At 66.1% G+C, this 57,510-nt stretch carries 51 protein-coding genes and 2 pseudogenes; 20 read left to right on the top strand and 33 right to left on the bottom strand.

The genetic code is table 11. From position 1 onward, the window contains the following. A partial coding sequence (locus tag A5787_RS17580; protein WP_066969245.1) for a glycosyltransferase occupies nt 1–1,186 on the bottom strand: 1,186 nt, incomplete at its 3' end. A 43-nt stretch (nt 1,187–1,229) separates the two neighbouring features. Next, nucleotides 1,230–2,015 carry a phthiotriol/phenolphthiotriol dimycocerosates methyltransferase gene (locus A5787_RS17575; protein WP_082977283.1) on the bottom strand — a complete coding sequence of 262 codons (786 nt, stop codon included), beginning with the start codon at nt 2,013–2,015 and terminating at the stop codon, nt 1,230–1,232. Nucleotides 2,016–2,220: 205 nt separating this feature from the next. On the opposite strand from A5787_RS17575, the gene A5787_RS17570 reads away from it, so the two are divergent. Then, nucleotides 2,221–5,928, top strand: coding sequence for an RND family transporter (locus A5787_RS17570; RefSeq protein WP_082977282.1), 3,708 nt, complete (start codon nt 2,221–2,223; stop codon nt 5,926–5,928). A 3-nt stretch (nt 5,929–5,931) separates the two neighbouring features. Here A5787_RS17570 and A5787_RS17565 read toward each other — a convergent pair whose 3' ends face one another. After that, nucleotides 5,932–7,686, bottom strand: coding sequence for an AMP-binding protein (locus A5787_RS17565; RefSeq protein ID WP_066969241.1), 1,755 nt, complete (start codon nt 7,684–7,686; stop codon nt 5,932–5,934). 143 nt (nt 7,687–7,829) lie between these two features. Here A5787_RS17565 and A5787_RS17560 point away from each other — a divergent pair, with 143 nt between their 5' ends. Continuing rightward, on the top strand, nt 7,830–9,149 hold the full coding sequence (locus A5787_RS17560; protein WP_066969239.1) for a hypothetical protein: 1,320 nt from the start codon (nt 7,830–7,832) through the stop codon (nt 9,147–9,149). On the opposite strand, the gene A5787_RS17555 is transcribed toward A5787_RS17560, so the two are convergent. Together A5787_RS17555 and A5787_RS17550 are read right to left on the bottom strand one after the other, a co-directional pair. Continuing rightward, on the bottom strand, nt 9,102–10,076 hold the full coding sequence (locus A5787_RS17555; RefSeq protein WP_066969233.1) for a glycosyltransferase family 2 protein: 975 nt from the start codon (nt 10,074–10,076) through the stop codon (nt 9,102–9,104). The two genes, A5787_RS17560 and A5787_RS17555, sit on opposite strands and share 48 nt — an antisense overlap. A 25-nt stretch (nt 10,077–10,101) precedes the next feature. Then, a complete protein-coding gene (locus A5787_RS17550; protein ID WP_066969230.1) occupies nt 10,102–10,866 on the bottom strand; it encodes a GAP family protein in 765 nt (254 codons plus the stop codon). 277 nt (nt 10,867–11,143) lie between these two features. Here A5787_RS17550 and A5787_RS17545 point away from each other — a divergent pair, with 277 nt between their 5' ends. After that, nucleotides 11,144–12,109, top strand: coding sequence for a GDP-mannose 4,6-dehydratase (locus A5787_RS17545; protein WP_231994030.1), 966 nt, complete (start codon nt 11,144–11,146; stop codon nt 12,107–12,109). After that, on the top strand, nt 12,106–13,197 hold the full coding sequence (locus A5787_RS17540) for a glycosyltransferase family 1 protein (RefSeq protein ID WP_066969227.1): 1,092 nt from the start codon (nt 12,106–12,108) through the stop codon (nt 13,195–13,197). The genes A5787_RS17545 and A5787_RS17540 overlap by 4 nt, the downstream gene beginning before the upstream one ends. 23 nt (nt 13,198–13,220) lie before the next feature. Here A5787_RS17540 and A5787_RS17535 read toward each other — a convergent pair whose 3' ends face one another. After that, nucleotides 13,221–13,979, bottom strand: a complete 759-nt coding sequence (locus A5787_RS17535) for a class I SAM-dependent methyltransferase (RefSeq protein ID WP_197507216.1) — start codon at nt 13,977–13,979, stop codon at nt 13,221–13,223. A 380-nt stretch (nt 13,980–14,359) separates the two neighbouring features. Between A5787_RS17535 and gmd the strand changes: the two genes are divergently transcribed. From gmd to A5787_RS17520, 3 genes are read left to right on the top strand one after another with little or no spacing between them, the layout of a single operon-like run. Continuing rightward, on the top strand, nt 14,360–15,382 hold the full coding sequence (gmd, locus tag A5787_RS17530; RefSeq protein WP_066969225.1) for a GDP-mannose 4,6-dehydratase: 1,023 nt from the start codon (nt 14,360–14,362) through the stop codon (nt 15,380–15,382). Further along, the gene (locus A5787_RS17525; RefSeq protein ID WP_066969223.1) at nt 15,379–16,347 is read left to right on the top strand and encodes a GDP-L-fucose synthase; all 969 of its coding nucleotides are present in this window, start codon (nt 15,379–15,381) and stop codon (nt 16,345–16,347) included. Before gmd ends, A5787_RS17525 begins: the two co-directional genes overlap by 4 nt. 52 nt (nt 16,348–16,399) lie before the next feature. Continuing rightward, the gene (locus A5787_RS17520; RefSeq protein ID WP_066969221.1) at nt 16,400–17,131 is read left to right on the top strand and encodes a glycosyltransferase family 2 protein; all 732 of its coding nucleotides are present in this window, start codon (nt 16,400–16,402) and stop codon (nt 17,129–17,131) included. Nucleotides 17,132–17,166: 35 nt separating this feature from the next. On the opposite strand, the gene A5787_RS17515 is transcribed toward A5787_RS17520, so the two are convergent. Beyond that, nucleotides 17,167–18,153 carry a methyltransferase type 11 gene (locus A5787_RS17515; RefSeq protein ID WP_231994028.1) on the bottom strand — a complete coding sequence of 329 codons (987 nt, stop codon included), beginning with the start codon at nt 18,151–18,153 and terminating at the stop codon, nt 17,167–17,169. A gap of 279 nt (nt 18,154–18,432) precedes the next feature. Here A5787_RS17515 and A5787_RS17510 point away from each other — a divergent pair, with 279 nt between their 5' ends. Beyond that, nucleotides 18,433–19,095: an FkbM family methyltransferase gene (locus A5787_RS17510; protein ID WP_066969219.1), complete on the top strand. Its 663-nt coding sequence runs from the start codon at nt 18,433–18,435 to the stop codon at nt 19,093–19,095. 25 nt (nt 19,096–19,120) lie between these two features. Here A5787_RS17510 and A5787_RS17505 read toward each other — a convergent pair whose 3' ends face one another. The 9 genes from A5787_RS17505 to A5787_RS17465 form a co-directional block, all read right to left on the bottom strand. Further along, entirely contained in the window at nt 19,121–20,065 is a 945-nt protein-coding gene (locus tag A5787_RS17505) for a UDP-glucuronic acid decarboxylase family protein (protein WP_066969217.1), read from the bottom strand. Nucleotides 20,066–20,081: 16 nt separating this feature from the next. Continuing rightward, the gene (locus tag A5787_RS17500; protein WP_197507214.1) at nt 20,082–21,551 is read right to left on the bottom strand and encodes a UDP-glucose/GDP-mannose dehydrogenase family protein; all 1,470 of its coding nucleotides are present in this window, start codon (nt 21,549–21,551) and stop codon (nt 20,082–20,084) included. Next, complete coding sequence (locus A5787_RS17495; protein ID WP_066969213.1) at nt 21,520–22,389, bottom strand: Gfo/Idh/MocA family protein; 870 nt, start codon at nt 22,387–22,389, stop codon at nt 21,520–21,522. Before A5787_RS17495 ends, A5787_RS17500 begins: the two co-directional genes overlap by 32 nt. After that, nucleotides 22,386–23,453 (bottom strand): NAD-dependent epimerase/dehydratase family protein, encoded by a 1,068-nt coding sequence (locus A5787_RS17490; RefSeq protein ID WP_066969211.1) that lies wholly within the window; start codon nt 23,451–23,453, stop codon nt 22,386–22,388. Before A5787_RS17490 ends, A5787_RS17495 begins: the two co-directional genes overlap by 4 nt. 15 nt (nt 23,454–23,468) lie before the next feature. Next, nucleotides 23,469–24,671: a class I SAM-dependent methyltransferase gene (locus A5787_RS17485; protein ID WP_197507212.1), complete on the bottom strand. Its 1,203-nt coding sequence runs from the start codon at nt 24,669–24,671 to the stop codon at nt 23,469–23,471. Between the two features lie 459 nt (nt 24,672–25,130). Beyond that, complete coding sequence (locus tag A5787_RS17480) at nt 25,131–26,750, bottom strand: hypothetical protein (protein WP_066969209.1); 1,620 nt, start codon at nt 26,748–26,750, stop codon at nt 25,131–25,133. A gap of 28 nt (nt 26,751–26,778) precedes the next feature. After that, nucleotides 26,779–28,248: a glycosyltransferase gene (locus A5787_RS17475; RefSeq protein WP_066969207.1), complete on the bottom strand. Its 1,470-nt coding sequence runs from the start codon at nt 28,246–28,248 to the stop codon at nt 26,779–26,781. A 29-nt stretch (nt 28,249–28,277) separates the two neighbouring features. Continuing rightward, nucleotides 28,278–29,297, bottom strand: coding sequence for an NAD(P)-dependent oxidoreductase (locus tag A5787_RS17470; RefSeq protein WP_066969205.1), 1,020 nt, complete (start codon nt 29,295–29,297; stop codon nt 28,278–28,280). Beyond that, the gene (locus A5787_RS17465; RefSeq protein ID WP_231994027.1) at nt 29,294–30,577 is read right to left on the bottom strand and encodes a nucleotide sugar dehydrogenase; all 1,284 of its coding nucleotides are present in this window, start codon (nt 30,575–30,577) and stop codon (nt 29,294–29,296) included. The genes A5787_RS17470 and A5787_RS17465 overlap by 4 nt, the downstream gene beginning before the upstream one ends. 275 nt (nt 30,578–30,852) lie before the next feature. Between A5787_RS17465 and A5787_RS17460 the strand changes: the two genes are divergently transcribed. Continuing rightward, nucleotides 30,853–31,374, top strand: coding sequence for a GtrA family protein (locus A5787_RS17460; RefSeq protein WP_231994026.1), 522 nt, complete (start codon nt 30,853–30,855; stop codon nt 31,372–31,374). Nucleotides 31,375–31,477: 103 nt separating this feature from the next. Here A5787_RS17460 and A5787_RS17455 read toward each other — a convergent pair whose 3' ends face one another. Beyond that, complete coding sequence (locus A5787_RS17455) at nt 31,478–33,067, bottom strand: hypothetical protein (protein ID WP_156763993.1); 1,590 nt, start codon at nt 33,065–33,067, stop codon at nt 31,478–31,480. Nucleotides 33,068–33,695: 628 nt separating this feature from the next. Between A5787_RS17455 and A5787_RS17450 the strand changes: the two genes are divergently transcribed. Next, entirely contained in the window at nt 33,696–33,908 is a 213-nt protein-coding gene (locus A5787_RS17450; RefSeq protein WP_066969198.1) for a dodecin, read from the top strand. Nucleotides 33,909–33,915: 7 nt separating this feature from the next. On the opposite strand, the gene A5787_RS17445 is transcribed toward A5787_RS17450, so the two are convergent. The 4 genes and pseudogenes from A5787_RS17445 to mutA form a co-directional block, all read right to left on the bottom strand. Continuing rightward, nucleotides 33,916–35,196: a serine hydrolase domain-containing protein gene (locus A5787_RS17445; RefSeq protein ID WP_369829133.1), complete on the bottom strand. Its 1,281-nt coding sequence runs from the start codon at nt 35,194–35,196 to the stop codon at nt 33,916–33,918. Nucleotides 35,197–35,255: 59 nt separating this feature from the next. Then, nucleotides 35,256–36,244 (bottom strand): annotated as a pseudogene (gene meaB, locus A5787_RS17440) (methylmalonyl Co-A mutase-associated GTPase MeaB). Between the two features lie 85 nt (nt 36,245–36,329). Further along, entirely contained in the window at nt 36,330–38,585 is a 2,256-nt protein-coding gene (gene scpA / locus A5787_RS17435) for a methylmalonyl-CoA mutase (RefSeq protein ID WP_066969192.1), read from the bottom strand. Between the two features lie 2 nt (nt 38,586–38,587). Then, entirely contained in the window at nt 38,588–40,429 is a 1,842-nt protein-coding gene (gene mutA, locus A5787_RS17430) for a methylmalonyl-CoA mutase small subunit (protein WP_066969252.1), read from the bottom strand. A 169-nt stretch (nt 40,430–40,598) separates the two neighbouring features. Here mutA and A5787_RS17425 point away from each other — a divergent pair, with 169 nt between their 5' ends. The 3 genes from A5787_RS17425 (at nt 40,599) to A5787_RS17420 (ending at nt 42,090) form a co-directional block, all read left to right on the top strand. After that, the gene (locus tag A5787_RS17425) at nt 40,599–41,351 is read left to right on the top strand and encodes a TVP38/TMEM64 family protein (RefSeq protein WP_066969190.1); all 753 of its coding nucleotides are present in this window, start codon (nt 40,599–40,601) and stop codon (nt 41,349–41,351) included. Between the two features lie 122 nt (nt 41,352–41,473). Beyond that, the gene (locus A5787_RS27400; RefSeq protein ID WP_156763992.1) at nt 41,474–41,824 is read left to right on the top strand and encodes a hypothetical protein; all 351 of its coding nucleotides are present in this window, start codon (nt 41,474–41,476) and stop codon (nt 41,822–41,824) included. Nucleotides 41,825–41,847: 23 nt separating this feature from the next. Continuing rightward, nucleotides 41,848–42,090 carry a hypothetical protein gene (locus tag A5787_RS17420; protein WP_066969188.1) on the top strand — a complete coding sequence of 81 codons (243 nt, stop codon included), beginning with the start codon at nt 41,848–41,850 and terminating at the stop codon, nt 42,088–42,090. Here the strand turns inward: A5787_RS17420 and A5787_RS17415 are convergent. Both A5787_RS17415 and A5787_RS17410 read right to left on the bottom strand, forming a co-directional pair. Beyond that, a complete protein-coding gene (locus A5787_RS17415) occupies nt 42,087–43,565 on the bottom strand; it encodes a HAMP domain-containing sensor histidine kinase (protein WP_066969186.1) in 1,479 nt (492 codons plus the stop codon). The two genes, A5787_RS17420 and A5787_RS17415, sit on opposite strands and share 4 nt — an antisense overlap. Next, entirely contained in the window at nt 43,562–44,272 is a 711-nt protein-coding gene (locus A5787_RS17410) for a response regulator transcription factor (RefSeq protein ID WP_066969183.1), read from the bottom strand. The genes A5787_RS17415 and A5787_RS17410 overlap by 4 nt, the downstream gene beginning before the upstream one ends. Nucleotides 44,273–44,385: 113 nt before the next feature. On the opposite strand from A5787_RS17410, the gene A5787_RS17405 reads away from it, so the two are divergent. The 3 genes from A5787_RS17405 to A5787_RS17395 are packed head-to-tail and all read left to right on the top strand — an operon-like array spanning nt 44,386 to nt 45,348. After that, complete coding sequence (locus A5787_RS17405; RefSeq protein WP_066969181.1) at nt 44,386–44,619, top strand: hypothetical protein; 234 nt, start codon at nt 44,386–44,388, stop codon at nt 44,617–44,619. Then, nucleotides 44,616–45,020, top strand: coding sequence for a type II toxin-antitoxin system VapC family toxin (locus tag A5787_RS17400; RefSeq protein WP_066969179.1), 405 nt, complete (start codon nt 44,616–44,618; stop codon nt 45,018–45,020). The genes A5787_RS17405 and A5787_RS17400 overlap by 4 nt, the downstream gene beginning before the upstream one ends. Before the next feature lie 37 nt (nt 45,021–45,057). After that, nucleotides 45,058–45,348 carry a hypothetical protein gene (locus tag A5787_RS17395; protein WP_066969177.1) on the top strand — a complete coding sequence of 97 codons (291 nt, stop codon included), beginning with the start codon at nt 45,058–45,060 and terminating at the stop codon, nt 45,346–45,348. On the opposite strand, the gene A5787_RS17390 is transcribed toward A5787_RS17395, so the two are convergent. Continuing rightward, the gene (locus tag A5787_RS17390; protein WP_066969249.1) at nt 45,308–46,639 is read right to left on the bottom strand and encodes an MFS transporter; all 1,332 of its coding nucleotides are present in this window, start codon (nt 46,637–46,639) and stop codon (nt 45,308–45,310) included. The genes A5787_RS17395 and A5787_RS17390 overlap by 41 nt on opposite strands. 143 nt (nt 46,640–46,782) lie before the next feature. Here A5787_RS17390 and A5787_RS17385 point away from each other — a divergent pair, with 143 nt between their 5' ends. Then, on the top strand, nt 46,783–47,409 hold the full coding sequence (locus A5787_RS17385) for a TetR/AcrR family transcriptional regulator (protein ID WP_066969175.1): 627 nt from the start codon (nt 46,783–46,785) through the stop codon (nt 47,407–47,409). Nucleotides 47,410–47,424: 15 nt separating this feature from the next. Continuing rightward, nucleotides 47,425–47,901, top strand: coding sequence for a nitroreductase family deazaflavin-dependent oxidoreductase (locus tag A5787_RS17380; RefSeq protein ID WP_066969247.1), 477 nt, complete (start codon nt 47,425–47,427; stop codon nt 47,899–47,901). Here the strand turns inward: A5787_RS17380 and A5787_RS17375 are convergent. The 3 genes from A5787_RS17375 to A5787_RS17365 are packed head-to-tail and all read right to left on the bottom strand — an operon-like array spanning nt 47,898 to nt 49,863. After that, the gene (locus A5787_RS17375; protein WP_066969173.1) at nt 47,898–48,254 is read right to left on the bottom strand and encodes a DoxX family protein; all 357 of its coding nucleotides are present in this window, start codon (nt 48,252–48,254) and stop codon (nt 47,898–47,900) included. The two genes, A5787_RS17380 and A5787_RS17375, sit on opposite strands and share 4 nt — an antisense overlap. A gap of 9 nt (nt 48,255–48,263) precedes the next feature. Continuing rightward, complete coding sequence (locus tag A5787_RS17370; protein ID WP_066969171.1) at nt 48,264–49,403, bottom strand: SPFH domain-containing protein; 1,140 nt, start codon at nt 49,401–49,403, stop codon at nt 48,264–48,266. Nucleotides 49,404–49,428: 25 nt separating this feature from the next. Further along, a complete protein-coding gene (locus A5787_RS17365; protein WP_066969170.1) occupies nt 49,429–49,863 on the bottom strand; it encodes an NfeD family protein in 435 nt (144 codons plus the stop codon). A gap of 57 nt (nt 49,864–49,920) precedes the next feature. On the opposite strand from A5787_RS17365, the gene A5787_RS17360 reads away from it, so the two are divergent. Next, entirely contained in the window at nt 49,921–50,841 is a 921-nt protein-coding gene (locus A5787_RS17360) for a hypothetical protein (RefSeq protein ID WP_066969168.1), read from the top strand. Here A5787_RS17360 and A5787_RS17355 read toward each other — a convergent pair. From A5787_RS17355 to fabG1, 3 genes are read right to left on the bottom strand one after another with little or no spacing between them, the layout of a single operon-like run. After that, entirely contained in the window at nt 50,838–51,848 is a 1,011-nt protein-coding gene (locus tag A5787_RS17355) for a ferrochelatase (RefSeq protein ID WP_066969166.1), read from the bottom strand. The two genes, A5787_RS17360 and A5787_RS17355, sit on opposite strands and share 4 nt — an antisense overlap. A gap of 6 nt (nt 51,849–51,854) precedes the next feature. Next, on the bottom strand, nt 51,855–52,664 hold the full coding sequence (gene inhA / locus A5787_RS17350) for an NADH-dependent enoyl-ACP reductase InhA (protein WP_066969163.1): 810 nt from the start codon (nt 52,662–52,664) through the stop codon (nt 51,855–51,857). Between the two features lie 25 nt (nt 52,665–52,689). After that, nucleotides 52,690–53,454, bottom strand: coding sequence for a 3-oxoacyl-ACP reductase FabG1 (fabG1, locus tag A5787_RS17345; protein WP_066969161.1), 765 nt, complete (start codon nt 53,452–53,454; stop codon nt 52,690–52,692). Nucleotides 53,455–53,603: 149 nt separating this feature from the next. Between fabG1 and A5787_RS17340 the strand changes: the two are divergent. Beyond that, nucleotides 53,604–54,441, top strand: a pseudogene (locus A5787_RS17340) (hypothetical protein). A gap of 55 nt (nt 54,442–54,496) precedes the next feature. Here the strand turns inward: A5787_RS17340 and A5787_RS17335 are convergent. Genes A5787_RS17335 through A5787_RS17325 form a run of 3 tightly spaced genes read right to left on the bottom strand, consistent with a single transcriptional unit; the run spans nt 54,497 to nt 57,500 of the window. Then, entirely contained in the window at nt 54,497–55,504 is a 1,008-nt protein-coding gene (locus A5787_RS17335; RefSeq protein ID WP_066969159.1) for a VWA domain-containing protein, read from the bottom strand. Then, nucleotides 55,501–56,454, bottom strand: a complete 954-nt coding sequence (locus A5787_RS17330; RefSeq protein WP_066969157.1) for a DUF58 domain-containing protein — start codon at nt 56,452–56,454, stop codon at nt 55,501–55,503. Before A5787_RS17330 ends, A5787_RS17335 begins: the two co-directional genes overlap by 4 nt. Beyond that, nucleotides 56,451–57,500 (bottom strand): MoxR family ATPase, encoded by a 1,050-nt coding sequence (locus A5787_RS17325; protein ID WP_066969155.1) that lies wholly within the window; start codon nt 57,498–57,500, stop codon nt 56,451–56,453. Before A5787_RS17325 ends, A5787_RS17330 begins: the two co-directional genes overlap by 4 nt. Nucleotides 57,501–57,510 lie beyond the last annotated feature (10 nt).

Below are 57,510 nucleotides of genomic sequence, written 5' to 3'. Positions count from 1 at the left end.
CGGCGGGCTTGGTCATCTTCGGGGCGATCTCGCGGGCCCCGGCCACGTAGTCCGGCGCCAGGACCTTGCGGAGCTGCCGGACCAACGATTTGCGCGTGATTCTCGAAAGTTTCTTGGCGGAACCGACTTTCAGCTGCTTGACCTGAGTCGCCCAGATGAATTGGTCGGCCACGTCCCACAGAATCAGTGCCGGGACGCCGGCCCGCAACCCCGCGGCGGTGGTGCCCGAGCCGCCGTGGTGGACGACGGCGCGACAGGTGGGAAAGATCGCGGCGTGATTCACCGCCGTCACAACCTTCACATGGTCGAATTCGGGGACGCCGGTGTCGGGCGCCCGTGAGCAGATCAGTGCCCGTTCGCCCAGCTCGGCGCAGGCGTCGGCGATCATGGTGACGAGATCCTCGAGGGACCCGACGGGCATGCTGCCGAACCCGAAGTAGATCGGCGGCGTCCCGGCGGCGACCCACGACACGACCTCATCGTCGGCGTCGGTGGGCCATTCCATCGTCAGCGCGCCGACGAAGGGCCGCCGAGCGCCCCACTCCGCGGACAACCCGGGGAAACACAGCCCGTCGTAGGCCTGGATCTCCAGCGCGTTGCGCTCGGACATCCGTTGCGGCGCAGGGCAAGTGGCGTTCGGCAGGCCCAGCTCGCGGCGCTGGGCGTCCTCGGCGCCCCGGGTGAGCCGCCAGTACATCCAGTCGAGGGTCTTCATCGTCGAGCGCACCAACGGCGCGGGCAAACGCGCCGGGAACGCGATGTGACCGTTGGGCCGCATCGGGTAGAAGTGCAATGCGGCCAACGGAATGTCGTGGTACTCAGCGACGTTGGCGGCGATTTCCTGGTAGAGCTGGCCCGTCAGCAGCAGGTCGGCCCCGTCCGCGAGCGGCGCGAGCGCGGCGCCCAGCTCTTCGAAACCCGCCCGGACCGGCTCCATGGCATCGCGCGCCAGCTTGACCGGATTGGTGAACTTCCACGAGTTGTGCAGGAAATCCTCGTCGAGCTGCTGCTGGGAATCCCGCTGCCCGTAGGCCACCGCGGACAGCCCGGCCGACTCCACGAAGCCGATCAGGTTGGGCGGCACCGCAACCCGGACATCATGGCCGCGGCGCTGCAACTCGCGGCCGACGGCCGCGAGGGGCTCGATGTCGCCGCGGGTTCCGTAGCTTGCCATGGCAAACTTCATGACGGAGTTCGGCCTTCCGCTTCCCGTGCGCGCTGGAGCCGCATCAATCCTTGGCGAAGTGATAGACGCGGTAAGAGAACCCGCCGGAGCGCCGCAGCTCCCAGTCCAACACGCCCACGCCGTAACGGATCAGGGAGTTCATGAATCCGGGCAGACGGCCGCTGATCTGCTGCTGGGTGCGTCGCGTATTGGCGTCCAGGCCGCGCTTGGCCTCTTTGTCGATGTCGCGTTCCGAGATCTTCCGCAGCGGCGCGCCGGCCAGCGCCGCCTCCCATTCGGCGACGACGGGAGCGCGGCGGGAATCGGTGTAGAGGAAATGGCCGCCGGGGCGCAGCACGCGTGCGACTTCCTGCAGGAAACCGGGAAAGTTCGGGTACTGATGGGAGGCCTCGACGTTGATCACCGCGTCGAAGGATTCGTCGGGGAAGGGCAGGTTTTGGGCATCGCCCTGCACGAATTCCAGGCCCGAGAGCTGGTGCCGTTCCCGGCACTTCTCGATGCTGGCGGGGTTGAGGTCCAGCCCGGTGTAGGAGGCCGGGCCCAGGTTGCGCACGATGTACGACGCTCCCCCGCCGGCCCCGCAGCTGACCTCCAGCACCTTCTTGCCGGTGAGATCCACCTGCGCGGCGGTCACGTGGTAGAGCTGGATGCAGTACCGGTTGGGCTCGTCGGATGCCGCCAGCGTCAGGCCCATCGGCGGGTCTTCCTCGTAGCCGAAATTGAAGAAAACCACGTCGTCGCCGACCTGGCGGGTGCCAAGGGGCAGAAAGTACTTCGTGGTGAGCTTGCCGACGAGCGGGTTGGATTGCAGGCGGTAACCGATGGCCATGGGGAGAGTGTTACACGGATCCGCGGCGCCCCACGCCGGATCGGCGCCCCGACCTCGTCGCCGACGGGGACTTCGGGCGCGCTCGTGCACGGGATTCCAGGGCGCTGACCAGCGGATTCACTGTCAAGATCACGGCGGGATCACGGTCGCCGCGTAGATCTTGATTACCCGGCGCGACAGCAGGCTTGATTGTAGGGTTGGTTGGGTGTCGAGCCGGACTGGCACGGGCGAGGCAGCCAAGCCTGGGGGAATCTTCGACCGCATAGGCGACATCGTCGTGCGGTGGCCGCTGCTTGTCATCGCCAGCTGGATAGGGTTCGCGGCCGTCCTGTGGCTGGTCTTTCCGCCGCTGATGGTAGAGGCCGGCAGGCACGAGCAAAAGCCCCTGCCGGACAACGCCCCGACGGTGCTCATTAATCAGGAAATGGCCCAGGCCTTCGCCACGCCCGGCAAGACCTCTGCCGCCCCCAAGGGCCCCGCAGACCCCAAGAAAGCCGGGGACGCAGGCGGGGACGGGGGCGGCGATAATCCGCTGGGCGGCGGCGGTTCCCTCCTGATGATCCTGCTGACCGACGAGAACGGCATTTCACCCGCCGACGAGGCTGTCTACGCCAAGCTGGTGGACAAGCTGCACCAAGACAAAGCCGACAACATGACGGTGCAGGACTTCCTGACCACGCCCCAGATGCGCGAGGTCCTGGCGAGCAAGGACGGCAAGGCCTTCATCTTGCCGGTGTCTTTCCCCGGTGCCGCCACCGCGCCCACGACGATCGCGGGCTACCACCACGTCAAGGACATCGCCAAACAGGTCACCGCGGGAACTTCGCTGACCGCCTACGTCAGTGGACCCCTGGCCACCCTCGCCGACGCCACCGAGATGGCGATGGAAGACGCGCACTTCATTGAGATCGGCACCGTGGTGGCGGTGCTGCTCATTCTGTTCCTGATCTATCGGAACGTCGTCACCATGTTGCTGCCGCTGATCAACATCGGGGCATCCATCGCGGCATCACAGGGCCTCTTGTCGGGGCTGAGCACCCAGTTCGGCCTGCCGGTGATCTTGCAGAGCCTCGTTTTGATGACCGCGGTCATGGTCGGAGCGGGAACGGACTACGCCGTCTTCCTGATCAGCCGCTATCACGACTATCTGCGGCGCGGCCATGACTCCGATCAAGCGGTCAAGATGGCGATGATGTCGATCGGCAAGGTCATCACGGCATCGGCAGCCACCGTCGCGGTCGCCTTCCTGGCGATGGCCTTCACCAAGCTGCAAGTGTTCTCGGCCGTCGGCCCGTCCATTTCGATTTCGGTCGTCGTGGCACTGCTGTCCGCGGTCACCCTGTTGCCCGCCCTGATGGTGCTCGCCGGCCGACGTGGCTGGATCAAGCCCGGACGCGACCGGACCACTCGTACCTGGCGGATCATCGGAACGCGCGTCGTGCGCCGGCCCAAGATCCATTTGATCGGAAGCCTGGTCGTACTCATCGCGTTGGCCAGTTGCACGAGCGTGATGCGCTTCAACTACGACGATCTCAAGACGATGCCGGCCAACACGGACAGCTCCAAGGGATACGACGCGATGAACGCCCATTTCCCGGCGAACGCGCTCACCCCCATGGTGCTCTTCATCAAGTCACCGTCCCACGACTTGAGGACACCCACCGCCCTTGCCGACCTCGAGCAGATGGCCAGCCGGGTGAGCCAGCTGCCCGGCATCACCATGGTGCGGGGCTTGACCCGGCCCAACGGGGAACCGCTGGAGCAGACCAAGATCTCGTTCCAGGCCGGCGAGGTCGGCAATAAGCTTTCCGAGGGCTCCACCCAGATCCAGGAGCACGGGAACGATCTGGACCGGCTGGTGAACGGCTCCAACCAGCTGGCCGACGCCCTGGCTCAACTTCGCGATCAGGTCAACGGCGCCGTGACCAGCCTCGGCCCGGCCGTCGCGGCGCTGACGGCCATGGAGCAGCTGGCGGGCGGCGATCGCACCATCAACGCGCTCGACCAGGGCGCCTCCATGACCGGGCAGATGAAGAAGCTCGGCGACAACCTCAACATGTCCACGGTGAACGCCGAAAACATCGCCGCCTGGGCCGGCCCGATGCTCGTGGCCCTCAACAACAGCCCGGATTGCAATGCCGACCCGGGCTGCGTGAGTTCCCGTGCGAGCCTGGCCGCCATGGTGCAGGCCAACAACGACGGCACCCTGAACTCGATCAAGATCATGGCCCACAACCTGCAATCGGCGGGGCAAGCGCAGACCGTCGGGCAGACGCTGGACAAGGTGCAGCAAACCCTGACCCAGGCCTCCAGCGCCATGAAGACGATCAAGAACCTGCAAACCACGATGGGCCAGGCGGAACAGGGCGCCAACGCGCTCGCCGACGGCAGCCGCGCGATCGCCGGCGGCGTGAAGGAACTGGTCGATCAGACCAGAAACATCGGCAGCGGCCTCGGGGAGGCCTCGCAGTTCCTGCTGAGCATGAAGCACGACACCGACAGCAAGCCGTCGATGGCCGGCTTCAACATCCCGCCGCAGATCATGACGAGGGACGAGTTCAAGAAGGGCGCCGCGATCTTCCTCTCCCCCGACGGGCACGCGGCCCGGTACCTGATCCAAAGCGCCATCAACCCGTTCTCCACCGAGGCCATGGATCAGATCCCGAAGATCATCAAGGCCGCCCAGTCGGCGCAGCCGAACACCGAGTTGGAGGACGCCAAGGTCGCGGTGGCGGGCCTGCCCAGTGGGCTTGACGACACGCGCAACTACTACAACGACGACATCGGTTTCATCGTCTTCGCGACCATCGTCATCGTGTTCCTGATCCTGGTCGGCTTGTTGCGGGCGGTCGTTGCGCCGCTGTACCTCATCGGTTCGGTGCTGCTCTCCTATTTGTCGGCAATGGGTCTCGGCGTCCTGGTGTTCCAGATGATCCTCGGGCAAAACCTGCACTGGAGCCTGCCCGGACTGTCGTTCATCCTGCTCGTCGCGGTCGGCGCTGACTACAACATGCTGCTCATCTCGCGCATCCGCGACGAGTCTCCGCACGGCGTGCGGGTCGGTGTCATCCGCACCGTGGGTTCGACCGGCGGCGTGATCACGTCGGCCGGTCTGATCTTCGCAGCCTCCATGTTCGGGTTGATGACGGCCAGCATCTACACCATGGCCGAGGCCGGTTTCATCCTCGGGATGGGCATTTTGATCGACACCTTCCTGGTGCGCACGATCACGGTGCCGGCCACCGCCGCACTGATCGGCCAGAAGAACTGGTGGCCATCACATCTCGGCAAGAGTCCGGCCCAGGTTTACGCGGCCCACCAACGCAAGCAGCAACAGTTGGAACAGTTGACCGACCAACTGGTCCGGATGAAAGTGATCCCCCGCGACGCTTTGGCCCCGGCGCCGGCTTCCGCGGGAGGCGATGGGGCCGCCCAGCCGTTGATTCCCGACGACCTGCTGGTGCGCCTGAAACTCGTTCCGCCCAGCCACAAATCGCGGTCCAAGTCGCGTAGGCCGCGCTCGAACGGCATCGCCAAGGCGAGGTCGGGTTCCGGCAACGGCCGACGCTCGAGCACACGTCTGCCCGAACATGCGCTCCCGCTGTTCGACCTGAGCGGCCTGCCGGATCACGTGACCGACGATCTCCGTGACTCGGCGCAGGATTTCCCGTCGGCCACCAATGGCAACGACGATCCCTACCTCGGTCACTCGCTACCGCTGTTCGGGCAGGACTTCCTGTCGCCTCGGCCGATCACCGTCGGCGCCAACGGAAATGGGCATTCGAACGGCAACGGGCACAGCAACCAACCCGCCGCGGACGACGCCGACAATTCACTGCCGCTGTTCGGTGCGAGCACCCCGGCGCCCCGGGCCACCAACGGCAACGGGCGCGGCGATCACCCGCTCCTCTAGCGGCTACGCGTCCAACCGGACGAACTCATCCTGTCGGTAGAGCTCGACGCACTGGTGCCGCCTGATCTTGCCGCTGGTGGTGATCGGAATCGAGCCGGGCGACACCAGAACCAGATCCGCCACTTTCAGCCCGTGGGACTTCGAAATCGCCGAGGTGACTTCGCGTTTCACGCCGCGCAGCAGGTCGACGACCTCCTCTTCGGAGTCGCCGCGCTTCTTCATCTCGATGATCGCGACCAGCTTCTCGACGCCCTTGTCGGGAACCGCGATCGCCGCACACCGTCCCGCGGTGATCTCTTGAATCGTCGCCTCGATGTCGTCGGGAGAATGGTTGCGCCCGTAGACGATCAACAGGTCCTTGATGCGGCCGATGATGAACAGCTCGCCCTCGGAGAAGAAGCCCGAATCCCCGGTTCGCAGCCAGGGTCCTTCGGGTGTCCCCTCGGATGGGTTGACGATCGTTCCGCCGAAGACGCGCTGGGTCTCCTCGGGTTTCTGCCAATAGCCCAAGGCGATGTTGTCGCCGCGTATCCAGATTTCCCCGGCCGTCCCATCCGGACACTCACGACCCGTGTCGGGATCGACGATGCGCGTCAGGGTCGACTGCTGGCTGCCATAACTGACCAGCGGTGTGCCGCCGCCATCCAGGCACGGGATCGCCTGGCCGGCGGGCAGTTTCTCGGAGTCGAACTGGCCGATCTTTGGTGGTTCACCCACCTGCCGACTCGCTATGTACACCGTGGCTTCGGCCATGCCGTAGGAAGGCCGCAGCGCCCTGGGGTCGAAATTGAAGCGGGCGAACCGGTCCGCGAATCGCTTGAGGGTCGCGGGCTGCACGCGCTCGCTGCCGTTGAGGATCGAGTGCACACCGCCGAGATCGAGCCCGGCCAGGTCGTCGTCCGACGTCTTGCGCACCGCGAGCTCGTAGGCGAAGTTCGGCCCCGCCGAGATCGTGCAACCGTGGTGCGCCAGCATGTGCATCCAGCGGGCCGGTCGCTGCAAGAACCCCACCGGGCTGGAGAGCAGCGTCGGCACTCCCGCCAGGATCGGCATGATGATCCCCAAGAGGAGTCCCATGTCATGGTAGAGCGGCAGCCAGGACACCACCGTCAGGTCGGGAGGCGCCACCCCGCCCTCGGGCGCGAAGAAGTCGCCCATGATCTGCTCGAAATTGGCGAAGACGTTCTTGCTGGAGACCATGACACCCGCGGGTGTGCGGGTGGACCCGGATGTGTACTGCAAGTAGATGAACTCCGGCCCGTCATTGGTGCCGGCGCGGGGTCTGGGGCCGGCGGGCCGCTGCCGCGTCTCGAGATCCAGCAAATCGACGTCGACGATCGAGGGCGCGGATTGCCCCTCCTGCGACTGCACCGACGCACCCACCAGTTCCGAGACCGCGGACGTCGTGAGGACGACCTTGGGCGACGTGTCGGCCAGCACCGAGATGGTGCGCTCGTCGTGGGCCCCGCCGTAGGGAACCGAAAGCGGAACCGCGACAAGTCCGGCCTGCAGGGCACCGAGAAAGCCCAGGACGTAGTCCAAGCCCTGCGGGGCCAGGATGAGCGCCCGATCACCGGTCGACCCATGGGTTTTGAGCTGCTCGCCAAGGTTGACCACGCGCCGGTACAACTGTGACCACGTCAGGGTCTGTGCGACGCCGTCCCAATCCTGCTCGTAGTCAAGGTATGTGAACGCCGCGTCGTTGGGCTGCAGGCTCGCGCGCTCGCGCAGTACGGCGGGGATCGAAGACTGAACCACGGGCAACACACTACCTTCGTCGAGAGCGTTTCTGGCCAGGAACGGCCAGGTTACAACCGTAACAACCCGCCCGCCCGGCCGCAGGGACCCGCCCCGCTGGCAAATAAACTAGCGTGATCGCGGTGGACAATCGACTCGCACACATGGACCAAGCGTCCTTTCTCGGTCTGCGGGCGCTTGGCTACGGGGCGCTCGTGCAGTTCGTCTGGATATACGACCGCCCGGTAAACCTCGACGGTTTGCGCCGGTTCCACCGCAATCTCGGCTTCGGGCTGTTGGGACGGCTGGTCGAACCGTCCCCGCTGCCCTTCGCGCGTGATCGCTGGGTGGTCTCCCGCGGACCGGACGACATCGAGATCGCCCAAAGGCAGCGGCCCCGTGCTGATCTGAACGCCTGGCTTCATGAGCGGGCCTGCCTGCCGCTGGATCCCGAATACGGCCCCGCCTGGCACATCGGGGTGCTCCCCCTGGACGACGGCGGGAACGCGGTATGTCTGACGACGTCGCACACCCTCGTCGATGGGCTCGGGATCCTGCAGGCGCTCGCGGATGCGGCCGGCGGGAGGACCCGCTACCTGGGTTACCCCTATCCCCGTTCGCGCGCCCGCCGGCGGGCGATAGCGCAGGACGCGCGCCAAACCATCGCGTCGGCACCGGAACTGGCGCGGGCGGTGCGGGCGACGGTGCGAATTGCGCGGCACCGGCGCAAGGACGTCTTCGCCTCGATGCGCTCGGCACCACCGGCGCCGCGGCGGGCCGGCGACAGCCGGCCCCCCGTCCTGGTGCCCTCGCTGATCGCCTTCCTTGACGTGGCGGAATGGGATGCGTGCGCGAAAAGCATTGGCGGAAACAGCTTCACGCTGCTGGCTGGATTCGCGGGCAGGCTGGGCGTGCGAATGGGACGCGTTTGCGACGACGGAACCGTCACCCTGTCGTTTCCGATCAGCGACCGCACCGAAGACGACACGCGCGGCAACGCGGTGGTGTTCCCCACCGTTTCCCTCGACCCGACGCGGCTGTCCACGGACCTGGGAGAAGCTCGTCTCAAATTCAAGCAGGCGTTCGCCGACCTGGCCGGGATCACCGAGGAGCTCTTGGGGCCGCTGCCACTGACCTCGTTGACCCCGAAGTGGGTGGCGCGCAGGGCCGCGGGCATGGGGCTCGGTGCGGCCGCCCTTCCCATCGGTTGCTCCAACATCGGAGACATGCCCCCCGAGGTGATGAGCCCGGATGGCACCGACGCCGATTACGCGTCCGGAAGGTTGATCGAACCCGGCATCAACAGGCGCGCCCTCGAGCGCGTCGGTGGCCAGCTGTTCCTGGCTTCCGGGCGGGGTGCGGGGAAGATCTTCGTTGCGGTCAACGGCTACCTTCCGGGCCGGACGAACTCGCAAGACGCGCTGCGCGAGGACGTCTCACGCACGTTCGGCGAGTTCGGGCTGACCGCCGAGATCTTCGGCTAGCCTCCGGGCGCGCGAAAACTCCTGAAAGGGCGCCCGCGCCAACGTCTTCAGATGCAACCGCCGCTGCGGCCCGAAGCTTGCGATCTCCACGACCAGCGCCAGCCACGCGGGAAACCACCAGAGCCGTGCGAGAATCCGGACCGACCGCGGTGAGAACGGGTCAACGGCCAGCCAGCTGAGGATGCGGAGCTGGTCGAGCACGTAGCCTCGGGACGCCATCAGATGCGTCGTTTCGGTGCCCTTCATGTGGCTGCGCACCGACAGTTCCCGGGGCACGAAGCAGACCGTCGATCGCAGCATCAGGCGCAGCCAGAAGTCCACATCGACGAGCTGGTAGATGTCGTTGCGTAGGCCTCCCGCCTGCAGCGCCAGCCGGCGCCGAAACATCACGCAGGTCGGCTCGCCCACCCAGTTTTCCTTCGCGCCGCGCAACGCGACCTGGCGCACCAACGAGGGTCCGTCGTTGCGTTCGCGCAGGTTGCGGAAGCGCGCGTGCATTTTGCCGTAGCGGCGCTGCCAGCGCTCGTCGTCACCCACCACCTGCCGGGGCGCGAACGCCAGCCCGACGGCCGGGTCCTCGAAGTACGGGGTGAGCGTCGCCAGGGCGCCGGGAAGCAACCAGTCATCGCCGTGCACGAACTGGACGCACGTGCCGCGCGCCAGCTCCAGGCATTTGTTGTGGTTCCCGTTGAGGCCGAGGCGGGGTTGATTCTTCACCAGCCGGTCCCCGGGGCGCAGCATCGAGGAGGCGATTGCGGCGCCGCCGTCGGTCGAATCGTCGTCGACGACCACGATCTCGAAGTTGACGCCGTCCTGCTCGAGGATGCTGCGCAGGCAACGCTCGATCGTGCCGGCGTTGTTGTACAGCGGCACGCACACCGAGACCAGCGGGGTGGCAGGCGGGCCGTCAGCCTGGTCCGGATTCACCGATAGCGCGCCCTCGGCAGCACTCTCAGAGAGCGGCAAGACCCTGCGTCAGAAAGACGACGCCCGTGAAGCCGAGAATGACCTGGGCGATCTGCTGACGGTAAGTCCGCAACCACTGCTGGATCCGCAGCATCACCGTCTCGGTTTTCTGCGGCACCATCAAGTAGCTGACCAGGGGAATCTCGATGACGGCAAGCACCATCAGGGTGAAAATGATGAATGCGCTGAACTGGGTGCTGATGGCCGCCCCCGAAGCCATGATGAAGGCCAGCACCACGACCCCTTCGTACGGCGGAAACGACGTGATCAAGCCGACCGCGAACGCCGGCCAGATGGAATCGCCGTCCAACATCGCTTGAGTGCGGGCCCCCAACCGGGCGAAACGGCTTTGTGGGCGCTGCTCCTCGACCAGAACGGCCGTGTTGCCGCCGCCGGCGGTTGCCTGCGCCGCAACCGCCTGCGTCGCCGCCTTTGCGCGGACCATTGTGACCGCCAGGACCAGCAGTGAGAACACGCCGACGGTGACCATCAGACGCGGGCCCTCAAAGATGAAGGTTCCGGCCCTGAGCTCCCCGACCGCGGCGACGAGGTTCCGGATAGCCACCAGCGCGACATCCCGCATAAACACCAGTACTGCTATTGCAATACTCATCCCCGCGACGATGCCGCCCAGCCAGAACGCCAGCAGGTTCAGCATGGGTTTCCGTCGCGCCAGCATCACCACGGCGAGCCCCAGCCGCACGGGATCGATCGCCATCCCCAACCCAGCTACCACCACTATCGCCCACATCAGTGAGGACGCTACCGCGCTGCGGCGTATCTCGCGGCGTTACTGGCGAATTCATTCGTTTGGCGACTGACCAGCGCGCGAACGCCGGCTTCACGAGAACGACCTGGGACTTCAGGTCATCCGGCAGGAATACGCGCCGTGTTGTGACGCCTCACTCACCCTCATCCGCCGGTTCAGGTGATTGCTCGGCGGATGGTTCAATAGGGACCAATGGCGGCTGGCATCGTGCGCATACGCCATGCTCACGGCATTTGCGCCAGGAAATGAGGAGGGCGGCGTGAGAGCGCTGATCTGCGGCATCTCAGGCCAAGACGGTGCATACCTGGCGCGCCTGCTGCTTGACAAGGGCTATGAGGTCTGGGGCACCTCGCGCGATGCACAGATCGGTGGATTCGCGAATCTCGTGTGGCTCGGCGTCCGGGACCACGTGCGCCTGGAGTCCATGGCCGGTAACGACTTTCGCAGCGTCCTGAACGTGCTGCGCAGAACCGATCCCCAAGAGATCTACAACATGGCCGGGCAAAGCTCGGTCGGCCTGTCCTTCGAGCAACCGGTGGAAACGCTCGAAAGCATTGCCGCCGGAACGCTGAATCTGCTTGAGGCGATACGTTTTCTCGACAAACCCATCCGCTTCTATAACGCCGGGTCCAGTGAGTGTTTCGGAGACACCGGCGGGTGCGCAGCGAACGAAGAGGCTCCTTTTCGCCCCCGCAGCCCCTACGCCGTGGCGAAGTCGACGGCACATTGGCTCGTTGCCAATTACCGCGACGCGTATGGGCTGCACGCGAGCACCGGAGTGCTTTTCAACCACGAATCCCCTTTGCGCCCGGAACGTTTCGTGACGAAGAAGATCGTCGCGGCGGCGGTCCGCATCGCCAGGGGTGAGCGCTCGCGCCTTACGCTGGGCAACGTTCACATCAAACGAGATTGGGGCTGGGCTCCCGAATATGTGGACGCGATGTGGCGCATGCTGCAGCAACCCAACGGCTCGGACTTCGTGATCGCCACAGGCGAAAGCCATACCCTCGAAGAGTTTGCCGAAACGGCGTTCGCCCAGGTCGGGCTCGACTGGCGTGAGCATACCGACCTTTCGGAAGCGCTGAAGCGCCCCACGGATCTCGCCGAAGGTCTTGGCGATGCATCCAGGGCAGAAGAGGTCCTCGGCTGGTCGGCGACGTACCGGATGCCCGATGTCGTCAAGGCAATGGTGGAGGCCGAGTGGACTTCAAGTGAGCGCCGGTGAAGGTCGCGTTCGACTACCAGATCTTCTCGTCGCAGCGATATGGCGGCATCTCGCGCTACTTCTTCGAGCTGGCTCGCCGCCTGACTGCGCAGGGCGTGTCGGAGGTATCTATCGTGGCCCCGCTACACGTGAACAACTATCTGACGGCCGATTCCGCGCGCCGCTTCACGCGAGGCAGACATGTGCCCTACACGTTCGGAGACATTCCGCGTGTCGCCGGGGTTGTCAACCGGTTCGTCGCGCCGATGGCATTGCGGAGAGTGAATCCGGACATCGTGCACGAAACTTACTACGCCCTCAAGCCTGTCGGCAGGGCGCGGCGCCGCATCGTGACCGTCTACGACATGATCCACGAGCTGTTCCCCGACGAGTTCCCCGACGCCGTACAAGCGACTGCCGCGAAGCGGGCTGCCGTCAATCGCGCCGACCACGTGATCTGCATTTCCGAAAACACGCGCCGGGATCTGGTACGTCTGTTCGGCGTCGATCCAGCACGCACGAGCGTTGTGCACCTCGGTTATTCGGTGGAGGTTGAGGCGCCCGGTGAGCAAGAGCCTGCGAACCGGCCGACGCTTCTCTACGTGGGGAATCGGTACGGCTACAAGAACTTCACGACTCTGCTTCAGGCCTTCGCCAGCTCTCCAATATTGCGCCGATTCGACCTAGTAGCTTTCGGTGGACAGCCAGTACTGCCTGACGAGCGCGACGTGATTGAACGACTTGGTATTACCGAGAGGGTGCGGTTCGCGTCCGGGCCCGATCGTGAGCTTGCCAGGTGCTACCGATCCGCCACTGCGTTCATTTATCCGTCCAAATACGAGGGATTTGGGATACCTCCACTCGAAGCCATGAGCTATGGATGTCCGGTCGTATGCAGCGATGCGGGCCCCATCCCGGAAATCGTGGGCGATGCGGGTGCCTATTTCGATCCGAACAGCGACGAGGACCTGCGGACAACGCTGGAGCGCGTCGTGACAAGTGAGGAATTGCAGGCGGATCTGCGGGTACGCGGCCACGCTCGGTTGGCCGCGTTCTCGTGGGATGACTGCGCGGCGGCGACCGCCCAGATCTATCGCGACGTGATGTAAGGGGCGTGGCGGCGACCGACCTCTTAGCCCTTAACAGCGGCTATCAGTCGCTGGTGGTCGCCCCAGACTCGGGACGTCAGCGCGCGCCGAGGCACCCAGTGGAGAAGACCTGTAACACGCGGTGACATGAGGAAACGCAGGGCCATCGGGTTGATTTTCGCTCGTGTCCAGATGTGGAACGTGCCCGAGCTGTACAGGTGCATGCCGAACCGCTTTCCGATCAGCTCCAGCGTTCGCTTTTGATAGAAGCTGATGTGCTGCCCCGTGGCGAAGGTGTAATACCACCACTCATCAGGAGCGGGAGGCTCTCCGGCAAACAGCTCTGTCGAAAAAATGATCGTATCGGTGCCCGTGGTCACCAAGATCTCGTCGACGAAGGCCACCGGGTCCGGTAGATGCTCCATCACTTCGAAGGCTGTGACTGCGGTGTAGGGCAGGTCTGCGCCCTCGCCCATTTCGAAGCCCCTCGCGACCAGGTTAGGGCTATATTTGTCCGCCCAGTAGTAGTCGAAGCCGATGTCCCGCATGAGACGGGTGAAGATGCCGTAGCCCCCTGCGGCATCGAGGAACCGACCGCGGTAGTCGAACAGGAAAAATAAGACCAGCGAAGTCACCCGCACAAGGTCGAGGTTGCGGACGAGAATTCCCGTGTCGGCCGACGCCACGGGGCTGTCATAGGCTTCGTCCAACCAGTAGGGCTCTTCCGTCTGCAATCCGCCACAATTAGCGCAGAAGTAGTAGTGACAGTCGTGCTTGCCGAGCACCTTGTGGTCGAACACCACCCTGGCCGGGGAACCGCAAATTCGGCATTGCACGGACACATCCTCCCTTCCCAGAAATCTCCCACAGATCGGCAAATACTGGCAGTCACAGCCCGACGGCGCGGCCAGCGACCGGGCCACATCTGGCGGTCGACCGTATCCACAATGTAACCAAACGGGCTGTCGTTTGCCGCAGGTTTGCTCCAGGCAGCTCGCCGGCGAGCCACCGTGAGCCGGTCGACGCGTCGACGAACACGCACGGCAGTAGGACCAACTCGCATCGCGTTCGGCCTCTACTATGAGGCGACGGCAATGCCTGGCCGGAACAGCGGAGTAGGGTCGTAGGCCCCACGATCCAAGAGATTCGGGGAGAGGTCTGGATCGACAGAGGTGAGAAATTGGTGAAGCGTGCGCTCATAACTGGAATCACGGGACAGGACGGCTCCTACCTCGCCGAACTGTTGCTCAGTAAGGGCTATGAGGTCCACGGGCTCATCCGTCGAGCCTCGACGTTCAACACGTCGCGGATCGATCACCTCTATGTCGATCCGCACGACCCCGATGCGCGCTTGTTCTTGCACTACGGGGACCTCATCGATGGGACACGCTTGGTCACTTTACTGAGCACCATCGAACCCGACGAGGTGTACAACCTCGCGGCACAGTCGCACGTGCGCGTCAGTTTTGACGAACCCGTCCATACCGGCGATACCACCGGTATGGGATCAATGCGGCTGCTAGAGGCCGTTCGGCTTTCCAAGGTGCACTGCCGCTTCTATCAGGCGTCCTCGTCGGAGATGTTCGGGGCATCGCCGCCACCCCAGAACGAGCTGACGCCGTTCTATCCCCGTTCGCCGTACGGCGCGGCAAAGGTCTACTCGTACTGGGCAACCCGCAATTACCGCGAAGCCTACGGACTGTTCGCGGTCAACGGCATCTTGTTCAACCACGAATCCCCCAGGCGCGGCGAGACATTCGTGACCCGAAAGATCACCCGGGCGGTAGCCCGCATCAAGGCTGGAGTTCAGTCTGAGCTGTTCATGGGCAATTTGGACGCGGTCCGCGACTGGGGATACGCGCCGGAGTATGTCGAAGGCATGTGGCGGATGCTCCAGGCGCCTGAGCCGGCGGATTTCGTGCTGGCAACCGGGCGCGGCTACACCGTGCGCGAGTTCGCCCAAACCGCGTTTGAGCACGCAGGACTGGAGTGGCAGAAGCACATTAAGTTCGACGAGCGCTATCTGCGACCCACCGAGGTGGACGCGCTGATCGGCGATGCGTCGAAGGCCGCCGAAATGCTCGGTTGGACGGCGTCCGTTCACACCGGCGACCTGGCGAGGCTGATGGTCGATGCGGATATCGCCGCACTGGAGTGCGAGGGCAAGCCATGGATCGACAAGCCGACGCTCGTCGGTCGAGCATGAGCCCCGACGCATCAATCGGCGAACTCGACCGCACGGCCCCGGTGTACGTTGCCGGACACCGCGGACTGGTCGGGTCCGCCCTCCTGCGTCATTTTCAGGCAGCGGGATTCACCAATCTCCTGGTGCGATCACGCGGCGAACTCGACCTGACGGATCGAGCCGCGACCTTTGACTTCATTCTCGACTCACGGCCTCAGGTGGTGATCGACGCCGCGGCCAGGGTTGGCGGCATCATGGCGAACAGCACCTATCCCGCCGACTTTCTGTCGGAGAACCTCCAGATCCAGGTCAACCTGCTTGACGCCGCCGTTGCCGCGCGCGTGCCGCGGCTGCTCTTCCTCGGGTCCTCTTGCATATACCCGAAATACAGCCCACAGCCCATCACCGAGGGCGCGCTGCTCACCGGGCCGCTGGAGCCGACGAACGACGCCTACGCGATCGCCAAGATCGCCGGCATCCTTCAGGTGCAGGCGGTCAGGCGTCAATACGGCCTGCCGTGGATCTCCGCGATGCCCACCAACCTGTACGGACCCAGCGACAATTTCTCCCCATCCGGGTCGCATCTGCTGCCGGCGCTCATCCGCAGGTATGAAGAGGCCAAAGCCAGCGGCGCGCCGCAAGTGACGAACTGGGGCACCGGAACCCCCCGCCGTGAATTGCTGCACGTCGACGACATGGCGAGCGCATGTCTATACCTGCTGGAACATTTCGACGGTCCGACTCAGGTCAACGTGGGTACCGGCATCGACCACACCATCAGTGAGATCGCCGACATGGTCGCCGCTGCAGTGGGCTACACCGGCGAGACCCGGTGGGACCCAAGCAAACCGGACGGAACGCCACGCAAACTGCTGGACGTTTCCGTCCTAAGCGGCACGGGATGGCAGCCCGCCATCGCACTGCGCGACGGCATCGAGGCAACGGTCGCGTGGTATCGCGAGAATGCCGCCACGGTAAGGAAATGACGTTGTCACACCTTGCCGGTAACAACGAGCGGTACCACAGGCATTGATCGAAGTGCCTGGTTCACAACAGTTTTCGATCATCGTCCCGACCTTCAACGTGGCGACCACCCTGCGCGCCTGCCTCGATAGCATCGCCGGCCAGACCTACAACGACTACGAATTGGTCCTGGTCGACGGCGCCTCGACGGACGGAACTCCAGACATCGCTAGCAGCTACGCGGCCAGCCTGGACGCGCGTCTGGTCATCCATAGCGGCCCCGATCAGGGCCCCTACGACGCCATGAACCACGGCGTCGAGTTGGCTTCCGGCGCTTGGTTGCTCTTCCTGGGCGCCGACGACTCCCTGTACGCCGCGGACACCCTGGCCCGGGTCGCAGCTTTCATCGGAGAACACGAACCCAGCGACCTGGTGTACGGCGACGTCATGCTGCGATCGACGTCGTCGCGCTATTCCGGCGTCTTCGACCTCGATCGCCTGCTGTTCGAGGAGAACATCTGCCATCAGGCGATCTTCTATCGCCGCGAACTCTTCGCCGGGATCGGACCCTACAACCTTCGCTACCCGCTGTGGGCCGACTGGGACTTCAATATCCGCTGCTTCTCCAATCCGGCGCTGACCATCCGGTACATGGACATCGTCGTCGCGGACTACAACGACATGTCCGGGCTCAGCAAGCGGGAGGACGCGGAGTTCAAAAAAGTGCTGCCGAGGTTCATCGGGGCATCGGCCATGGAGATGATCCGCCGGAAGCTGCCGTCGAGGCGAAAAGTGTTAGACGGCTGAGTTATTCGCCGAGCGTTTGGGCGGCAGGCGCGGAGTCATGCCAAACGGGCCGGCGGAAGACCGCCGGTCCCCCGGCCAGTCCGGCGATGCCTCGTCGCCCTCCTGACTAGCAGCTTTACCGCCGAGGCGGCGTTGGCCACGGGATACGGCAGGGGCGTTAGATGAGCTGCCCACAGCCTTGCGTCGACCTGGTCCTTGTCAGAGCTCGCCAGAACGGTTGCCGGGTGGGTGAGGGGCAGCTCCAGCTCCTCGGCCCCGAGCGAGGAGTAGACGGTCTCCCCCTGCGTGTGTGTCGCCTCGGCATGGTCCATGCCGATATTCCGCACCAGGTTGCGGGCAGGGGCGACGCACAGGCCCGAGTTCGCCCATATGCTGTAGACCCATTGGTAGTCCCAGGTATCGATGTTGCCGTCAAAAGCGCTCTGGAAGGCGGACTCCCACCGGTCGCGCTCCGTCTTCGTAGGCAGATACTGATCGAAAAGCTTCCTATCCCTGATCTCGGGCCAATGCGTCATGTCGGGGTCGTGTTTGGCCCAAGCTCGCCTCCAGGTGGCCCAGCCCCACAGATGCGCATATCGCGAGAAGTAATAGCTATCCGCGGTCGCGGCGTGTCCGAGCAGATGGTTGTTGCCGGAGATCATCATGATGCGCTCGTCGTTCTCGTAGCGATCGAGCAACTCGGCGCAGTACTCGAAGAACGAGGCGGAGGGCATGCAGTCGTCCTCGACGATGATCGCCTTGTCGACGAGGTCGAAAGCCCAGGTTATGCCGGAGTAGACCCGGCGGCCGCAGCCCATGTTGGTCTCCGCGAAGTTCCTCTGGACTTCGCAGTCCCAGTCGACCCCATCGATGACTGCGCGGGTCGCCGCGCACTTCTCGGCCTCGCCAGGCCTGTTCGCGCGTGGCCCGTCGGCGATCACGAGTAGCTTGCTCGGCTTCGCGGCCCTGATCGCCTCGAAGACCCGCATCGTGGTGTCCGGCCTGTTGAAGATCATGAAGATCACCGGAAGCGTCGTTGTCACAGTCCCATCCTTGCGACGACTTCGAGGCGAGTCAGCGAAATGCGGATTATTCCATCCGAGAAGCGCCCCCTCGTGAAACGAGTGCCGAGGCTATAGAAGTCAACGAGCATCGTCAAACTCATCGCGCCCAGGTGTCCGCACCTGCGCGATTCACACAAGAACGTGGCGCGCCCAGGGCCGGCCGCTACTGTCAGCCATGCCCGACAACCCAGTAGGCTCCGACGCACCATGACAGACAGATTTGGATCAATCGGCCGGCCGTTGCGTTCGTCGACGACGATGGTGGCGGACGCGCTGAACAAGGCGAGACTGGTGCGAGGTGAGCGGTCCTACTCCCAGGAAGGTGAGGACCGGATTCTCGACAGAATCTTTGCATCGGCGCCGAAGGGCTTTTACGTCGATGTCGGCGCCCATCATCCGATGCGGTTCTCCAACACCTACCTGTTTTATCGCCGCGGATGGCGCGGAGTGAACATCGACGCCATGCCCGGGTCGATGCGCCTGTTCGACAAGTACCGGTCGCGCGACACCAACATCGAGGCCGGTATCGGCGCTACGGCGGAAACGATCCCCTTCTACGTGTTCAACGAGCCTGCGCTCAACTCGTTCGATCGAGAGCTGTCCGAGAGCCGCGATATCGGCCCGTACCGGATCGAAAAGGTCATCGACGTTCGCGTGTTGCCGCTCAGAGAAGTACTGCATGATCGCCTGCCGCGCGAAAACATGCCGTCTTTCTTGACGGTCGACGTCGAAGGCCGAGATGTGGAAGCCCTCCAATCGAACGATTGGTCGGCCTTTCGACCGACCTACGTCCTCGCGGAAAGCGTGGGCACGACCATCGAGGAAGCGATGCAGGGGCCGATGTCGTCATTCATGTCGTCGGTCGGATACCGCGCCATCGCCAAGACCGCCAACACGGTGTTCTATCAAGCCGGAGACTAACCCGGACTTCGCATCTGGCAGAGCCTCAGCCAATGGCGCCCTTGAAGTACTCGATTGTCCGCGCGGCCCCCTGCTGGAAAGAAAATCGTGGACGCCAGCCGAGCCTGGACTCAGCGAGGCGGATGTCCGGCCTGCGCTTCCTCGGGTCGTCCGGGGGCAGGGCCTTGAAAACTGTTGCCGAGGAGGATCCGGTCATCTCCTTGAGAATGTTCGCCACCTCCAGAACCGTCAGTTCCGCCGTGCCACCAAGGTTGACGGGTCCGGTGAACGAAGGGTCGCTTGCGGCCATCCTCACGAGCCCGTCGACGAGGTCGTCGACGTAGCAGAAGGACCGGGTCTGGGTGCCGTCACCAAAGACAGTGATCGGGTCGCCCCGCAGCGCCTGGACGGTGAAGGTGGAGATGATTCGGCCGTCGTCGGGGTCCATTCTCGGACCATAGGTGTTGAAGATGCGAACCACCTTGACGCGGACGCCGTAGCGGCGCGCGTACTCGAGCATCAGGGTCTCCGCGACTCGCTTGCCCTCCTCGTAGCAGCTCCGTACGCCGAAGCAGTTGACGTTGCCCCAGTAGCTTTCGGCCTGGGGATGATCGACGGGATCCCCGTAGACCTCGCTGGTGGAGGCCTGCAGCATCGTCGCTCCCTTCTCCCGCGCAAGTTCGAGAAGGTTCTTCACTCCGACGTAGTTGGTGTCGAGGGTGAAGAGGGGATCACGCTGGTAGGTGAACGGCGATGCGGGACAGGCCATGTTGAAGATGACGTCCACCCTGCCCGCCGCGGCGGCGTCGATCGGCCGGGTGATGTCGTGCTCGAGGAAGTCGAAGTCCGGATCGTCCTCGAGGTGGCTGATGTTCTCGCGACTGCCGGTAGAGAAGTTGTCGAGCCCGAGAACTTTCATGCCGTCGCGGCGAAGACGGTCGCAGAGGTGGGACCCCAGGAACCCGGCCGCGCCGGCGACGAGGGCTCTCATTCGTCTCTCCTCGGTTCTAGTTGCGGCCCATGCCGTAGTACTCAAAACCCTCGGCCCGCAGGCGCTTTGGGTCGTAGATGTTTCGGCCGTCGAACACGACATAGCCTCGCATCACCGACTTGAGGCGCTGCCAAGACGGCCGCTGGAACTGTTTCCATTCGGTGACCAGGAGCAGCGCGTCGGCGTCCTCGGCGGCCTCGTACATGTTGCCGGCGTATTCGATCGAATCGCCGAGCGCCTTTTTCGCTTGCACGGTCGCTTCGGGATCAAAGGCCCGCACGGTCGCCCCCAGCTCGACCAGCCTGCTCGCGATAACGATGGAAGGCGCCTCACGCATGTCGTCGGTCTGGGGCTTGAAGCTCAGGCCCCAGAGCCCGAAACGTAGGCCCGCCAGGGACGTTGCCGGCGACTGGGCGCCGAAATGGGCGACGATTTTCGACACCAGGGTGGCTTTCTGACCGCTGTTCACGCCGTCGACCGCGCGCAGCAGGCCCATGTCCTCGCCCAAGCTGGCGCCCGTGTGAATAAGCGCCCGAACGTCTTTCGGCAAGCACGAGCCGCCATAGCCGACCCCGGGGAACAGGAATTCGTAGCGAATGCGCCGGTCCGCCCCGATCGCCTCCCGCACGGCCGAAATGTCAGCCCCGGCCTTCTCGCACAGGTTCGAGATCTCGTTGATGAAGGAAATCTTGGTTGCGAGGAAGCAGTTGGCCGCGTATTTCGTCATCTCGGCGCTTCTGATGTCCATGGTGATCAAGGGATTGAAAGTGCGCAGGTACGGCTCGTAGACCTCGCGCATGATGTCGAGGGCGCGTTTCGAGTCGCCGCCGATCACCACGCGGTCGGGTTTCATGAAATCGGCGATCGCCGTGCCCTCTTTGAGGAACTCGGGGTTGGAGACGATGTCGAACTCGTGCTTCGCCTTTTTGCGGATGATCGCTCGAACTTGGTCGGAAGTGCCGACCGGGACGGTCGACTTGTCGACCACGACCTTGTAGCGATCCAGGTACGACCCGATGTCATCCGCCACGGAATAGACGTAGGAGAGATCGGCCTCGCCGGTCTCGCTCATGGGCGTCGCGACGGCGATGAATATCACGTCTCCGTGCTCGACCCCGCGGCGCGTGTCGGTTGTGAAGTCGATGAGCCCGCTCTCCCGGTTCCGGGCGATCAGCTCCGACAGGCCGGGCTCGAAGATCGGGACGCCTCCGGCGAGAAGCAGGTCTATCTTGGCCTGATCGATATCGACGCAGACGACGTCGTTGCCGCTGTCGGCGAGACAGACGCCCGTGACGAGGCCGACGTAGCCACATCCGATTACCGAAACCTTCAAGGTGACCCCCTTCGAGTGCCGAACGGTCGCCGCCCATATTGCCGCACGCGGGCCAGGCCCATGCGGGAATCCGGCCGCAGTGCAGACGGCGGCCGGTGCGGACGACCCGGAGCAGTCACGATCAACAGTCGTCGATCGGCACCAACCGACCATCGTTCCGGGCGGATTCTTCCGCGGCGTGGATCGCCCGCACGATCGCAACCTCGCTTTCAAGCGGGGCGGTATCCGCCGTCCCCGCGCCGAGCGCGCCGATGAACGCCTGAAGTTCGCACGTCAGCGGGAGTTCTTCGTCGTAGGCGGGGTACGACGTACCGCGGGAATTGTGCAGCGAAAGCTTCCGTTGAGCGGTGTCGTCGAAGGTCAGTGCGTTCTCCTCGCCGACGATCGTCAAGCGATGACGCTTCACCGGCGAAATCCAGCTCGCGTTCGCGAAGAACGGGACGCCGGCGACCACAAACCTGGCGATCGCCGCATCGAACCGCGACGGTTCGCCAACGCCCCAGGCCTGCGCGAAAGCGGGATTTGCCCCAAATAGCGCCCGCGCCATGGAAAGACCGTGAGGAAGCCAGTCCCACAACACCGAGGCGTCGGTTCGCGGCTGGTGATTCATTCCCTCCCAGAACACGGCCTGGACGGTTCCCACTTCAGGCAGAAGCTTCTTTGCGGCCTGAAACGCGGGGTTATACAACTGCACGTGCCCCACGACAACGGGTGCGCCGCAACGTAACGCCGCCTCGTGAACGCGGATCGCATCGGCGACCGTGGTTGCCATCGGTTTTTCGATGAACGTCGGCACGCCCGCCTCGATGAACGGGATCGCGACCTCCGCATGACTGGCGGACGGTGTCGCAATCAGAACTCCCTCGGGCTGCTGCCGGAGAACGACGTCGAAGTCCTTCGACTCGTCAATTACCTCCACATCGCGCATCGCCGCCAGCGTGCGGACAATGTTGATGCCCCATTTGCCGCGGCCGATTACCGCGACTCTCATGCGCCCTTCCGGTAAGACTCCTGGTCTTTGGCCCAGTCAACGAATCGCGCGAGCCCGTCTTCGACGTCCACCTGCGGTTGATAGTCCAGCTGTTCATGGGCTTTGGTGAGATCCGGGCAACGTCGCTGAGGCTCGCCGCCCGGGTAGGAGTCCGGGTAGTCGATGCGCTGAAATGTCGAGCCCGGGACGAGCTTTCCGAACAGCTCGGCCAGATTCAGCATCGAGATTTCGTTGGCGGCATTGCCGATGTTGTAGGGCTCGCCGGGGCGTCCCCTGAGCAGCACCTTCAAAAAACCGGTGATCGCGTCTGTGATATAGCAAAACGTTCGCGTCTGCAGCCCGTCCCCGTGCACCGGAATCGCCTCGCCGTTCAGCGCCTGATAGGTGAACATGGGAACGACGCGGCGATCGTTGTGCTTCATCCCGGGCCCGAACACGTTGAACGGCCTGACGATCGTTACCGGTAAGCCGTACTTCTGGTGATAAACCGTCGCGATCGTTTCCGCCAGTCGTTTGGACTCGTCGTAGCAAGCCCGGGGGCCGACGCTCGAGACGTGACCGTGGTACGTCTCGGGAGTGGGGACAAAGCGGGGATCGGGATCACCGTAGATTTCGCTCGAACTGAAGAACAAGAAACCTTCCAGCGACGGGTTCCGGCGGCCCAACTTGAGCAAATTCTCGATGCCCGATACGGCGCTTTCGATGGTTTCGAGCGGATACTTCATGTAGTAGACGGGCGAAGCCAGGCCGGCGGCATGCATGATGAAATGAATGTCTTCGCGCACGGGCAGCGGATAGGTGACGTCGGCCCACACCTCGGCAATATTCTCGTCGCGCTCCGAGGTGCTCGGGTCGCCCGTGATGAAATTGTCGACCGAGAGCACGCGGACGGGCTCTTCGAGGATCGTGTCGTTGAGCCGCTTGAACACCCGCAGAAAGTGCTTGCCAAGGAAACCCGCACCGCCACTTAACAGTACGGTCTTTCCCGACAAGCGATGGGCGTCGTCACCGAGCCCCCGGATGATCGCCTCGGTGTCGCGGCGGACGATAAGATGTTCAGGCATATAAGGAACCTTCTGCTATGTCAGATCTGTGGGTGGAATTGGTTTCAAATAGCGATACGCGCCGTCGGTCTTCTTCTTGATGTCATCGAAGTATTCGTATGCGAAGACGACGAGCACGTCGGGCTTGTGTTCGTCCAGGTAGCTCTTCGGGACGATCGGAATATGCGTGCCCGGGGTGAACTTGTTCTGCTTCAACGGGCTGTCGTCGACGGTGAACGGGATTTCGCTCGGGCCGATCCCGCCGTAATTGCAAATCGTCGCCACGCGTGCCGGCGAACCGTAACCGGCAACTTGCAAACCGGCCTGTTGGTATTCGGTCAGCCGATCTTTGAACGCGGACATTTGAACGTCGACATTGCGCCGGAACTCGCGCAGGGTTTCCAGCGTCAAACCCTCTTCCTCGCGCGCGAGGAAGAGGACCGTTGCATCGGAGGGCGATTGCTGGCCCGCTCGTCGCACGAACACCTGCAACGAGCCGCCGTGCGGCGCAATCTCGCGCACGTCGGCGATGAACATGCCGTGCGCGGCGAACAATTTCGCGAGCGAAGTCAGCGAGTAGTAGAAGATCCGATCCAAATAGAACCGCTCGAACTGCGTGGTGGCCAGAATGGATCCGATGTATTCGACCTCGACGATGAACGTGCCGTCATCCGTCAGCAATTGCTTCACGGTCTCGATAAATCCACTCGGATCCTCGAGGTGGGTGAAGACGCTGCTGGCGACGATGACATCGGCCTTCCCATGGGATGCTTCGATCGCCTCGGCGGCCGACATGTCGAAGAAGGCCGTCAGCGTCTCAAAACCTTGATCGTTGGCGATCTTCGACACGTTGATCGACGGCTCGACGCCGAGTGCTGTGACACCCAACTCCTTGAGCGGTTTGAGGAGGATCCCGTCGTTGGAGCCGACATCGACCACAAAACGCGCCGACGCCAGCTTTTGTGCAAGCTCTTCGAAGTGCCGCACCAGTCCGCGATTCACCGAGGACAGATAGTAGTAGTCTTCGAACATCCTCTCCCGCGAGATGATGGTGCCGAGCTGGACGTTCTTGCACGTGGGGCAGAAAAATACCTGCAATGGAAAGAATTCCTCTGACCCAAATTCAGCTTCGGTAGGATATTTGTTCGCGAGCGGCTGCTGGCCCAGGTTGAGAAACTCGACCGCGGCGGGTTCGCCGCACAATCGACATTCCATCGTCGCGGTGGGCGATGCTGGCATATCTGGCTCCTATTTGCCTCGTTATCGGATCAATCGCACTACGATGCGCCGGCCGATTGGTACTCGGTGACACGGGCCTCGAAGAAGTTCTTTCCTTGCCCAAATCAATGGTTGGTTTCGCTCACCCAGGGAAATGGATTGACGGAGCCGTGCTGTGCCGGCAAGCCGATGCGTTGGTTGGTGCTCGTCCGTTGAATGCTGATCATCTCCATAACAAGGTGATAAGGATAGTACGTCACTGGACTCGCAGTGACAGTCGGGATTGCAAGCCGATCGCTCGAACGCGCATTTGGGGCGATGCGCTGCGTACTTTCGGCCACGACGGCCGGCGTTGATCCCGGCACCTACGGCGGATGCTGGTCTGACGCCCCACGACCAGACAGCCTGCCAGTCTGTTGGACTGCGGGACACGCCCACCCTTCGGCTCGACAAGATGACGGCAACACGACCTGCAGAACCCTAGATCTCCGATGTCACACCGGCATCCCCCTCAGCGGCCGGAAGGCTCCGTCGCGAACCGACCGCGAAAAACAAGCTGACTCCTACTGCCAGCAACACTGGGCCCAGCAAAAGTATGACGTGAACCGCGGCAGCCGTCCCCTTAGCGAGAGACCCCTTGAGCCACATTCGGTTTCGCGCCTTCGCGATGTCGGCGCCAGGGGGTCGGAATTGCGGCGGTAGGACCTCCCTGACATCCGGATCGGCCAGAATCTCGGCGAGCTGCTGCGTTGGGAAATAGAGCTGCGCCTCAAGGCCCGGGCCGTCCTTTGCTCTGAGATGGTCAACGTCGTGTGTAGCGAGGTAGGCCTTCACCTCGACCTCCTGTTGGCGTGCCGCTTCGGACCATTTGATCGATCCGAGCACCCCGACGCCGCCCATCGCCGCGACCATCGCGACGAGGATGAACACCCACGTTGCGGCCAACGGCCCCGCAACTCGGCCGGGCCGCCTGGCTTGCGCTTGGCCAGCAAGCGTCAACACCGCCACCAGTCCGACCGGGTAGGCGAGCAACAGCATGTCCAAATAGCGCGGCGCCACGAGGTTTCCACGGCCGTAGGCGAGCAGTACAACCTGGATGGCTACCCAGCCAGCGATTCCTAGTGCTACCCAGGCGTGGTCAGAGATCGCCGGGCGTCTCGCCAGCGTGTGCCAACAGAACCAAACCGTCGGAATCAGTGGAAGGATAATCCTGGCGGTGAACAGGACCAATCCCTCGATGAACGTCCACGGAGTGGACAGCGGATTCGCGCCCGATGCTTCCCAGAGGATCATCGCCACAGCGATTGATGCAATGACGACGACGCCGGCGAGCTCACGGCCGCATCGCTTCCTGGCCTTGGTTGCCAGCTGAAGGCCCACGAGTAAACCGACAGCCAGAACGGTGGACACACCTGCCGCAAAAGACAGGCAACTGAGGACCGCGGCCACCAATCCGCCGAACCATCGCAAGGAGAACGCCTGCGCGGTGCCGAAAGCAACCAGAGCCGCGACGGCAAAAAGCAACGAGATATAAACCATCGACTGAAACCCGGATAGCACGTTCTCGTAGCCGATCGGAAACGCAAACACGAATGCGACGAAACAGGCCAGAAGCAACCGGCACTGCGGCGCGACGAGGGGCATCAGCAATGCCGCGAGCCAGGTGGCCACGGCGGTGAGCGCGATCGCACCGAATATCATCTCCAGGCGCGTATTCCACTCGCCGGCCAGCTCCAGATGAACTAGCGAGAGCAGGCGAAAAATGAAAATGCGGTGTGAATTGTGCGGGGTGAAGAGGTCCGCGAAGGACAGTGTCCCCCTGAGATACGGCCCGTAGACGCGCTGGCCCTCCCCGTTCCATTGATCCAACAACGGCACCGGCGAACCGAGCGCCCAAATGACAATCAGCCTGGAGCCGGCGACCGTGCAGGCGACCGCCGCAATAAGCGCCACCATGCCTTGCGGGCGTCGTGATAGGTCCACGGGTGCGTCGGCCGGCAGCGCAGTGGTCTCGAGCTGATCCTCTGCGGCGGGCGCGGTGGGCTCTTGTTGGGGGCCAACGCCTGCGGGGTCCAGCACTAGTTCGTCGTGTTCGCCCATCGACTGATGTCCCCCAGTTGATCCAGATTCATCGTGACGACAATTTCTTTCGCCGCAGCAGCCGAAGCGCCCCGAGCGATGCCAGCCCGCCGCCCGTCCAGCGCAACATAGGGCCTCGCATGGCCACCCCATACCAACGCAGATAAGCAGGCAACCAGCCGACCAGGTCGAACTTGCTGGTGCCGGCGGTTCGGTCCTCCCAACTGCAGGGGACTTCATCGATCCGATAACCCAGCAGGTGCGCCTTCGTGGTGAGCTCCAGCCCCACCTCGAACCCCCGCTCGCTCTCCACCGGAACGTCGTCGAGAAAACGGCGGCTGTAGGCGCGAAAGTTCGTGGTGGCGTCGTGAGTCGCGATGCCGCCCACGTAGTGCAGGCTCAGCCCCGCGGTCCGCGATATCAGTGTCTTCAACCTGGGTCCCCCACGCTGGCTACCGCCGCGCATATACCGCGATCCGCTGACCACAGCTGCGCCCTCTTCGCGAATCTTGGCCGCCATCAACGGAATCGCCGAGGGCGGATCCGACAGGTCCGCCATGCTGGTGACTACGACGTCTCCACGAGCGGCCCCGAAGCCGGCGATCAGCGCATTCGCCACGCCCTTTCCGATCGAGTTGCGAACCAACCGCACGGTGGCGGGCTTGTCGGGCATGGCGGCCAGCGCCGGCAGCGTGTCGTCCTCATCGAAGTCGTAACAGACGAGCAGTTCGTGCGGGGTTTCCGCCAACGCCTCGGTAAGCCTCCTGATGCAGACCTGAATGTTCTCGCCCTCGTTGTGGACCGGGATGACCACACTCACCAGACGCTGATCGCCCGTCTCGGATCCAGGTCCAGGCTTGCGAGCGCGAATCACGAACTGCTTGCCCATGATTCGCCACGCGGGTCTCAACAGCAGATACAGGCGCACCAAAATCGGCGCCTGCGGTAACGACGATGACGCCGTGTACGGCATAAACCGGTCGTAGCTCTCCACGATCTCGAAGTCGCAGGCCTCCAGCAGCTCGATCAGAGAGCGATCGCTGATCGGCACGGTGTGATCCCAGAAATCCCAATAGGCACCCGGGACCAGACGGATATTCGGCCCCATCGCGATGAGATGCCCACCCGCCTTGAGCACCCGGCGGGCCGCGGCGATCGTCCGCTCGACCTCATCCTTGCCTTGCATGTGCTCCAAGAAGTTGCTCGTGAAGACGACGTCTACCGATTCCTCCTCGAGGAACCCGAGGTCGTCGGCTCGACCGTGATGGAACTCGACACCGGGATCGAGCATGGCCGCGCTGTCGGGGTTCAGATCGATCCCGATCCGACGCGCCGCATGCACGTGGTTCAGGAACTCGCCGTAGCCGCAGCCGAGATCCACCACCGTATCGCTGCGCCTGATCCACGCCTGGAAAAAGTCCCGCACCAATACAGCCCAGATGCCCGACCGCGACTCGCGGGCGTGGCCGAAGCGATTGCGGTAGAGCTGCTGGAGGTCGGGTTCACCCGCGGTGTGCATGGCGTCCTAGTGGTGACAAACAATCCACGTCAGATGGTCCCGGCCTCGACGGCGTTGACGATCCACGGGATGACTTCGTCCAGCATGGCATCGAGCGTTGTTGACGCCTCGAAGCCGAGAGTCTCCGATGCCTTGTGGACGTCCGGTGAGCGCAACTGGACGTCGTGCTCGAATGGCGGGTCGCTCTCGTAGCGAAACGGAGCGTCGGGGCGCATCTTCTTCCAGATCACTTCCGCCAGTTCCAGCACCGTGGTGGCCTCGGGCGTCGAGAGGTTGAAGTCCCCGTTCAGTGCGGCCGGATGCTCCATGCATGTGCGGATGCCGCGCGCCAGGTCGCCGCCGTAGGTGTAGTGCCGCACCTGGGTGCCGTCGCCGAGGATGTGCAATGGGTCCTGGCCCTTCGCGACCTTCTGGACCAGGTCCGGAACGACATGACTCATCGCAAGTTTGACGTTGCCGCTTGGGATTTCACGGCCGCCGAGCGCTCGCTGTTCGCCAGTGCCAACACAGTTGAACGGGCGGATGATCGTGAACGGCAGACCATACTGCTCGTAGGCCCCGTGTGCGAAATATTCGCACGCCAGCTTCTGAAATCCGTAAGTGCTTGTCGGCGGCGGGCATTCGGTGATGTGTTTCTCCGGCGTGGGAAAGACGGTAGCGTTTTCGAACACCATCGACGAACTGATCACATTGATTTTCTTGAGCCAGCCCTTGCGGTACGCGTAGATGGCGGCGTCGAAATGGGCGGCGGCGATGCGTTCGTTCTCGGCGAGCAGATCGTACGCGTACTCGTGGAAGTAGGTGATGCCGCCGATGCGGGCCGCACTGGCGACCATCTGGTCGCAGCCCTCGATCAGCTCGAACATCAGGTTCAGGTCTTTGACGTCGCCCTCGACGAAGTGGTACCGCGGGTGATCGTCGTAGCTTTTCTTGACCTTGCCGTATTTCGAGTAGTTGTCGATGCCGACGACCTCATGGCCCGCGCGTAGCAGCTCGTCGACAACGTACCCATTGATGAACCCCGCGCTACCAGTGACGAGAACTTTCACGGGGCCGGTGATCCCATGCTCAGCGTCGCCAACGGGGCTCCGTTCGGCGCATCCGCCTCAGCCTGCGTGACCTCCAGGCAGCCCCAGACGTCCTCGACAATCTTGTCTTCGGGAATCTGCAGGCCTCGGTAGATCGAGTGCGGCACGCCGATGACGATGACATCGGCACGGCCCAGCACGACGTCGAGTGCGTAGTATTCCGGGCCGTTCAGGAACGGGTCGTGCAGCATCACCTGTTTGGCCTCGAGCATCAGGAGATGCCGGAGTTTGAAGCTGAGCGAGTCGCGCGTGTCATCACAATCCGCCTTGAACGTCATGCCGAGCAGGCCAACGGTCTTGTCACGCAGATCGACCCGGCGCTTCAGCATATTGACGATGAACTGCGGCTGGCCCTCGTTGATCAGCATGGCCGAGTGTCCGAGCATGAAGTTGTTGTTGCTGAAGGCGGCGAGCTGCATGGTGTCCTTCAGCAGGCAGGGACCCGCCGCCAGTCCCGCCCTGGGCAAGCTGTCGACGCGACCGTTCTTGTGCGTGGCCGCGTGATGGACCCGGCCGAAGTCGACGCCGGCCTCGCGGCTGAGCAGGTAGAACTGGTTGGCGACCGCGAACTGGATGTAGCGGTAAGCATTGCAGAACAGCTTGGCCAGCTCTGCTTCCTGGGGATCCACCTCGATGATCTCGCTGGTGATCTGTGAAAAGAGTTCGCGGACGATCCGACGCCCTTCGGCGTCGAACCCGCTGATGATCTGCGGAATCTCCCTCAGCTCTCGGATGGAGTGGCCCTGCGCGATGCGCTCGGGGCAAAAAGTGACGTGAACGCCAACCCCGCGCTCCTGGAACAGGTCGTGGACGCGCTGGCTTAGCCCCGGGTACACGGTGCTCCGCAGGATCAGCGTCTGTCCGTCGTGAAAGTACGGACTGATCTCGTCGATGATCCGAAAGAAGGTGTGCGCCTGTGGTGTCAGGTACTCGTCCACCGGCGTCCCGACGACGCAGATCACGATGTCGGAATTCCTGACCGCCCACGAATCGGTGGTCGCCGAGATACGCCCCGTCGGCAACAGCCGCTTGAGCAGATCCTGGGCTCCGTTCTCGACGAACGGCATCCGGCCGGCCATGATCGTTTTCAGTGCTTTGGCGTTCGTGTCGAGAATGTCGACGTGGAAACCCTCGTCCGCAAGCACGAGTGCCAGCGGCAGCCCGACGTGCCCGGCGCCGCCGATGATGCAGATGCGTTCAGTTTGAGCTGCCATTCGAAGCCCCTCCGCTCCTTGCTTCAAGCCCCCCGCGGGTTGAACAACCACAAGCTCGTATAGCTAACGTGGTTCCGATGGTTGGAGCGTACGAGATCACGGGCAGCAACGCGGCGTTTCGGGCAAATATCGACAAGGCGGAGCTCCCGCCGGCCCCGGCAGCGTCGGAAGCGTTGAGGCGCAGCGCCTCTGGCAGCGGCTCAAGTATGCCACCGGCCTGAATATCGTCTGAAAAGTATGTGAATGACCTTCGATGCTTATCGCCGTTGAGGACCTGGCTAACGCCGGAAGCCGTTCAAAACGTGAGTTCTGCCAATTTCGGCCGCAGCGACGAGTCCCCGAGTATTTTGCTCACCATGCATGTCATGGGGGCCTCGGTTGCGAACGCCCACACGCTCGAAACGCGCAAAAAGCTACGGTACGCGGCCGTAGCGGTCGTCTTTCTGCCTATTGGGCAGGGCCTGATCCAGGTCATGGGTCTGTGGCTGAATAGCTACACGGCCGCGTCGCTCCTTGCAGCGGCCATCGTCACCGTTCCCAACTTCTTTGCCAACAAGCGCTTCGTCTGGCGGGCGGCGTCGGGCGACGACCTGCGCAAACAGGTGCTCGTGTTCTGGCTGGTGGTGATGCTGGCCGTGGCACTGGCAACCCTGTTCACTTCTCTCGTCGATGATGCGATGAGTAGTGAGACCACACCCATCCATGGTGCCGCCGTGTTCTTGGTGCAAGTGCTCGGGTTCGGCGTCGTGTGGGTCGGCCGCTTCCTGATCCTGGATCGGTGGTTCTGCAACTCGCAGCCGGCGCACGCGACAACACGCTCGTAATCGGGGATGCCAGTCCTGGGCGATGCCTTGGACACCCATCCGTCGCGCCGGCCCAATCCAGCCGGAAAGCCGACGGCACGAATGGGTTTCGATTCGGCGGCCGCTAGGACGTGAATGTCCACGTCACGGCCCCTGATCCCCGGTACCGGCCGTACCTCGCGGCACTGTCCGGGTCAGATTGTCCGAAGTGGTTATGCGCCAGGGCACGTCGAGCGCGTGGGGTCGCGGTCCGATTTCCGGTGCCACCCGGCGTCCCCTCAGCGCGTTGCAGGCTCCATCGGGCGCCGGCCGCAAACAATAAACCAATCCCCAGCGCCAGCAATGCTGGGGCTATTGCGAGTATGTCGTGAACCACCGTGGCGGTGCCGCTAGCGAGTCTCCCCCTGAGCAGCAAGCGGTTGCGAACTCCGGCATTATCGGCGTCGGGGGGTCGGAATTGGTGCGGCAGGATCGCCCTGATATCGCGATCGTCCAAAAGTTCTGCCAGCTGGTGCGGGTGCGAGTAGGAAAGGTCGAACGTCTGCCCGTGCCCGCCCTTTGCGTTGAGATCGTGGACGTTCCGGGTGGCGAGATAGGCCTGGACGTTGATTTCCTGTTGACGGGTCGCTTGTCCCCAGGCAATGGCCCCGACCACCGACACGTAGCCGAGCACTGCGAAGGCGGCGACAACAACAAATATCCATGCCGTGGTGGCCGGGCCCGCATACCGGCCGAACCGCGTAGCGCGCGGCGCGTCAGAGAGCACGAACACGGCAACTAGCGCCACGGGATAGACGAGCAGGACCACGTCCAGGTACCGCACCGCGACGGCGGGCCCACGGCCGTAGGCGAGAAGCAGAAGCTGGATCGCCACCCACCCGCTGATTCCAACCGCCAGCCACGCGCGGTCGCCGATGGCAGGACGCCGGATCAGAATGTGCCGACAGAACCAGACCGTCGGGACCAACCCGATTATCGCCTGGCCGCCGAAAAGGAATAATCCCTGGACGAACGTCCACGGACCGCTCGTTGGATGCCCGCTCGAGGCCGCCCACAGGATCATCGCTACGGCGATCGATGCCAGGACGAGAACGCTGGCGTACTCGCGAGCGCACCTTTTCCTTGCGTTGGTAGTTAACTGCAACCACACCAGCGCGCCAGCGGCGAGGGTAGTGGCCAGACCTGAGCCAAAGGAGAGGTAACTAAGGACCGCGGCCACCAATCCACAAAACCAGCGCACGGAGAACGGCTGCGCGGAGCTCAGCGCGACCAGAGCCGCGATACCGAAGAACAGCATGAGGTACAAGGAACTTTGAAACCCGGACAGCGTGTTCTCGTAACCGATCGGAAGCGCAAACAGAAGTGCGAAGAAGCAGGCCAGGGGTATGCGGCGTCGCACCGCGACCAACGGCATAAGCAACGCCGCAAGCCAGGTGATCACCGCGGTATGGACGACCGCGCCGAAAATCATTTCGAGGCGCGTATTCCACTCGCCCGCCAGTTCCAAATGTAAGAGTGCGAACACGCGAAATACAAAGATCCGGTGTTCGTTGTGCGGGGCAAAAAGGTTGGCGCAGGATAGTGCGCCCTTCAGGTACGGCGAGTATAGGTTCGCTGCTTCTGCGTACCACTGGTCGAAGAACGGCATCGGCGAACCGGTGGCCGAAATGGTGGTCAGCTTGGCACCAAAGACGACGCAGCTGATCGCGGCCAACAAGGCAAACGTGCCCTTCTGCCGTCCTCGTGCGGTACGTGATGCGTCCCGTGAGACAGGTAGGGTCTGCCCATTTTCATCTGGGGCCGCAGTCCGATGTCGGAGGCCAACGGCCGAATAACCCTCATCGTGCTTACTCATAGGGCGACGACCCCCTTGCCAACCCGCCTTGGCGCCTGGCGTTTTCGCGCCAGGCGAACTGCAGATCGCCGCTATTTGCCACCGTGGAAGCCGAAGCACCCCGCGTTCGCAAGCCCAAAACGCCGGCCGACGCCTGTCCTGCCTGCCGCCGATGCGCTCATCGGGTTGAGCTACCTCCGAGACGCCCCTCCGCCTCCATCCGGCAAACCCGCCCCACGGGTTCAACGATGATAACGGCGAGTACTTACCTACTTGATCCCGATTATGGGAGCGTACGAGATTGTGCATCCGAACATGCGAGTTTTCACGGGAGGCCCCGGGCCGATTCGAAACCAAGCACACCGATTCATTGGCCGGCCCAGGCGCGTGGCATAGGCTCGCGGAGCATCCGCCGACGGATGGGGTTCGTTCAGGCGTTTTTCAGACGGGTCGAATGGGCTCCGCCGTGGCTACTGTTGCGTCCGCAGGCTTGAGATAAGGAGGCGCGATGAGCAATCACACCTACCGCGTGATCGAGATCGTTGGATCCTCGCCCGACGGGGTCGACGCGGCTATCCGGAGCGGTCTGGCCCGAGCGACGCAAACCATGCGCGGCCTGGACTGGTTCGAGGTGGCGTCGATCCGCGGGCACCTGGTCGAGGGGGCCGTCGGACACGTCCAGGTGACGATGAAAGTCGGCTTCCGCCTGGAAGGTTCCTAGGCCGACCTTAGCCGGCGACGGCGCCGGGCTCCGAGAACGGCGCGCCGAACTCGGTCACGGGCTGCAGACCGCGCTTGCGTACCTTCGCGGCGGCGTCGCGGATCAGCTTGTAGATCCCGACGAACGCGGCGTGATCGGTCATCACGAACGGTGTCAGCAGCCGGTTGTGCACCAGCGCGAACGCCACCCCCTCCTCGGGGTTCGCCCAGCCGACGGAACCGCCCAGCCCGACGTGCCCGAAGCCCGGCATCACGTTGCCGATCGGCAGGCTGTGATAGCCCAAGTGGAAAGCCAACGGCACGAACAGGTTTCGGTCCGGCCGCAGGCTCCGCCGGCCGGTCAGTCCGGCGACCAGCTCGCGGGACAAGAACCGGCTGCCGTCGATCTCGCCGCCGTTGGCGATCGCCCCGTACATGCGCGCGAGCGCGCGGGCCGTCACCACGCCGTTGGCCGCCGGGATCTCGGCGTCCAGCAGCGGGATCTCACCCTGGGCCGCGGCGATGAAGCCCGGGAAGTACATGGAGCGCCATCCACCGGACAGCTCATGGGCGACCTTGCGCGTCACGTAGTTGAGGACCGGGTTGACGACGAGGTTCTGCGGCATGATGATCTGCGCGGCCCGCGTCGGGGACTCGGCCGGCGGCCGGCCCAGGTGCATTCCGTCGGTACCCAACGGCTCGGCGAGCTCCTCGCGGATCAGCGCGCGCATGCCCTTGCCGGTCACGCCGCGGGCGAGCCCGGACATCAGCCAGCCGAAGGTCAGCGCGTGATAGGCGGATTTGCCCAGCAGCCGCCCCGGCGACGCCGCCGCCAGGCGCTCTTCCATCAGGACGTGGTCCAGCAGGTCTTCCTGCGTGGCGCCGCGCAGGCCCGACAGGCCGGCGTGGTGTCTCATCACCTGGCGCACGGTGAGTTCGGCTTTGCCGTTGGCCCCGAAATCCGGCCAGTACTCGGCGACCGGCGCCTCGTAGTCGATGAGCCCGCGGTCGGCGAGCCGGTGGATGACGGTGGCGGCCATGCCCTTGGTTGCCGAGAACACCATCGGAGCGGTGTCGGCCGACCACGGCACGTGACCGCCCCGGTCCTCCCAGCCGGACCACACGTCAACGGCGGGTTGACCATCGACGTAGACGGCCAGCGCCCCACCACCGAACCGGCGGGCCGGGAACATCGTGGAGAAACTGCGAACGACGCAGGCGAAATGTGGGTCCGCCGCACCGGACACACGATGGCCTGCGTCAGGGCCATCGTGGACGGGGACCGCGCGGCGAGCGACCCGAGACTCCATTGTCACAGTATTGAATTTACTTGGATTCCATACTGTCCGTAGGGGAAACCGCGGCTAATTTACCTATCCGTTAGGAAGACGCGGCCTGAAGTATTTGCTGGGCCGCCAGCGCCGGGGTCAGCTCCCCCGCCTTGACCTGGCGTTCCACGTCGGCGCGGATTTTGCGGACGGCCGGGTGGGACAGCACCCGGTCCAGGACGGCGTCGCGAACCATCTGCCAGGTCCAGTCGACTTGCTGGGCACGGCGGCGCTCGTCGAGTTCCCCGGCGTCGGCGAGCACCCGGCGGTGGCGCTCGATGGTCTCCCACAGCTCGGCAAGGCCGGTTCCCTCCGCCGCGCTCATGGTGAGAACGGGTGGGCGCCAGAGTGTTTCGCCCGGATGGATCAACCTGATGGCCGCGGACAGCTCCCGCGCGGCCTTGCGCGCCTCGGCCAGGTGCTCCCCGTCGGCCTTGTTAACCACCACGATGTCGGCCAGCTCCAGCGCACCCTTCTTGATGCCCTGCAGCTGGTCGCCGCTGCGGGCCAGGGTCAGCAGGACGAAGGTGTCCACCATGTTTGCCACGGCCACTTCGGACTGGCCCACACCGACGGTCTCGACGAGGATCACGTCAAACCCCGCGGCCTCGAGCAGCACGATCGCCTCCCGCGTGGCCTTCGCGACCCCGCCCAACGTGCCCGACGTCGGCGACGGTCGGATGTAGGCGTCTGGGTGCACCGCCAGCCGCGCCATCCGGGTCTTGTCGCCCAGGATCGAGCCGCCGGTGCGCGTCGAGGACGGGTCGACGGCCAGCACCGCCACCCGGTGGCCCTGCTCGATCAAATGCATGCCGAGCGCCTCGATGCTGGTGGACTTCCCCACCCCGGGGACCCCGGTGATGCCGACGCGGTGGGCCTTGCCCGCGTGGGGCATCAGCTCCAGCAGCAGCTGTTGCGCTTTTTCGTGGTGGTCGGCACGGGTGGACTCCAGCAGCGTGATGGCCCGCGGCAGCGCCGCGCGGTCGCCGCCGAGGACGGCCTTCGCCAACTCCTCTATGGAGCCCTTCATAGGGCACGCGCCGAGCGTGACGTCACGGCGAGAAAACGGGCCGATTCTCGCCATGACATCACGTTCGCGCTAAGCATTGGCGACGTCACCGGCCCAGGTCATACCCGAGTCGCTCGGCGAGCTTGTGCAGCAGCCCGATGGCGGCGTCGGCGATCACCGTCCCGGGCGGGAAAATGGCGGTGGCCCCTGCCGCGTACAGCTCGTCGAAGTCGCCGGGCGGGATGACGCCGCCGACCACGATCATGATGTCGGGCCGTCCGACCTCGGCCAGCGCGTCGCGGAGCGCCGGCACCAGCGTCAGGTGGCCGGCGGCCAGCGAGGACACTCCGATGACGTGCACGTCGTTGTCGGCGGCCTGGCGGGCCACCTCCTCGGGCGTGGAGAACAGCGACCCGACGTCGACGTCGAAGCCGATGTCGGCGAACGCCGTCGCGATCACCTTCTGCCCGCGGTCGTGGCCGTCCTGGCCCATCTTGGCCACCAGAATCCTGGGCCGGCGCCCGTCGGCCTCGGCGAATTTCTCGACCAGTTCGGTGGCGGTGGCGATGTTGGTGGCCTTTCCGGCTTCGTGACGGTAGACCCCGGCGATGGTACGGATCTCGGCCTGGTGACGGCCATACACCTTTTCCAGCGCGTCCGAGATCTCGCCGACGGTGGCCTTGGCCCGGGCCGCGTCGATGGCCAGCGCCAGCAGGTTGTTGCCCAGCCCGTCTTCGCCCGCCCGGCCGGCGGCGGCCGCGGCGCGGGACAGCTCGGCCAGCGCGGCGTCGACGGCCTTGGAGTCCCGGTTGGCCCGCAGCTCTTGCAATTTCGCCAGCTGCTCGGCGCGCACGCGGCTGTTTTCGACCTTGAGTACCTCGATCTCCTGGTCCTCGTCGACCTGGTACTTGTTCACCCCGATCACCGGCTGCTGACCCGAGTCGATGCGGGCCTGGGTGCGCGCGGCGGCCTCCTCGATGCGCATCTTGGGGATGCCGTCGTCGATGGCCTGCGCCATGCCGCCGTGCTCGGCGATCTCGGCCATGTGGGCGCGGGCCGCCTGCGCGAGCCGATGGGTCAGCCACTCCACGTAGTAGGAGCCGCCCCAGGGGTCGATCGGCCTGGTGGTCCCCGACTCCTGCGCCAGCACCAGCTGGGTGTTGCGCGCGATCCGGGCGGAGAAGTCGGTGGGCAGCGCCAGCGCCTCGTCCAGGGCGTTGGTGTGTAGCGATTGGGTGTGGCCCTGGGTGGCGGCCATCGCCTCGATGCAGGTGCGCGCGACGTTGTTGAAGGCGTCTTGGGCGGTCAGCGACCAGCCCGAGGTCTGCGAATGTGTGCGCAGCGACAGCGATTTCGGGTTCTTGGCGCCGAATTGCGACACCAGTTCGCTCCACAGCAGCCGGCCCGCCCGCAGCTTGGCGACCTCCATGAAGAAGTTCATGCCGATGCCCCAGAAGAACGACAGCCGGGGCGCGAACTTGTCGATGTCCAGGCCGGCGTCCAGGCCCGCCTTGATGTAGTCGACGCCGTCGGCCAGCGTGTAGGCCAGCTCCAAATCCGCTGTGGCACCGGCCTCCTGGATGTGGTAGCCGGAGATCGAGATGGAGTTGAACTTCGGCATCTTGGCGCTGGAATAGGCGAAGATGTCGGAGATGATGCGCATCGACGGCTTGGGCGGGTAGATGTAGGTGTTGCGCACCATGAACTCTTTGAGGATGTCGTTCTGGATGGTGCCGGCCAGCTTCTCCGGCGGCACCCCCTGCTCCTCGGCGGCCACCACGTACAGCGCCAGGATCGGCAGCACCGCGCCGTTCATCGTCATCGACACCGAGACCGCGGACAGGTCGATGCCGTCGAACAGCTGCCGCATGTCGAGGATGGAATCGATTGCCACCCCGGCCATTCCGACGTCACCCTGAACGCGGGGGTGGTCGGAGTCGTAGCCGCGGTGGGTGGCCAGGTCGAAGGCCACCGACAGGCCCTTCTGGCCGGCGGCCAGGTTGCGCCGGTAGAACGCGTTGGAATCCGCGGCGGTGGAGAACCCGGCGTATTGGCGGATCGTCCAGGGTTGGTTGACGTACATCGTCGGGTAGGGGCCGCGCACGAACGGCGGTTCGCCGGGGAAGCTGTTCAGCGGGTAGCCGTCGGCCACCGCGGCGGCGCGGTCTTCGGCGATGTACACCGGCTTGACGTCGATGCCTTCGGGCGTGTGCCAGTGCAGCTGTTCGGGTGCGTACCCGTGCGCCGCCGCGGCTGCGGCCGCCTGCTCTTTCGCGGCGGCCTCGGTGGGCCGCGGCGCGGCGCGGTCGCCGTGCAGCGGGACGTCCGAGAAGTTGCCGATTGCTGGTGTCGTCATCGTCATGGCTACGCCCCCAATCGCGTCAGCAGGTCCGACAAGGCTTGCACCGCATTGATCTTCGCGGTCAGGTACTCATCCGGCCGGTGCTGGGCGTCACCCAGCGCTTGCTCGGGCCCGGCCAGGCAGACCGTCGGCACACCGGCGCGGCGGGCCGCCTCGACGGCGTCCGCGCCATCGTCGTGATAGCGCGTGTCGGTGCCGCAGATGACGGCCACGGCCGGCGACCCGGCCGCCGCTACGGCCGCCGCGATTCCCGCGGCGTCGACCGGGCCGGGGTTGATCGCCTCGATGCCCCCCGAGGCCAGCAGGTTGACCGCGAACGTCGCCCGAATGTTGTGCTCGGCCAACGGTCCCAGCGGCAGCAGCAGCGCCTTCGGGCGCGAGCCGGTGCGCGCCAGGTAGGCGTCGGACCGGTCGCGCAGCTTCTCGAATTCCGCCGCGTAGCGCCGGATTTCGGCCGCCGAATCGGCTTCCGGCAGCGGCGGTTCCTCCAGGTTGGGGTATTCGTTGACGCCGGTGATCGCCGTTCGCCGATGCGCGATGTCGTCGGCGCGCCCCGCGGCGATGCCGGCGATCTGCTGGGCGACGTAGCCGCGGGCGTCCGCGAACCCGCCGCGGGCCTCGATCTCCTGGAACTGCTGCCAGGCCTGTCGGGCCAGCTGCTCTGTCAGGTCCTCGACGAACCACGACCCGCCGGCGGGGTCCAGCACCCGCCCGACGTGCGACTCCTCCAGCAGCAGCAGCTGGGTGTTGCGCGCGATGCGCCGCGAGAAGCCGTTCGCCACACCGGGAAAGCCGCCCGCGATGGCCGCGTCGAACGGCAGCACCAGCACGGTGTCGGCGCCGCCGACCCCCGCGCCGAAGGCGGCCACGGTGCCGCGGAGCATATTCACCCACGGGTCGCGCTGGGTCATCATCGGCAGCGAGGTCTCCGCGTGAACGACGGCGGCGCCGCCCTCGGGGTCGCCGACGACCTCGGCGACCCGCGCCCAGAGCCGGCGCGCGGCGCGCAGCTTGGCGATCGTCAGGAACTGGTCGTCGTCGGCGGCCAGCCGGAAGCTGATCTGCCGCAAGGCTTGCGCGACAGCGAGCCCGGAGTCGGTGAGCAACCGCAGGTAGGCCACCGCGGCCGCGACGGCGCCGGCCAGCTCCCAGGTCGCGTTGGCGCCCAGGTTGTGGAAGGCGGGTCCGTCGACGGTGATCGCCCGCACGCCGCGGCGCGCGGCCGCGCGGGTCGCCACGGCGACCACGTGCTCCGCCGGCGGGGACTGCCGGCCGCTGAGCTTCGCGGTCAGCGGGTCGGCGCCCAGGTCGATCGACAGGGTGTTGCGCCGGTCCGGACCCAGCTCGTCGACCAGCGCCAGCAGCGCGTCGCAGGCCTCGCGGTAGTCGGCGCCGGCGTCGAGGATGACGGGCACCAGGTCGAGGTACACGCCCGAGAGCAGCGGCGCGAGCTCCGCGGGCGCCACCCCGGACCGGCCCACCCGGATCCGCAGCGCGCTGACCCCCTCCGCGAGGGCGGCCAGCACCGCGGCGTTGCCGTCGCCGCCGGGAACCGGGAAGGCCTCGGCCACCTTCCAGCCCGGGTTGACGTCGCGCAGCGCGTCGCCACCGCGCACGTAGGTCCACTCGCCGGGCAGCGGCGGTTCGGGCAGTTCGTCGAGCGCGGTGTACAGCGCGCGGATGGCGATTCCGTCATACGTCGGCGTCTCCAGCAGCCGCTCCGGCTCGTCCCCCAGCTGGTCGGGATCCTTGCGGGTGCTCTTGGACAGCACACCGGCGACCGCACTGCGCCAACGCCCGCGAACCTGTTCTAGGTCGGCGAGCTCGGGTACATCAATGGACACCGATTGCTCCCTTTTTCCCAGCAAATGGGGCTCTGCCACGTACTAATGAGGCTAATTGATCGGGGGTCCCGGCTAAAAACCGCGCGCGGCCCCCATCGGGGCAGGTGGCCGGGGAAACGCCCGCGGCGGGAAAGGAATTATTCGCCCGCGGCCCGTACCCTTGACAGGCGTGACGGCTTCCGCCACCTGCAAAATCAGCCCCAGACTGCGTGATCTCCGTGCCGTGACCGGTGCGGCGGCGCGGCAGCTCTCCCGACCGCGCGCTCTCGCGGCAGTGGTCGGGATCACAGCGCTGATCGCGGCGGCTACCTGGCTTCCCCTGCCGACGCCGCTGCAGATGCGGGACTGGGCCGAATCGGTGGGCCCCTGGTTCCCGTTGGCGTTCCTCGGCACGCACGTGGTGGCCACGGTGGTGCCGGTTCCCCGCACCGCTTTCACACTGGCCGCCGGGCTCCTGTTCGGCCCGCTGCTGGGAGTCGCGATCGCCGTCGTCGCGAGCACCGCCAGCGCGGTACTCGCGTTGCTGCTGGTGCGCGCGGCCGGCTGGCAGCTCAACCGGCTGGTCCGCCACCGATCGATCGACACCGTCGACGAGCGTCTGCGCGCACGCGGCTGGCTGGCCATCCTGTCGCTGCGACTGATCCCCGCCGTGCCGTTTTCGGCGATCAACTACGCCGCCGGGGCGTCGACCGTGCGCGCCGCCCCTTACACGCTTGCCACCATCGCCGGGTTGCTGCCCGGCACCGCCGCGGTGGTGATCCTGGGCGACGCGCTAGCCGGTCACCCCAGCCCGGCGCTGTTGCTGGTGTCGCTGTGCACGGCGAGCCTGGGGGTGACCGGGCTCGTCTACGAGATCCGCCAGCACCGCCGGCACCACCGCCGCAGGACGCACACCGCCCCCGAGCCGGCCGCCGTCAGCTAACTGCACCGAGGCTCGATTTCTGAAGCGAACCTGAAGAGGTGCGGCGCAAACGGCCCACTTCAGGTTGATTTCAGCTTCGCTTCCTACCGTCGCTGCCACCACCACAGCAACGAGGAGGCACAGTGACCGTCGAGGGATCGACCCACAACACACACCCCGCAACCCCACCGTCGGTCCTGCATCGGCACCCCGCCGGCGTCGCGGTCGGCAGCGGGTTGGCCGGGCTCGTCGTGGGGGCCTTCGGGGCCGCCACGCTGATCGGCCTCTGGGCCCCTCCCTCCCCGCCGCCGGGGTTCGGTTTTCCGCCACCGCCGGCGGGCGCCTGGGGCCCACCACCACCGCCGCCGTTCGCCTGGCACCCGCCGCCGCCCTGGGCCGGCCCGCCCCCTCCGGGCCAGCCGCCGCAGCCCAGCATCCCCGGCCCTTCCGGCGGGCCCGGGACACCGCCGTCGTCGCCACCGCCGACCCGCTGACCAACGAACAGGAGAAATCTGCAATGAAGATCAAGCAACTCATCGCCGGCTCGGTGCTCGCGGGCGCCCTCGGGATTGCCGCGACGGGCTTCGGCGCGGCGCTTGCCAGCGCCGATCCCCCGCCGCCGCCCCCGGCGCCCGGGCAACCGGGCCCGCCGCCGCCAGGGCCGGGTGGGCCGTTCGGGCCGCCACCGCAGGGACCGGGCGCCCCCGGCGGACCGTTCGGGCCGCACCCGGGCGGACCGCCCCCGCCGCCGGGGTTCTAGGCCGGCGGCGCGCTGGCCGCGCCGACGGGCAGGCTGAGCCGGAACTGCGCCCCGCCCTCGCGGGAAAGGCAGCTCAGCTCGCCCCCGTGGGCGCGCGCCAGCGCGCGGGCGATGGGGAGGCCGAGCCCGGCGCCGCCGTGGTCGCGGGCGCGCCCGGCATCCAGGCGCACCAGCCGCTCGAAGATGCGGTCACGCTCGTCATCGGGAATCCCCGGGCCGGTGTCCGTGACGGTCACCTCGGCGGTGTGGTCGCTCGCGCGCAGGTCGACGTTGATCGCGCCACCGGCGGGGGTGTACCTGCGGGCGTTGTCGAGCAGGTTGCCCAGGATTTGCGCCACCCGGGTCGGGTCCGCCTTCACTGCCAGCTCGGCCAGGCCGGTGCGGACGACCGTGACGCGCGGCGCCAGCATGGTCGTCCGGTCGGCTTCGGCGTCGACCACCGCGGCGAGGTCGACGTCGTGCACATCCAGCGGCAGCCCGGCGTCGATGCGACTGAGATCCAGCATGTCGCCCACGAGGCGCCCGGCGCGGCGGGCATCGGAGAGCAACAGGGTGGCGCGCCGGTACTGACCGCGGGCCGCGGCGTCGTGTTGATGCTGACCGGCGTTGCTGGCGAGTTGTTCGGCGGCGACCTGAATCCCGGCGATCGGGGTGCGCAGCTCGTGGGCGGCATCGACGAGAAATCGCCGGGTGGCCGCCTCTGCGCGCCGGGCGTCCGCGGCCGCGCCCCGGGCCCGCCTCTCGGAGGCTTCCAGCACCTCCAGCATCCCGTCGAAGGCGCCGGCCGCGCGACCGAGTTCGGTATCGGTGCGCTTGGGGCGCAATCGGCGGCCGCGATCACCGGTCGCGATGTCGGTCGCCAGCGCGGTGAGCCGATCCAGCGGCCGCAGCGCGACCCGGCTGACCGCGACCGACAGCAGCGCCGCCACCAGCAGCGTCACCACACCGGCGCCGATCATCAGCTCACGCAGCTGACGGGTCACCTGCGTGGTCTGCGTCGTGTCGGCCACCAGGACGAGCCGCGCCCCGTCGGGCAAGGGATGGACCAGCTCGGTGGCGGTGGCAGCCGGCGGCGCGGGCGGCCCCCCCGGCGGCGGGGGTGGATAGCCCGGCGGCGGCCCGAACGGCGGGTAGCCCGGCGGCGGTGGCGGCGGGACGAACGCGCCGACGCCGGGGTCCGGGCTGATCGCGGGGTCGCCGTAGGCGATGCCGTCGGCGGTGATCACGAGCGCGCGGACGACGCCGCCGTTGAGTTGGGCGGCGATTTGCTGCGGCGGGGTGTGCGCCTGCGCGAGCGCGTCCGCGCGCGAGGTGGCCGCGAGAAGGCGGTCGTTGAGGTCCCGACGAGCCTGGGCCCGCAGGCTGACGTCGATGACCACCCCGAGCACCACCAACAAGGCCGCGAGCAACCCGATGACGACGACGACGACCCGCCGCTGCAGCGACGGCGTCGGCGTTACGGGGTCGACCGTCATGATCGTTGGGCTTGCATGCGGTAGCCGATGCCGCGGACGGTGTGCACGATCCGCGGCCCGTGGGCCTCGAGCTTGCGCCGCAGCCCGCTGATGTGCACCTGCACCAGGTTGGGGTCGTAGGCGTCGTAGCCCCAGACCGCGTTCAGGATCTGGCCGGCGCTCACGATCCGGCTGCGCTGCTCGACCAGGAAGTGCAACAGCCGCAGCTCGGTGGCGGTCAGCTCCAGCTCGCGTCCCGCGCGCACGGCGACGCCCGCCTCGACGTCCACGATCAGGTCACCCACCTGCAGCACCCGCGGCAGCCGCCCCCGCCGGCGCAGCACCGCGTTGACCCGTGACACCAGTTCGGCCAGCTCGAACGGTTTGACGACGTAGTCGTCGGCGCCGCCGTCGAGGCCACGCAGCCGGTCGGTGAGGCCGTCGCGGGCGGTGATCAGCACAATGCCCGCGTCGCCCCAATCACGGATCACGTCGATCAGCGTGAACCCGTCGCGCCCCGGCAGCATCACGTCAAGCACCACCAGGTCCGGTCGCAGCCCGTCGAGAGCGTCCTCCAAACCGTCGCCGTCGCGGCAGGCGTCGGCGTGGTAGCCGGCGTCGGTCAGCGCCTCGCTGACCATTTCGCGGATGGTCTCGGAATCCTCAACGACCAGCACCCGCGGTGGGCCGGCCGCCGGGCGCCTCGCTGCGCGTGGGGAACTCGCCATGCCTCATTGTGTGCGCTCCGCTTTGGCGGCCGGCCCGACAAGCCCTTTTCTTCAGGTTCGCTTCACGTTATCCATCGCCTGCATATTGCCTGCATTACTGCTATTATGCAGTCGTGGTAGCGATCACGATTCGCGGCATACCGGACGAGACCCGCGACGAGCTGGCCGCGCGCGCTGCCCGGTCGGGGCAGTCGTTGCAGGAGTACCTGCGCGGACTGCTCGTCGCGACGGCGGACAGGCCGACACCGGGGGACGTCATCACTCGCGCGCGCGCCCGGGTCAACGCAACAAAAGTCCGCCTCGACGCGGCCGCCATCCTCGCCGCCAAAGACGCCGAGCGCCGGTGACCGAACGTGCCGTCTGCGACGCATCGGCGGTCGTAGCCGTCTTGCTGGATTCCGGTGGCGATGGAGAATGGGCAACCACGCGATTGGCGGATGCCGAACTTCTCGCACCGACGTTGCTGCCGTACGAATGCGCCAACGTCATCAGGCGTGCCGAGCTCAGCAGAGCGATCAGCGCCGACCAGGCCGCTCAGGCCCACACGGACCTGCTCGACCTGACGATCGAACTGTGGCCATACGACCTGCTCGCAACGCGTGTCTGGGAGCTGCGGGCCAATCTGTCGAGCTACGACGCCGCCTACGTCGCACTCGCCGAGAACTTGGCCGTCCCGTTGGTGACTTTGGACCTGCGGATCCTGCGCGCCCCGGGCATCAGCTGTTCGGTGTCGGTCCCCGGCAACTAGCGTTCCCGGTACCGAGACCCGACGACCTGGGAGCCTCATGACGCCCGAAAACACCCGGAATGCCCCGCCCGATGCGGCCCCCGCCCGCCGCCATTCCACGGCCGTCGTCGCCGCCGTCGGGCTCGCGGGCCTGGTCCTGGGCGCGATCGCAGCCTTCGCGATCACCGGCCTGGTGTTCACGGTCCGGGTGCAGCTCCCCCCGCCGCCCTATCCGCCGCCCGTGGGGTCGAACGCGCCCGGCTGCGTTTATCCGGCTCCGCCGTCGGCCCCGACCGCGACGCCGGGGGTCATCCCGGCCCCGCCCTTGCCCCCGCCGCTCCCGCGCTGAGCTCCATGAGGTCGACGGCCCCGGAACCCAGCAACGGCTTGCCGGCCACCTCCGGGGCGAAGAACAGGGTGCCGGCGCCGACCACGCCGGCGAACATCAGCATGTATGCGGGCATCATCGGATTGTGGGTTCCGGTGACCAACGTCTCGGCGATCAGCGGGGTGGTGCCGCCGAAGGCCGATACCGCGATGTTGAACCCGATCGACACCGCGCCGTAGCGCACGTTGGTGGGGAACAGCGCGGGCAGGATCGCCGGCTCGAGGCTGCTCAAGAACATCATGGGCAGGCCGATCAGCAGCACACCGCCGAACTTCGTCGGATACGCCACGCCGTACCGCATCAGCATGAAGGCCGGTAGCGAGACGACCATGAGCAAGCCGCATCCCGTCCACATCAGGGGTTTGATGCCGATGCGATCGGACAGCATCGCGACCAAGAGGACGCCGATCGTCAACACGGCCAGCACGATCAGGACCATCACCAGCGCCGCGGTGTCCCCCACCCCCGCGGTCTTTTTCAGGTACGTCGGCACGTACCCGCTGACCATGTAACTCGTGTCGGTGACCGCGAGCTCCACACCTAGGCAGATCAGCAGCCCTTTCCACTGCCGCACGACGGTCAGCACGAATTGGGTGCGAACGGAGACGGGCAGCGCGACCTTGTGCACCTTCTCGTAGCCGGGCGACTCATCGATCCTCGAGCGCAAATACACCGCCACCAGGCCCAACGGCGCCGCCAGCAGAAACGGGATGCGCCAGCCCCAGTTCAGCATGTCGGCGGTGGACAACGCGGTCTGCAGCCCCGTTACCAGCGCGGCGCCCACCACGAAGCCGCCCAGCGTGCCCACCGGCAGGAATCCGGCCAGCATCCCGCGTTTGTGGTCCGGGGCGTGCTCGGCGATGAAGGTCATGGCGCCCGCATACTCCCCGCCGGAGGAAAGCCCCTGGCCGATGCGGACGGCCGTGAGCAGGATCGGCGCCCAGACCCCGATCGTGTGGTAGCCCGGTAGCGCACCCGTCGCGGCCCCGCACACGGCCATCAACGAGATCGTCATCACCAGCACGGGTTTGCGCCCGATGCGGTCGCCCAGCGGCCCGAAGATAAACCCGCCCAACGGCCGTACGACGAAGCCGGCGGTCATCGTGCCGAAGGTGGCGATGAGGTTGCCCGCGCCGGAGTTTTCCCCGGGGTAGAACTTCTGCGCCAGGATGGTGGCGACGAGGCTGAACAGGGTGAAGTCGTAGGCCTCCATGAAGTTGCCGATCGCGGTGCCCTGGATCGACCGATGCATTGCGCGGGCATCGACCACCGTGGTGCCGCCGCCGTCACCCGCTTTTCGATTCATTGATGCGAAAGCTACCCAAATCGCCCTGGGTCTATGCGGCGACGATCCAACGCGCGACGCGGACTAAACATCTGTTTACAATAGTAAATGTGCATTCACTTCCCGACGATCGGACGGCCCGGGCACGCATCCGCGACGAAGCGCTGCGACTGTTCGCCGAGCGCGGACCCGACGCGGTCACGATGCGCGATATCGCGGGCGCGGCCGGCGTCTCGGCGGCATTGCTCATCCGGCATTACGGCTCGAAAGAGGGACTGGTCGAGGCCGTCGACACCCACGTCGTCGCGACGTTTGACGCGCTGCTGACCACGATGACCGAGCAGACCGCCGCGGTAGGCCTCGACCCGATGGCGGCGCCAAACCTGTTGGACGGCTTGGCCACCCACCTACCCCCCGACTCTGCGATCCCGGCCTACCTGAGCCGGCTGCTCACCGCGGGCGGTCCGGCCGGGTCGGCCCTTTTCGACCGGCTCTTCCGGCTCAGCCAGGCCACGCTCGAGATGATGGTTGCGGCCGGAACCGCCAGCCCCGGCGAGGACACCGAGGTCCGGGCGGCGTTTTTGCTCATCAACGACCTGGCGGTGCTGACTCTGAGGCCCCGCCTGACTGAAGTGCTCGGCGTCGATCCACTCTCGGCGGCGGGGATGCGGCGCTGGGCCGGCGAGGTGTTCGCGATTTACCGCGACGGGCTTGTGCCGCTGACACAGCAGAAATAGATGAGGGAGGTCACGATGTCCAACACATCCCTGCTCGCCAGGATCGGCGCACGGGCGCTGCGTTCCCGCCGGCTGATGCGCGCGCCGGTCTGGATCTACCAGGCCCGCGCGGGCGCGCTGTTCGGCTCGCGCATCCTGATGCTCGAACACATCGGGCGCAAGTCCGGCGCACCGCGCTACGCGGTGTTGGAGGTCGTCGATCACCCCGCCGCCGACGTCTATGTCGTCGCGTCGGGCTTCGGCCGAAAAGCCCAGTGGTTCCGCAACATTGAAGCCAACCCGCGGGTGCGTGTGTACGTCGGCAGCCACGCCCCGCGGCGCGCCACCGCGCGGATCCTCGACAAAGCGGAGGCCGACCGCACGCTCGCCGCCTACCGCGACCGTCATCCCGGAGCGTGGGAACGGTTCCGGCCGGTGCTGGAGACCACGATCGGCGCCCCGATCACCGACACCGACAACCCACTGCCGATCGTCGCATTGCGTTGTGACTAACCGCGATCCGGGCCCTTGGCGGTCATCACGGCGAACGTGGCCAGGAACGTCGCGGCCGGAAGGGTGTTGACGAGCTTGTCGTGCGCCCGGATGTGCGCGCCGACGGCCAGGATGAAGTACAACGTCAGCATCGCCGTCGTCAGCCTGGCCAGGGCGGGGAAACGGGTGACCGACAGCAGCCCGATGGCGGCGGCCGCCTTCACCACCGGCAGCACGGGGCGGATTTCGTCCGGTACCCCCAGGTCGTCCAGCACCTTCTTGATCGGGGCCACCTGGACTCCGCACGCCACCGCGTCGACGGCATGGAAGGCGGCAAGTCCCGCATAGGTTTTCGGTGAGGTCAGCGCGCTCATCCGCCCAGCCTATTGGGTCAGCTCCGGCGGCGCTCCCGGCTGCCCGTCCACCGGCTGGCGGGCGATCGCCTCGGCCCTGGCCACCGCCTGGGCGATGGCCGGGTCGGTCTCGGTGGAGAACCAGTCGGCGACGTCCGCGTCGTCGTCGGCGCTGTGCTTGGGCGCGTCCTCGACCGGGGACGGCTGGAACCGGAACACGCCGTCCTCGCCCGGGGTGCCCAGCAGCCTGGTGAAGCCCTGCAGCGCGGCGCTGAAGTCGCTGGGCACCACCCACACCTTGTTGGCGTCACCGCGCGCCATCTCCGGCAGCGTCTGGAGGTACTGGTAGGCCAGCATCTCCGGGGTGGGCCTGCCGGCCTTGATGGCGGCGAACGTCTTCTCGATGGCCTTGGCCTGCCCCTGCGCCCGCAGGTAGGCCGCGGCGCGCTCGCCCTGCGCGCGCAGCATGCGGGACTGCCGGTCGGCCTCCGCGGCCAGGATCGCGGCCTGCTTGGCGCCCTCGGCGGCCAGGATCTGCGACTGCTTCTCACCCTCGGCCTGGGTGATCGCCGCCTGCCGGCTACCTTCGGCGGTCAGGATCATCGCCCGCTTCTCGCGGTCGGCCTTCATCTGCTTTTCCATCGAGGCCTGGATCGACGGCGGCGGGTCGATGCTGCGCAGCTCGACCCGGGCGACCCGCAGGCCCCAGCGATTGGTCGCCTCGTCGAGCACACCGCGCAGCTGGCCGTTGATCATGTCGCGGGAGGTCAGGGTCTGCTCAAGCGTCATCCCGCCGACCACGTTGCGCAGGGTGGTCGTGGTGAGCTGTTCGACGCCGACGATGTAGTTACTGATTTCGTAGACGGCCGCCTGCGGGACGGTGACCTGGAAATAGACAACGGTGTCGATGTTGAGGGTCAGGTTGTCCTCGGTGATCACCGGCTGCGGCGGGAACGACACCACCCGCTCGCGCAGGTCCACCCGGGCGCGGATGCGGTCGATGAATGGCACCAAGAGCGTCAGCTGCCCGCTGACGGTGCGGCTGTACCGACCCAGGCGTTCGATCACCGCGGCCTCGGCCTGGGGGATCAGCGCGACCGACTTCGCCACCACGATGATCCCAAAGACCACAATCGCGAGCGCCACCACCAGCAGAGCAATTCCAGCCATCTCTTCCTCCTATTTCTCCAGAGGGTTACATGTCCTTGAACACGACCGCCGTGGCGCCGTTGATCTGCATGACGGTCACTCGTTCGCCGGGTTCGTACACATCGTTGTCGTCGAGTGGCCGCGCGGTCCATACCTGGCCGTCCAGCTTCACCTGGCCCTCGTCGCGTGCGACGCGGCCAAGGACCAGCGCGCTCTTGCCCTCCAGCGCCTTGATGCCGGTCGGCAGCCCCTTCGCGGGCGTGAGCCGCCGCCGCAGCGCCGGCCGCACGAGCACCAGGAGCAGGACCGAGACGACCACGAATACCGTCGCGTTGGCCCACACCGGCAAGTCCAGCAACCACGTGGTGCCCGTGGCCGCCAGCGCGCCACCGGAAAGCATCAGCAGCGACATGTCCCCCGTCAGCGCCTCCGCACCGGCGAGCACCAGCGCGAATATGAGCCAGATCACCGCGGCGGGCATGCGGTCAGAATACGCGTAATCCGCCTTTGCCGGATCAAACAACTACACTCCGAGATCATGTGGTGTCCCAGTGTCTCGCTGTCCGTGTGGGCCAACGCCTGGCTCGCCGGCAAGGCGGCGCCCGACGACGTCTTGGACGCGTTATCCGTTTGGGCGCCAAAGCAATCGGTCACCGCGTATGATGCGGTCGCCGCGGGCCACACCGGCCTGCCGTGGCCCGATGTCCCCGATGCCGGCACCGTCACGCTCTTGCAAACGCTGCGCGCGGCGGTGGGCCGGCCCGCGGTCCCGCTTGCCCCAGGTCGTCTGCGGGGGACGGTCAACATGGCTCTGCCGGTGCCCGGTGACGTGCGGGGCCTGGCGCCGGGAACGCAGTTCGAATCCGACGCCCTGGCCGCCGGCGAGGCGGTCATCGTCACCAACCCCGACGATCCCGGCACCGCCGTCGGCCTGGTTCCGGAGTTCAGCTACGGCGACCTCGACGACGCCGACGACGACGCGGGATCACCCGAATTGTGCGGCCTCGCGTGGACGGTGTACTCGCTGCCCGGCGCGCCGGTGCTCGACCACTACGAGCTCGGCGACGCCGAGTACGCGCTGCGGTCGGCCGTGCGATCGGCCGCCGACGCGCTCGGTGCCATCGGGCTGGGAGCCGCCGCGTCCGACGTGGACGATCCGCGGGGGGTTGTCGAGCAGCTGCTGGAATCGGCACGCCAGCACCGCATTCCCGACCACGCGCCCTCTCGCGCCCTGCGCGTGCTGGAGAACGCCGCGCACGTCGACGCGATCATCGCGGTCAGCTCCGGGCTCAGCCGGGTGTCCGACTCCCCGACGGACCGGATGGTCGCCGGGGTCGGCACGCAATCGTCGTCACAGGCCCGAATCGCCACCGATGCGCTGCGCCCGCTGACCACGGTCGTGCGGTCGGCGCGACTGGCCGCGGTCACCGCGATCCTGCACTCCGCCTGGGCCGACTAACCGTTCTCTGCGGCGACGCAGTGCGGCGGGCGGCACGGCGCGCCGTTGACGCTGGCCAGGCAGCCCGGCACCGCATCGGCCCCGCTCACCCGGCCCGGCACCCGGCCGTGGCGAAGTTCGTCGACCAGATCCGCTGCCAGCCGGGCGAATCGACGATCGGCGTTGGGCGTGGCGGCCCGGGCGAAGGCCATCCCCTCGGCCTCGGCCTGCAAGCGCAATTCGTAATCGAGGTCCCACACCACCTCGATGTGGTCGGCGACGAATCCGACGGGGCAGACGATCACGGCCGGGGTCCCGGCATTCGCGAGCGCCGTCAGGTGGTCGGCGACATCGGGCCCCAGCCAGGGAACTTGCGGCGGCCCCGACCGCGACTGCCAGGCCAGGTCGTACTCGGCGTATCCCGCGGCCGCGGCCACCAGCCTTGTGGCATAGGCGACTTGGCGGCTGTACAGACGGGGGCCGCAACGCTGGTCGGCCGCCACCGGGACGGAATGGGCGGTGAACACCAGCCGCGCGCCGTCCGGGACGGTCTTCGCCGCGGCGGCGACGGCCTCGGCGAACATCTCGACGAACAGCGGGTGGTCGAAATAGGGCCGCAGCTTGACCAATTCGGGGGCGTCCGGTCCGGCCGCCCCGCGGGCCCGGGCGATGTCCTCGACATACTGCGCGCAGCTGGAGTAGCCGCTCCAGGCGGAGGTGGTGAACACCGCGGCGCGACGAACACCGTTGTCGCGCATCGTCGTAACGGTATCCTCGATGTACGGCTCCCAGTTGCGGTTGCCGAAGTAGACGGGCAGGTCCAGTTCCGCTTGTAGCTCGGTTATCAACGCCCGGTTGATCCCGTTGATCGGCGACACGCCGCCGAAATGCAGGTAGTGCTCGGCGACTTCGTCGAGGCGCTCGGGCGGCACGTTGCGGCCTCGGGTGACGTTCTCCAGGAAGGGCCGCACCTGTTCGGGCCCTTCGGGGCCGCCGAAGGACAGCAGCAGGACCGCGTCGAACTCCATTGCGCCCTAGAGCAACTGGGTGCTGGCGCCGCCGTCGGCGTAGATGATGGTGCCCGTCGTGGCCGGCAGCCACTCCGAGAGCAGCGCGCACACCGTCTTGGCGACCGGGGTGGGATCCTTCATGTTCCAGCCGATCGGCGCGCGCTGGTCCCAGCCCTCCTCGAGCAGCTGCATCTGGGCGCCGGCCTCCTCGCCGAGGGCGCCGCCGACGATCGCGCTCATCGCCAGCGTCCGGATCGGGCCGGCAGCAACGAGATTCGAGCGCACGCCGTACGGGCCCGCCTCGCGCGCCACGAATCGGTTGACCGATTCCAGCGCGCTCTTGGCCACCGTCATCCAGTTGTAGGCCGGCATCGCGCGCGTCGGGTCGAAGTCCATGCCGACGATGGAGCCACCCGGGTTCATGATCGGCAGCAGCGCCTTGGCCAGCGAGGCGTACGAAAAGGCGGAAATGTGAATGCCTTTCGACACATCCTCATACGGAGCGTCGAAGAACGGGTTGATGCCCATCCCCGTCTGCGGCATGAAGCCGATCGAGTGCACCACGCCGTCCAGCTTGTTGCCCTCGCCGATCTCGGCCGTCACCCGCTCGGCCAGGGTGGCCAGGTGCTTCTCGTTCTGCACGTCGAGTTCGATCAGAGGCGCCTTCTCCGGGAGCCGGTCGGCGATCCGCTGGATCAGGCGCAACCGGTCGAATCCGGTCAGCACCAGCTGCGCCCCCGCTTCCTGCGCCACCTTGGCGATGTGAAACGCGATCGACGAGTCGGTGATGATCCCGGAGACCAGAATCCGTTTGCCTTCGAGCAGTCCTGCCATGTTCCGTCCTAGTTCGTCGGGGCCCTCAGTGGCCCATACCCATGCCGCCGTCGACCGGGATCACCGCGCCGGCGATGTAGCTCGCGTCCTCGGAAGCCAGGAAGCTGACCACCCCGGCGACCTCGGCGGCGGTGCCAACCCGTTTCGCCGGGATGAACTCCAGCGCCCCAGCCTGGATCCGCTCATCCAGCGCGCGGGTCATCTCCGTGTCGATGTAGCCCGGGGCCACCACGTTCGCGGTCACGCCGGCCTTCGACAGCTCCCGGGAGATCGAGCGGGCCATGCCGATCAGACCGGCCTTGGAGGCCGCGTAGTTGGACTGGTTGCCGATCCCCCAGCTGCCAGAGACCGAGCCGACGAAGATCATCCGGCCGAACCGCTTTTTCTGCATGCTGCGCGAGGCGCGCTGGGCCACCCGGAACGCGCCCGTGAGGTTCGCGTCGATGACCTTCTGGAACCTCTCCTCGGTCATCCGGATGAGGAACGCGTCCGCGGAGATGCCGGCGTTGGACACCAGCACCTCCACCGGGCCCTGGTGCTCTTCGACCTCTTTGAAGGCGCGATCGACGGCGTCGTTGTCGGTGACGTCGCACTCGACCCCGAAGAGCCCCTCGGGTGCGCCGGATCCGCGGTGTGTGACGGCTACCTTGTGACCGTCGGCGGCCAGCCGCTGCGCGATCGCCAGACCGATTCCCCGGTTTCCGCCCGTCACCAGGACTGAGCGGGATACGAATGCGGGTCTGCCGTAGTCGGCAACACTTTCGGCGTTCTCGGTGGCTGTGTCAGTCACCCCGCCAACCTATCGCCTCGTCGCGGCACGGCCGGACTGTCCCCCCGTTTCACTTCGCGAGCGTAACCAGGCTGCGATTTTCGGGCCGGAGTTTCGCAGTGCGGTTACGCTCGTCATCCGGTGTCGGTGTGGCGCAGCACACTTTCGCCATGACGGACGCGTTTCTGGGCAGTGCAGCCCTGGCAGTCGGCGCATTGACGCCCTATGAGCTGCGCAGTCGGTATGTGGCGTTGCACAAAGACGTGTACGTGCCGAGAGACGCCGAGCTGACCGCCGTGTTAAAGGCGAAAGCGTGCTGGCTGCGCTCGCGGCGGCGTGGAGTCCTCGCCGGCTTCTCCGCCTCCGCGCTGCACGGCTCGAAGTGGGTCGATCCGACGTTACCCGCCGCGATCATCGACACCAATCGTCGCAAGGGCGCCGGAGCGCAAGTCTGGGAAGCACGGATCGAGCCCGACGAGGTGGCCGTAGTCCGCGGCATGAGACTCACCACACTGGCAAGAACGGCGCTGGACATCGCATGCCGTTACCCCACCGACTTGGCCGTCGCAGCGATCGACGCACTCATGCAGGCGACCGATCTGAAGGTGGCCGACGTCGAGCTGTTGGTCGACCGGTATCGGGGCTGCCGCGGCGTGAAGGCCGCTCGGGCCGTTCTCGAGCTGGTCGATGGCGGGGCACAATCGCCCAAGGAGACCTGGATGCGCCTGATGCTGGTGCACCGGCTTTCCCCGACCGCAGACATCGATCCCAGTACTCAACGAATGGGGTTCAGCCGAAGCGTATTTGGATATGGGCTGGGAGGACATCCAGGTCGCTGTCGAATATGACGGCGCGCAACACCAAGCCAGTCGCTACCACTAGCTAAAGGACATCGGTCGCTTGGAGAAGCTGGAACTGATGGGGTGGATCGTGGTTAGGGTGGTCGCCGAGAACCACCCCCACGACATCATCCGCCGGGTACGCGAGGCGCGCGCTTCGCGAGCGTAACCAGACTGCGAAAATCCAGGCCGGAACTCGCAGCCTGGTTACGCTCGGCACCAATCTAGGTCGGCAGCCGCCGGTTGATCAGCAGCGCCGCCAGTGCCGCCAGCGCCAGCACCAGCGCGCCCAGCCGCAGCCAGCCCACGCTGGCGTCGCCCTTGATCGTCTCGTAGCCGATCTGCTGCTGCAGCGACGCGTAGACGGCCTTCAACTCGGCCAGGCTCGCGGCGTTGTACCAGTTCCCCCCGGAGAGCTCGGCGACCTTCTTCATGGTGGAATCGTCGACCGGAACGGGCTGGCGCTGGTCGTTGATCTCGACGAACCCGTAGGGCGTGCCGAACGAGATCGTCGAGATCGGCACCCCCTGGTCCTTGGCGGTGCGCGCGGCGGTGAAGGCGCCCTTCGGGTTGTCCGGGTTGGTCGGCATCGTCTCCTTGCCGTCCGAGAACAACACGATCCGCGCCGGGGGCGGCGTGTCGCCGCCGCCGATCACCGCGCCGACCGTCGCGATGGCCTGCAACGCGGTGAAGATGCCCTCCCCGGTGGCCGTGCGGTCGGCGAACTGCAACTTGTCCAGCGCGGCCTTGGTCGCGTCCCGGTTGGTGGTCGGGGACACCAGCACGGTCGCGGTGCCGGCATATTCGATCAGCCCCAGGTTGATTCCCGGCGTCAGCTCGTCGGCGAACTGCTTGGCCGCCTCCTGCGCGGCCGCCATCCGATTGGGCGGGACGTCGGTGGCCCGCATCGACTGGGACACGTCGATCACCAGCATGACCACCGCGCGATTGCGGGGAATCCGGACGTCGTTGGTCGGCCCCGCCATCGCAATGGTGAACAGCACCAGCGACAACACCAGCAGGATCGCCGGCACGTGGCGCCATCGCGACGGGCGCTGCGGCGCAACGCTTTCCAGCAACTCCATGTTCGCGAACCGCAGCATCCGGCGCTGCCGTGCCAGCTGCAGCACGATGTACAGGGCGGCCAACCCGACGACGAGAAGAAGGAATAGGAAAAACCACGAGTGCGCGAAGCCCGACAGCGTCATCGGGCCCAGCAGCGGCAATGTCACTGCCGCCCCGCCAGTGCCCCCCGCCGGCGGGACTCGACGAAGCGGACGATGTCGGCGATCCAGTCGCGGTCGGTGCGCAGCGACAGCACCGGGGCCCCGCAGCTGCGGATCGTGCGGGACACCTCCGCGCGGTGCGCCGCGGCCGCCTTGGCGAAGTCGTCGCGCAGCTGGGCGTCGATGGTGAATTCCCGGGTGACGCCGGTTTCGGCGTCCTGCAACACGACGTCGCCGATGTCGGGCAGTTCGACGTCACGGGGGTCGAGCACCTCGATGGCCAGCACCTCGTGGCGGGCGGCGATCGCCCGCAGCGGGCGCATCCAGTTGATCGGGCCGAGGAAGTCGCTGATGATGACGGCCATGCCGCGTCGGCGTTCCGGCCGGCGCAACGCGTCGATGGCAATTGCCAAATCCCCGCGCACGCCGACCGGCGCCCTGGGCGTGGTCGCGATGGTCCGCAGCAGCGTCTGCTCGTGCTGGCGCCCGGAGCGGGCCGGCACGCGGGTGATCGTCGCACCGGTGGCGATGACCGCACCGAGCCGGTTGCCGCCGCCGCTGTTGAGATACGTGATGGCCGCGGCGGCCGCCACGGCCAGGTCACGCTTCTCGCACACCGTGGTGCCGAAGTCCAGGCTGGCCGACATGTCGACCACCATCCAGGTTTCCAGTTCGCGGTCGGCGATCATCTGCCGGACGTGCGGGTGCATGGTGCGCGCGGTGACGGCCCAGTCCATCCGCCGCACGTCGTCGCCGGGCTGATACTCGCGCGACTCCCCCGGCTCCGAACCCGGCCCCGGGATCAGGCCGAGGTGGTCGCCGTGCAGGACGCCGTCGAGCTTGCGTTTGACCGTGAGCTCGAGCTGCCGCAGCGCCGCCGACAGCTTCGGGTCGTCGATCTGCCCGCGCTCAAACGATGGCGGATGACGCACCGCCGGCTTCTGGGGATCGGTCACCGACCGCTGGCCGCCACGGTCTGCATCACCGGGGGAACCGAATGACCTTGCTGCGGAACGGCATTCACCTGCGGCAGGGCTACCGTCTGCAGGATCCGGTTGATGACGATCTCCGGCGAGATCTCGTCGGCGAGCGCGTCGTAGGTGAGTATCAACCGGTGCCGCAGCACGTCGGGAATGACCTCGACGACGTCCTGCGGGATGACGTAGTCGCGGCCGCGCACCAGCGCCAGCGAACGGGCGCCGGCGATGATGCCCAGCGAGGCGCGCGGGGACGCGCCGAACGAGACCCAGGTCTTGACGTCGTTCATGCCGAGCTGCTCGGGGTTACGGGTGGCGGTGACGACCCGCACCACGTAGTCGACCAGCGCGTGGTGGACGAAGACGTTGGACGCGATGTCCTGCAGCCGCAGCAGGTCCTCGGTGTCCAGGATCTGCTTGGGCACCGGCGGCCGGACGCCCATCCGGTAGATGATCTCCCGCTCCTCTTCCGGCGTCGGGTAGCCGACGTTGATCTTGAACAGGAAGCGGTCCCGCTGGGCCTCGGGCAGCGGGTAGACGCCCTCGTGCTCGATCGGGTTCTGCGTCGCCATCACCAGGAACGGGTTGGGCAGCGGGAAGGTCTTGCCGCCGATCGACACGTGGCGCTCCTGCATGACCTCCAGCAGCGCCGACTGCACCTTCGCCGGCGCGCGGTTGATCTCGTCGGCGAGCAGGAAGTTGACCACCACCGGGCCGAGCTCGGTGTCGAACTCCTCCTTGCCCTGCCGGTAGATGCGGGTCCCGATGATGTCGGTGGGCACCAGGTCCGGCGTGAACTGAATGCGGGCGAAGGTCCCGCCGACCACCCGCGCGAAGGTCTCCACGGCGAGCGTCTTGGCGACGCCGGGAACGCCCTCGAGCAGGACGTGGCCCTTGGACAACAGGCCCACCAGCATCCGCTCGACGAGCTGGTCCTGGCCGACGATGATCCTCTTGACCTCGAAGATGGCCCGCTCCAGCGTGTGGACTTCGGCGGCCAAACCATTGCCGCCGCCGAAGTCCACACGCTGGAGC

It is taken from the genome of Mycobacterium sp. 852002-50816_SCH5313054-b, assembly GCF_001667185.1.
Taxonomy (GTDB): domain Bacteria; phylum Actinomycetota; class Actinomycetes; order Mycobacteriales; family Mycobacteriaceae; genus Mycobacterium.
The sequence above is the reverse complement of the archived record's forward strand: the minus strand, read 5'-3'. Positions and strand labels throughout refer to the sequence as shown.

Coding starts and splice junctions, on each gene's coding strand:
- A5787_RS17550 (WP_066969230.1), bottom strand. CDS start 10,866: ATGTGGGCGATAGTGGTGGTAGCTGGGTTGGGGATGGCGATCGATCCC.
- A5787_RS17370 (WP_066969171.1), bottom strand. CDS start 49,403: ATGGCTGGAATTGCTCTGCTGGTGGTGGCGCTCGCGATTGTGGTCTTT.
- A5787_RS17575 (WP_082977283.1), bottom strand. CDS start 2,015: ATGGCCATCGGTTACCGCCTGCAATCCAACCCGCTCGTCGGCAAGCTC.
- A5787_RS17395 (WP_066969177.1), top strand. CDS start 45,058: ATGACGCCCGAAAACACCCGGAATGCCCCGCCCGATGCGGCCCCCGCC.
- A5787_RS17480 (WP_066969209.1), bottom strand. CDS start 26,750: ATGGGCGAACACGACGAACTAGTGCTGGACCCCGCAGGCGTTGGCCCC.
- A5787_RS17560 (WP_066969239.1), top strand. CDS start 7,830: ATGGACCAAGCGTCCTTTCTCGGTCTGCGGGCGCTTGGCTACGGGGCG.
- A5787_RS17375 (WP_066969173.1), bottom strand. CDS start 48,254: ATGAGCGCGCTGACCTCACCGAAAACCTATGCGGGACTTGCCGCCTTC.
- A5787_RS17490 (WP_066969211.1), bottom strand. CDS start 23,453: ATGCCTGAACATCTTATCGTCCGCCGCGACACCGAGGCGATCATCCGG.
- A5787_RS17505 (WP_066969217.1), bottom strand. CDS start 20,065: ATGAGAGCCCTCGTCGCCGGCGCGGCCGGGTTCCTGGGGTCCCACCTC.
- A5787_RS17495 (WP_066969213.1), bottom strand. CDS start 22,389: ATGAGAGTCGCGGTAATCGGCCGCGGCAAATGGGGCATCAACATTGTC.
- A5787_RS17415 (WP_066969186.1), bottom strand. CDS start 43,565: ATGACGGTCGACCCCGTAACGCCGACGCCGTCGCTGCAGCGGCGGGTC.
- A5787_RS17360 (WP_066969168.1), top strand. CDS start 49,921: ATGTGGTGTCCCAGTGTCTCGCTGTCCGTGTGGGCCAACGCCTGGCTC.
- A5787_RS17485 (WP_197507212.1), bottom strand. CDS start 24,671: ATGCCAGCATCGCCCACCGCGACGATGGAATGTCGATTGTGCGGCGAA.
- A5787_RS17420 (WP_066969188.1), top strand. CDS start 41,848: ATGAAGATCAAGCAACTCATCGCCGGCTCGGTGCTCGCGGGCGCCCTC.
- A5787_RS17355 (WP_066969166.1), bottom strand. CDS start 51,848: ATGGAGTTCGACGCGGTCCTGCTGCTGTCCTTCGGCGGCCCCGAAGGG.
- A5787_RS17510 (WP_066969219.1), top strand. CDS start 18,433: ATGGTGGCGGACGCGCTGAACAAGGCGAGACTGGTGCGAGGTGAGCGG.
- A5787_RS17390 (WP_066969249.1), bottom strand. CDS start 46,639: ATGCATCGGTCGATCCAGGGCACCGCGATCGGCAACTTCATGGAGGCC.
- A5787_RS17445 (WP_369829133.1), bottom strand. CDS start 35,196: ATGGAGTCTCGGGTCGCTCGCCGCGCGGTCCCCGTCCACGATGGCCCT.
- scpA (WP_066969192.1), bottom strand. CDS start 38,585: ATGACGATGACGACACCAGCAATCGGCAACTTCTCGGACGTCCCGCTG.
- A5787_RS17475 (WP_066969207.1), bottom strand. CDS start 28,248: ATGCACACCGCGGGTGAACCCGACCTCCAGCAGCTCTACCGCAATCGC.
- A5787_RS17365 (WP_066969170.1), bottom strand. CDS start 49,863: ATGCCCGCCGCGGTGATCTGGCTCATATTCGCGCTGGTGCTCGCCGGT.
- A5787_RS17450 (WP_066969198.1), top strand. CDS start 33,696: ATGAGCAATCACACCTACCGCGTGATCGAGATCGTTGGATCCTCGCCC.
- inhA (WP_066969163.1), bottom strand. CDS start 52,664: ATGGCAGGACTGCTCGAAGGCAAACGGATTCTGGTCTCCGGGATCATC.
- A5787_RS17525 (WP_066969223.1), top strand. CDS start 15,379: ATGAGCCCCGACGCATCAATCGGCGAACTCGACCGCACGGCCCCGGTG.
- A5787_RS17410 (WP_066969183.1), bottom strand. CDS start 44,272: ATGGCGAGTTCCCCACGCGCAGCGAGGCGCCCGGCGGCCGGCCCACCG.
- A5787_RS17380 (WP_066969247.1), top strand. CDS start 47,425: ATGTCCAACACATCCCTGCTCGCCAGGATCGGCGCACGGGCGCTGCGT.
- A5787_RS17500 (WP_197507214.1), bottom strand. CDS start 21,551: ATGGTCGGTTGGTGCCGATCGACGACTGTTGATCGTGACTGCTCCGGG.